This is a genomic window from Domibacillus aminovorans, from assembly GCF_001643235.1.
Taxonomy (GTDB): domain Bacteria; phylum Bacillota; class Bacilli; order Bacillales; family Domibacillaceae; genus Domibacillus; species Domibacillus aminovorans.
Map to the genome: position 1 here is coordinate 1 of NZ_LQWY01000001.1, position 57,345 is coordinate 57,345.

Below are 57,345 nucleotides of genomic sequence, written 5' to 3' on the forward strand. Positions count from 1 at the left end.
ATTCCTTGTTTCACGATTCGAAGAATACAACCAACGCTTCGCTACACGATGTCATATCGGTTTCGATCAAGCACGTGCGGAGCTCGCAGCCAGGTTCAAAACAACAGACTAAATGACGTTCTATAAGAAAAGGGATTCAGTCATTTACACAAAATTCTTGACGCTCCCGAATATTAACTTTCCTTCCTATGTACACAAATTCGGGGGAATTAAGAAAATATGTCAAGAAATCGGCATTCCATACCTTTTTTATAATCAGATAAGTAGAGAAGATATATTAAAGGATTTACAAAGAGTTTACTGCGAACAGGGTGAAATATCAAAGACAACTTATGAAAATCATGGAATTTATGCTTGTATAGTCGTTAGAAGAGAATTTGGCGGCTTCAATAAGGCTTTCGAATTGATAGGTGCTCCAATTAATATGCACAAGAAAATTTCTAAAAACGATTTATTAGATGATATAAAGCTTTTTTGCGAAAATAACCACACCACTTCATCTACTGCTTACCGTAAACGAGGTAAGTATTCTCAACCAACAATTGATAGGTATGGCGGATGGTGTACACTTCTTAAAGAAGTTGGTTTAAAACCATCAAATGAGAAAATTGGTCTAGAATTAATGAAGATAGAGATATTGGCACTTTTCAATGAACATGGGTTTATTAGTCGCCAATTGATAAATGACAACTGCTCATTCAAGTATCAAGCGTTAAGGTATCATCTTGGTGGACGTAAAGAGATAAGCAAATTTCTTGGAGTAGATAACGCTTTTTTAAAGAGGATTAGCACAAATGCACAGTTAATTGAAAATATCATTAAAAAGCACTTTGGAGATAAGGATTTAAAATCAGAAAAAACTTGGAAATGGCTTATTAATCCTAAGACGGGAAATCATCTGTATGCAGACATCTACATAAAATCCCTTAACCTTGTAATAGAGTACGATGGAGAACAACATTTTAAATATATACCCTATTTTCACAAAACCTTTGAAAGATATCTAGAACAAGTCAAAAGGGACGAAATAAAGACCAATCTTCTATGTGAAAAAAAGGTTCCTTTAATTCGTTTTAGATTTGATGACGAAATTACAGAAAAAAGCATACTGGCCAAATTGTTTCCATACTTAAATTAGAGTTTTACTTTTGGTAGATAATAAACCATTAGTTTATGAACTGTCACCTCAAATAGTGATAGATTTAGTCTCTCAAAACAGAGAGAACAATCAAAGTAGAAACATTATTAGAAGAATTAAAGATGTAAGGGGCGGAGGCAATTCGTTTCGTTCTTTTCGACCCTCTTAGGTCGTGTGGATGAACCGACTATTGGTTTATTCCGCTCAAAACCATACTAAAAACGTGGAAAATACGCCCCTATCTCCTCAACATAAAGAAAAGAGACCCCTTTAGGGAGTCCCTTATAATTGCTTTGCTTTCAGTTCATTCTTTCTGTTAATCAATGTTCGCTTCTTTATTCCCGTCATTGCTTCAACTTCTTTATATGTATGTGTCTTCAGCAATGCTAATGCGTGTAATACTTGTTGCTTGGAGTGTTTTCTAGGTCTACCTTCTCTGAAATCATCACGCTGCTTAGCCAATGCTTTACCTTCTTGAGTACGTTCCACGATCATATCACGTTCAAACTCAGCAAATGAACTTAGTATATTAAAAATCAATCTACCTGTTGCTGTGTTTTCCACCAGTCCTATATTAAGGATATGAACTTTCACCCCTCTTGCAAATAGAGTCTTCACTGTTTGGATACCTTCCGCTGCTGACCTAGCAAATCTATCTAGTTTTGTTACGACTAATGTGTCGCCTTCTTGTAATGCCTCAAGTACCTTATTAAACTCTGGTCTATCTGTTTTAGTACCTGTGAACTTCTCCTTATATATAACCTCGCATCCTTCCGCTTGTAACGCTTGGATTTGAACCTCTAAATCCTGTGCTATTGTAGAGACCCTTGCATATCCATATTTCATTATTATATCCTCACTTTTCATCAACCACTTATTACACTATGTTTTTGCACCTATTGAAACCTATTATAGCAAGGTCACTAAAAAGGTGCAATAACTTTCAAGTATTTGCACCATCTAGTCAAAAAAAATATAGTTAAAAGGACTAAGTCTATACTTAGTCCTTAACTTCACATATTACTTTAAAGTAGCCGCTCTTTTTTTATTACTTTTATCAATATCATAGTATGCTAGAAAATTTAAACCTTCTTTTGTAGTATGAATTCTTTCATACTTTGCTCCTGCAACCTTAACCTTTTCAAGCAATCCAAAACTCATTAGAGTCGGGGCAATATTATAATAAAGATATATCTTTAATGGACTTGCAGACGTACTGTTTTCAACACCCGTAGAAAAGGTGTCTCTAAAGGTAATCAAGAGTGAAAGGTAATCGACAGTTTTATCCTCATCATTACCTATTTTTCCAGCAGGAAGTGTTATTTCCTTATTTTTTAAAGCTTCTTTTATTTCCTCGTATTCGAATCTACCCACTTTTCTTGTTGAGGCTTGTTTATCTAGTAATTCCTTTAATTTCTTGTTTTCCTTCAATAATGCTCTATTTTCTTTAATCAGTTCTGCATTATCTTCCACTTCACTACCTTTAACCCACCCTGAGAACTCATACAAATCTTTAAACTCACTTAGCGTTGTGTGAATAGAGAGTTTAATATCCTTCAAGTCCTCAACCCTTCTAATCACCTTGGAATGGACAAAATCCTTAAATTGCTTATATTTGTCCTGCTCTTGTTGTTCGAATACATCATTCCCCGCTCCTATTTGTGCCGCCTTACTATAAAGCCAAGAATCAGATAATACAGTTGCAAATACAGGCATCCCTTTTTCTATAGCATACTCATATTCCAAGTGTGTATAACTTTTCCCGCTACTTGTTTCTATACTGCCATATCTTCCACCAAGAATTAGCAAATAAACATCAGATTCATCAATCCAACGCTTTATTGTTTTTAACTGGTCTTCATTCCCCGCTTTAAAGAGTTCCATTCCTGCAGGAATATGTCCAGCATCCAGTATAGCTTCTACTGCAGCTTGTCTCTCATCCTTTAAATCAATGTAGGTTGATGATATGAAAATCTGAAGCTTCTTTTTCACTTAAACTCCCCCATAATATTCACTATTCCAATATTCTACCATACCTGAATAAATATGGTTCACCTCATATGTTTTACTTTCATATCGATAAGATTTTGATAAATGCTACGGAATTGATAAATAATGGACTTATTTATGAATAATGTAAATGACTTCGGACTATACGAGAAAAACACTAATATATCTCTAATCTTAATAGTCCTATTCATACCAATTATTTGAGTCGTGTCGGAAACTTACTGAATGCTAATTTGTGAATGTGTGTGGCTTCTGTATCAATCGAATACGCCAAATAAGAACTTCACATGATGCTTATATACTACTCACAGGTTCAATCTTAATCATGCTCTTTAACTAAAACGGAGGGTGGAAAGGTAGAACAAGACCTCTGAGAACCTACCTCTTAAAAGGCTACCAAACGATTCTGAGCGTCTATGTGTGCTATCCTGGATTCATTCGGAATCACTGTTCTTTGGCTAACCTGTTCATTAGCACAATACAAAAAAGCGTTCATACTTATAGTAGAAACGCACCCTTTAATTTAAGTGCGATTATTCACAGTCTTCGTTTACTTTCCCAAAAATACAGTACCACTTACTTGATCTTCTCTTGTTTAATTATGGTTATAACCAAACGGAATTGTTTGTAACTTTCGTTTGAATACGTTTTCAACCTCGACCGCTTCTAATGCTGTAACATCTTTTGGTAGCACTTTTAAAATCGTATATTGTAAATGTAAATGAGCTTTAGAGTTTTTTACAAGTAGTTGTGTAAATACTTCATTGCCTCCATGAATGGTTGTTGCATACTCCGACCAACGACCAAGCAAACCATTTTTATTGTATGAAGAGCCGATATAAATTTTACCGTTAGAACAATCTATTATTGCATAAATCGCATTGATCGAACTTAAAGCGATGTGCCAATCCGCATATGTTTGACGGTTATCGATGATTTGTTTTAGCTCATTATACGTTAATAAGACATTTTCGTATCCTGGAAAGACAAATTGACTTGTATTCACTAGCTGTGTAATGGTTTTTTCATTTGTTCCTTTTTGATACCATTTCACTGCTGCCTTGCCCCATTCAATAAATAATTTATTTTCATATGTAACTAATGGATCATTATCAATTTCAAATAAAGGATGCATGATTTCATCTTTATAAGACTCTAACAAAAATGGAGAACAATCTGGCGAAATAGACGGTGTCTCACCATGTCTTACTTCATACGTCTTTAAATACTTCGCTGTAGTGCCTTCATCTGCGGAAAAAACAATCACTTTTTCATACCCATCAAAAAAATAAGGTGATTGTTTTTGCGTGTATTCACGTATAAAGCCATCACGATATGCATTGATAAATCGTTCATGTTTCAACGAATGACGGATAAGTAATATACTACTCAAATTGTATTTGCATCGTGTTAATAAATCAGATAAATAGAAATGAACCATGTATTAATTAACTCCTTTTAAACATTTCAGGATGTTTAAAAACCTAATAAAACATCTTTTTAATATATTAATAAAATATACAACTACTACTAATCATTATTTAACAAAAAGGCCGTTAATCCTTCTTAGATCAACATCCCCACGTTAATTCAAGTATATTTATTTCCTCGATGTTTATGCTTAAATATTCAATAGCCTTGTTAATTATGATTCAAAAAATAATCCTATTCCATTTTAGACAATTGGTCCTTATTGTTGAATATTTCACGGAACATTTTTACTTATCTCTCCATCCTTATCTATAAAGTAAGATTTAATTATTTTTACACCGTCGAAAAAACCGCCACCATCTTCATATGTAAAGCCCAATAGTTCAGGTATATCGTCCCTACAAATGAAAACTGGACCTCCACTTAGGCCACCAAGTCTTTTTAAGTCACTAATTTCTTTGAGACCTAGTGTCTTTTTCCAATTCTCACGATTAAAACCCGAAACTAATCGCCTATCAGTTACATCCATAATTTCCTCATGAATGGCTGTATAATAAACTGAAGAGAACAATTCCTCATCTTCTCTAAAAATTCCAGGGAAACCAACTATAAATACGTGGTCTCCAATCTCACATTCTGAAGAAGGCCATGACTTAGGCTCGAAAAACATCTTACCAGTATCTTCCAAGTCTTTATTTAGACCATCTGATAAATCTATTACCGCAAGATCTAATTCATCATCAATACTTATTATTTTTTCTTCAATCTTCCCTACTTCAACACTCCCTATTAGTAATCGTTCTGCTGCAATAGCCCCTTTAATAACATGAGCATTAGTTATCAAAAAGTCTCTATTCAGCCTAAGTAAACAACCAGAGCCATTATTTCTTTTCTCATCACCAAATACTATCGAAACCGTGAAATTCTTAAAATAGGTTACAAAGATTTCCCCGTATCCATCCCCTCTATAACGTCCTTTTTGTATTTGTTTTGAATAATCCTTAATTCCCTCAATTATTTCCTTTATATCATCTTGCTTTTTTTCTACATTTCCTTCATCATGCACTTTTTCCAATGCATTTATTAAAATACTTTCAAATGAAACCGCCATGCCAAACCCCCCCATATTTACTCAATAGTACTTAAATTAAACTGACCTGTTGGGTATATTATTCGACAATAAATACCATAGGCCTCCTATTTTGACTTAAAGAAAAACCTTCCCTTCTCCAACTAATCTGCTCCGTTAGTTTAAGTGCACTCTTTCACATTCGATATAGCTTTGTAGCAAACAATAAAAGACGGGTTTTATTAGCATGTGTATCAATCGATCAATTACGATCCTATGTGCGATCATCCCCTTCAACATAAAAAAGAGAGTCTCAATTAAGAGACTCCTCTTTCGTCTGATACTCCAACTGCTCCACCTTTAAATTTTCCTTGATCTGTCCTGTAATGATATTCTGCAAGCCTAATCGCCCATTTAGAAGTATGTTCTTTGTGAATCCACCTTGTGCAGTAGTTCTTTGTAATTGAATTGTTGATATGAAAGTGTATAAAGTATAGGATTTCCTCTTCAACCAATGCTTTAAGGTATTCCACAACTGACTTTCTGTTTATCCCCGTATTTTTTACAATCGTATCAATTCGAATGAATGATATTGGAACATTTTTATCTGTGCCTGTGCTATCGTAAAACATATTACCGATTACATTAATATAAGTTGCAAAAACCTTAGATTTATAATCGCTCTTCATAGCAATTATCTTTTGGATATCTTTGTAAAACACTTTAGCAAACCCCCATTCTTCATCCTTTCCAGTTGGTTTCATAAAGTAGTTATTAGCAGGTTTTAAATCGTTCACCATGTTTTCCATTGCTATATCTTCACAAATCTCAATATGTCCCATCTCCTGCAATCTGATTAGGGATTCCTTTGTTCTTGCCTTAGTCAAACTTTGTTCCGTACTCATGCCAATGAATCTCATCATATGAGTAACTCCAGTATAAGCTACCCCTTGAAAGTTGTTTGACAATGATTTAATGATTGCTAAATGATAAACGTCTAATTCACCATTCTTGTCTAGGCTCTTGGTCTCCATCAATGATTTGGAAATCTTGATAAACGATTCTAACCTTTCTCGTTTTGTGGTTGATTTTGTTTCAGCGTTCAATTTTCATTTTCCTTTCGATTGTTTGTTTAATCTTCCCCATCCATAGCAGGATTTCAGAGAAGCTTGTTTGAGGGGTGCAAAAGGAGGCTTTGCCGACTTGCCCCCTACATTTGTATCTATTATAATATCTTCTATCTAATTATCTTCTATCTATTCCCTTTCCGAAATTGCCCGAAAACCTTGAAAAATACTAGTGTAGTTAGAAATATCGGTTACCTTATTTTTGGGTGTGGTTTTTAAATTGGACACCCTTTTTTTAGGTGTTTTCTTGTGTATTTATATAAAACCCCACCTATTTTTTGTGGATATTTTGTATATTCAAGCTTATGCTGAGTTCTTTTTCGGTTTTAGTATCCCTTGTGAAGGTACTGTCCCGCAGTACCTTGAAAGGTTGCTATTCTTATTAGCCAAGGCTTCCTCAATTCTCTTGGTTGCAATTTGTCCGCTATAGTAATAAAAGAGGTGCTTTCTCATCCTTTCGTATGACCATTCACTTTGGCTGTCCTCAACAATTTGACCAATATGTCTTTGAATTCCTCTTATTGATACTCTTGGGTTGTGTTCTTGGTTTAACCAAGGGCAAGCTTTATGGATAATCCTTTTCTCTTCAGATTCTATTAGTTCCTTTGGAATTAGAACGAATATCACTGATAGGTCTAGACCTAGTTCAATTCTTTGTAAAATTCCATCACTAACATGTTGTTTTGCATCTCTGCCTTTAAGATATCCATTTATAAATCTATTCCTAAAACATTCAGCTTTCCCAATGTACCAAAGATGTCTTTTAGTGTGGAAAATGTAGAGTCCACTAACTCCCTTCAAACTTTCAATCATGTTTGGTACGTCTTCAAACTTTACCTGTCTTGTCTTATACATCATGTTCTCCTTCGTTTTAAGCCCACACGGCTATTAATTTTTCTATGGCCACTCCCCAGAAAACGCAAAAAAGGAGCGAATCTACATACAATCCCACCGTCAGAAAGCACACTTATCCCTGTCCCTTATAGGCATAAAAATCAGCCTATCCCTATGAGTACGTCATAGTCATACAAGATATAAGTGTGCCTCCTTATGAGGCGGTTGCATGTAAATTCACTCCTTAACAATTATATTTTTTACGCTTTATTTAATTATTGACTTTCAACTCATGTATTTTAACACTATTTATATTTTAATGCAAGCAAATTCTCTATTCGCAAAATAGAAGTTATAGACAATAATGACACATATACGTTTCGAAACTCACTTTAGAAACCCTTGTTATTAAGAGTTTTTCACCGGCTGAAAAGCGTCAAATATTCACCTCGTATCGAAAGTTTTTAAAGCTTCGTATTGTGTGTGTTAACGTACTCCCCCTTATTCTAAAATAAAGCCACCTTAATTATGTGGAAAATAGCCCCCACGACTGCTTTACAATTAACTTACGGAGATAAGCATGTAAGACGCAGAAACAAATGGTTGACCACAAACCATCTCAGGACCTGTGTTGGCACGGTTTCTAGCCCTTTCAACTATTGTCTAATATTCCTTTATAGTAACATATGTTAAAATGGTTTTAGGAAACCTTTCTCAGGCTTAAGAGCAATACAGGAGGCTCTTGAAGATGAAAGGAAGCATCAAAAAGAATAAACAAACAAGCAAGTGGGATTTTGTAATTGATATTGGAAAAGATCCAATGACAGGTAAGCGCAAGCAGAAAAAGAAACGAGGGTTTGAAACAAAAAAAGAAGCAGAGAAGGCTTTGGCAGCTCTTTTAAACGAGTTAAATGAGGGGCTTTATATCGAAACATCTAAGCAGGCATACAGCGATTACATACACTTTTGGCTCAGTATTAAGACACATGAGATGAGTAACCAAACTTTAAAAGCATATCAATCTTACTTAAAGAACCATATCAATTCTTCTTTAGGATCGTTATCGCTCTCTTCATTGACACCCATGCATATTCAGGGCTTTATAGGAGATTTAAGAAATAAAGAATTGTCAGAATCGACTATTAAGCGGATCTTTAATGTGGTGAATGCTTCTCTCAATGCGGCTGTCAAAATGGAGCTTATAAAGAAAAACCCTGCATCGACTATTGAAAAACCAAGGGTAGCTGCAAAAGAAACTGCTATCTGGAACTTGGATGAGGTAGCTTTATTTCTTAATCGCTCCATATCCAGCCCTTATTACATTGCTTATCTTCTTGCAGTAACAACAGGTATGAGGCAGGGAGAAATTTTGGGATTGCGTTGGAAAGATGTAGATTTCGAAAATGAATGTCTCTATATTAGACAGACCCTCACACACGATGGAAAAGGATTCAAGGAAGGTGCAAAAAGTAAAGCAGGTAATCGCTCAATTGGTTTGGATACGGTCACCCTCTCTACTCTTAAACAGCATAGGAAGCAGATTGCTACCAATAAACTAAGGTATAGCACTGCCTATGCAGACTATGATCTTGTTGTTTGCACCAACAAAGGTAAACCAATCAATCCTAGAAATTTGCTAAGAACATTCGATAACTTGATTACTAAAGCAAATCTCCCGAAAATCCGCTTCCATGATTTAAGACATACGCATGCAAGTCTTATGTTACAACAAGGAGAAAACATAAAATTAATATCGGAGCGGTTAGGTCATAGCAGTGTCAAAATCACCCTCGACACTTATTCACATGTTCTTCCTAACATGCAGCAAGAAGCATCTAATCGTCTTGCGGATAAGTTGTTCAATGGTTAATCTTTTGTCCTTGTGACCAAATCTGTGACCACGGTTAAAAAACTACAAAAAAAGGCCACCTCCGAAGAAGTGGTCTTTTCGTAGAGAAACCGTGTTCCTGACGCTCTCTCAGGGGTTTTGACACCCAATGATTCCTACTGGGTTCGAACCAGCGACCTCTACCCTGTCAAGGTAGCGCTCTCCCAGCTGAGCTAAGGAATCGTTTTACTGACAAGTTCTATTATATGAAATTGTCAGCTAGGTGTCAACGATTTTTTATTTTATTTTTCGCCACATTAAGTGGATGACAATGAGAAAGATAATGGTCATAATGACAGCGGTCAGCATGCCGAGATGGAATGTGTTTGTGCCGGTGAGCGGTGATTGGTTTCGCATAGATACGAAAATACCGGCCATGACGATGCTGAAGGCGAGCATCATGATGCTCAGAACAAGCGTTGACGCCATCCGCTCGATCCGCTTCATGATGTTTTCATCGGCGGTGATGTGCATTTTTAGCTTCGGCTGACCGCCTTCCCATTCGCTCAATGTTTCATTTAGGACGCCAGGAAGCTTGTCTGCGGCCATTTTCATTAAGCGCACAAATGAACGTGATCCACGCATGAGTTCTTTCGGATGGATGCGGCCTAAGAGCACTTCGTGTGACATATCACGCACCATTCCTGAAAGGCTTGAGCCAGGATCAAGTGCGATGACAGTCTGCTCAACTTTTAAAAAGGCCTGCCCCACTTGTACGAAGTCTTTCGGGATGCTAATGCTATGACTGCCCGCAACGGTGAAGAGCTCCTGCAGCATCGTACCCATTTCCACATCAGCTAATTCAATATCCATATAGCCCGCCATCCATCGGCTAATATCGCGCTGTAACATACGGCGATCGACCGATTTTCGTGATCCCATTTCAAGCACGAGCATGGACAGTGCTGCCGCATCACGATCGGCGAGGGCAAATAAGGAGTCTGACAGCAAATGCCTCATCTCATCAGATAGTCGTCCTGTGTTGCCAAAATCAATAAGACAAAGGCGCCCGTCTTTCAATAATAACAAGTTCCCCGGATGCGGATCGGCGTGAAAAACGCCATCAATAAACACTTGGCGCAACACCGTTTCAGATAAAGATTGAGCAAGTTCTTGACGCTCTTTGATGTCCATTCCAGCAATGACTTCTCCATGCAACGGCTTTCCGTCCATATATTCCATCACAAGTATCTGCTCTGTTGACCATTCCGGATAAATAAGCGGCACGTAAACATGCTTTTCTTTTATTGTTTCCCGCACACCAGCCGATTCCGTTGCTTCCATCCGGTAATCCATTTCTCTGCGGAGCGAGCTCACGAAGTCATCGATAATCGCTTTTAAGCTTACTTGCCGCGCAAGCTCTGAATTGCGCTCTGCAAGATTTGCAAGCTGCCGTAAAATCGACATGTCATTGCGAATAATCGGTTCGATGCCTGGACGGCGAACTTTAATGGCGACTTCTGTTCCATCTTTCAGTGCAGCACGGTGCACCTGACCAATGGATGCAGCGCCGATCGGTACTTCTTCCATATAAATAAGCCAGTCGTCAAGCGGCTGTCCCGCTTCTGATTCGACAATCTTTTTAATTTCTTCAAAAGGCACGACTGGTGCACCGCTTTGCAGTTTGGACAGCGGGCCGGTCCAAGATGGCGGCAATAGATCCGTTCTCGTTGATAAAAACTGGCCTAGCTTTATAAATGTCGGTCCGAGGTCTTCAAGTGCCCGCCGCAGCTGCTCGCCTTTTACATTTTGCTCTTTTCCCCCTCTTCTCGTGAATGGAATTTTCTCCGCTAGTCCGAGGTCTTTTATGTATCCTGCAAAGCCATGCTTCGCGAACACCGCCACAATTTCCGGTGCCCGCCGCAGCGTCCCGATTCTTCCCACATTGCCACCTTCTTCGTTTCGGTTGTTTTTCCCATCATAACACATTCCTATATGTTGTTTAAAACAACAAGACATGTGAATTTCCCTATCAACGAGATTCTCGTCGGACAATCTGTCCGAAAACATAAGGTGTATGGTAAAATGAGCTGACTTGTTTTTAGGAGGGATTTAATTATGAGACGTGGGACGATACAGGATGATGTCATCCATTCAAAAGAACTTGGCGAAGATGTACCGATTTTGATTTACGTGCCAGCTGACTTTTCACCAATGTATACGTATTCGTTTCTTCTATGCCAGGATGGCAAAGATTACTTCCAAATGGGGCGCATTCCGCGTGTCGCGGATGAGCTTTTAGATCAAGATGAAATTGAAAACATGATTATCGTCGGAATTCCATACACTAATATAGACGATCGCCGGGAAAAGTATCATCCGGACGGCATCAAGCAAAAAGCATATATTCGCTTTTTAGCTCACGAAGTCGTTCCCTATCTCGATGAAAAGTTTCCCGGTCACAATGATCGTTTCGGACGGGCGCTTGCTGGTGACTCGCTTGCGGCGACGGTTTCGCTCATGGCTGCACTTACGTACCCGAATCTTTTCGGGAAAGTGATCATGCATTCGCCCTTCGTTGACAGCTCAGTCATGAATGCGGTCGAACGAGCAGATTCTGATTGCAAACTTTCGTTGTATCATGTGATTGGAACAGATGAGACGAACGTGAAAATGACTAATGGGGAAACAGCAGACTTTTTAACGCCGAATCGGGCGCTTCATTCATTGATTTCTAAAAAGAAATTTGATTATTTTTATGAAGAGTTTGACGGCGGACATATGTGGACATACTGGCAACCGGATATGAAGCGGGCGCTATCGAAAATGTTTGAATGAGGAGTAATGGTTAAGATACCGCTTTCCTCGTCATTTTTGTTATACTAATGAAGAAATGCTATTTCTAGGGAGAGTGAACGAAATGAAATACGGTGTTGTTATTTTTCCATCTAAACCTTTGCAAGATAGAGTAAACGGTTATCGGAAACGCTATGACCCGCATTATGCACTCGTTTCACCGCACATTACATTAAAGAGTTCATTTGATGCAGGCGTCGATGATCTTGCTTCCATCTCAGAAAAACTGCATAAGATCGCGGCGATCCATCAGCCTTTTTCGTATCATGTCAGCAAAGTAAAATCGTTTGAACCAGTGAGCAATGTCATTTATTTTAAAGTAGACCGTAACGAAACACTCATGTCTCTTTATGACATGATGCACACAGAGCATTTCCCTGGCGAAGAGCCGTTCCCATTCGTTCCCCACATCACTATCGGACAGAAATTATCAGATGATGAACATTCCGATGTGTACGGATCACTGAAAATGGAATCGATTGACTTAACTGAAACCGCCGATCGATTCCATTTGCTCTATCAGTCTGAAAATGGCGTGTGGACTGTTCATGAAACATTTTTACTCGGAAAGGATGCTTAACAAGTTGAAAGTAGTCATAGCAACCGATTTAAAACAGCGGGAAGACGCTTATTCTGTTCGGATGACCGTATTTGTCAATGAACAGAATGTCCCTGCTTCAATTGAAATTGATGAACTCGAAGATGAAGCCGTTCATTTTGTCTTATATGATGACGAAATGAGTCCGTGTGGTGCCGGTCGTTTTCGCACCGTTGGCTACTACGGGAAAGTAGAACGTATTTGTGTCTTGAAAGAATCCCGCGGGCAAGGAGCAGGCGACCTCATTATGGGCGCGATTGAGCAGCATGCTGCCACTGTTCCACAACTCACTGCCTTAAAGCTTGATGCACAAGTACAGGCAATTCCTTTTTACGAAAAGCGAGGATACGAAGTCGTTTCCGATGAGTTTTTAGATGCCGGCATCGTGCACAAAACAATGACAAAGCCTTTATAAACGCAAAAAAAGCTTATTCTCTTATAATAGATGAATAAGCTTTTTCTATGAATTCGTCATGGTGCGCTCCTTCTTTCATTATGCCAGTTTATCAATTTCAAATCCCTTTCTGCTAATTTGAGCAAGGTGTACACGGAATGCTTCATGTTCATGTTGCCGCTTTTTCCTTCGTTCTTCCACACTCATTTGCGGCTCCGCACGATCGCGTAAAATTTTATCAAACGATACTTTGGCAGCTGGACCGATGTAGGTATCGCCTCTACTCGATTCATTTAAAACCCGTTCCCTATAATGGCTATACTGATACTGTGGGATCGGCAGCACGTAGCCCATCTCTTTTCCTCCTTTCAACATAAAATATACGTACATAGATATATATGTATTGTTTAGCCGTTTTATGTCTCACCAAAACCATTCTTGCTAAAATCACAACCTTCTTCCTGCTTACGTGAAAAAAAGAGCGACTTTTCGGCCACTCTTCACTACACTACACTACATTACATTTATTTAATCATTTTCGTAATGGCATCTATATTCAGCTTTTTGCCATCTTTTATAATCGTTCTGACGAGTTCGTCTTCTACTTGCTTCGGTACTTTTTTACCGGCAAGTGCTGCCGTTTGTGCAATGACTGCGCGAACTGTTCGTTCATCGCGGAAATCAGCATACTGAAGCGAATCAACAAGAGCGAACACGTCGTTCATACGCACGCCTGTTTTTTTCTCAATTTTGCCAAAGAACTTGTTGTCCACTGTGGCTCCCCCTTTTACAAATCAATAAAAGCTTGCGCCAACGATGATCAACAAAATGAACAAAACAACAATTAAAACAAATGTGCTTGAGCCGCCGTATCCACCACCGTTTCCACCGCAGCAGCCGCCACCATAGTAACCCATTGTCATTTCCCCCTTTCTCTATTCTCCTTACTATCATATGGAGAAACAAAAAAAGAGGTTGGGCCGCTCACCCTTTTGGTTTAAAAAATATGGCGCCCATAAAACCAAACACAATCGCTGCGGAAATACCAGAACTTGTTACTTCAAACATACCGGTCAACACACCAACGACTCCATGTTTTTCCGCTTCTTGCATCGCACCAGCCACGAGTGAGTTGCCGAAGCTCGTAATCGGAATCGTTGCCCCGGCTCCCGCAAAATCAATAAGCGGTTCATATAAATCAAATCCGGCAAGCACAGCACCTGCTACGACGAGTATCGATAATGTATGCCCTGGTGTTAACTTGCCAACATCCATCATCAACTGACCGATAACACATATGAGGCCACCGATAATAAATGCCCAAAAAAACATTGCGATCATTCGTCTCTTCCTTTCCTTTAAAAAACGGATTTAATAAGCGCTACAATAAAAGCAGAAAAAACGCCAAATAAAATGACCGAACCAGCGAGTTTAAACATATTGCCTCCGACCCCTAGTACGAATCCTTCTGAACGATGTTCAATCGCCGCTGAAATAACGGCGTTGCCAAATCCCGTTACCGGCACCGCACTACCAGCACCCGCAAACTGGCCAAGTCTATCATATACGCCGAATCCTGTTAACAGCATGGATAAAAAGATCATGAACGCCACTGTTGGGTTCCCTACTGTCTGCTCGGTAAAGTTAAAAAAGAAAATAAAGAAATAGGATACGGCTTGACCGATTATACAAACAAGACCGCCTGTCCAAAACGCGCGAATGCAATTTTTTAACACCGGCTTTTTTGGTTCGTACTTTGAAGCAAGCTTTTTATAATTCTCCGGCTTCATTAGGCCATCTCCTCTTTCAATTTAATGATTTCAGACAGCCGTTTATTCGCTTCTTCTTCCGTCAGATGGCCCGCTTCCATGTCTTCCTTTAATCGGACAGCTTCGAGGAAAATTTTGTAATCACTTGAAACCACCACTTCTTCCGTACTCTCCATTTCCTGAATGCGTTTATCAAGATCTTTTTCAATTTCCTTCATGTTAAATCGGTCAAGATGACGCACTTTATACGCTACGAGCAGCTGGTCTTTTCCTTTTATAACAGCCGTATCGTAAATAGTTTCAATCGAATCTGCTTCTTTTTTGATTTTTTCAGCAAATCCATCGTGTTTTCCGTCAAGCTGCACAGCATCCGGATCAGCCGTTTCCAAGATCACCGTTCCATCATGTTCCGGTGCACATCCCGCCAGCAGCAAGATGGTGAGTGCCCATTTCTTCATGATATGTACCTCCGTTTTTGATCAGTATGTCCTGAAAACAAAAAAAAATTCTGCTCATAGCGGCAATTGTCCACGCCGACGAGAACAGATTTCATACAGTATTAGTGTACCGATATTTTAAGGAGGAGTGCATGATGGGATGCCATAAGCATCGCGACGATTTTGACAATGATGATCTGCGTCAGCGTTCTGAAAGCTGCGTTCGCGAAGTTGTACGCGCAATTCGCGACATTCAAGATGCAAAAGAAGATGATGACTGCAGAGACTGCAAAGACTGCTTCGCCGAGCCGCTTGGAGACTTAGACGGTCCACGCCGACGCAATGCAGATACACGTGTGTTTACACTTACAACGAAGGAAGGAAAACCGTTTTTCGCTTTCTTTGATCCTGCAGAAGCTGATGATAATGATCATTGCAGAACAGGATGTGTATCCATCTTTTTCCGTGTTGAAGATGTGTTTGACAGCGGTTGCGCCCGCCTTCGTGTATTACTGCCGCTTGACCGTGACTTTGATCCTGTTAATCTTGCGGACGATGGCGACATCAGCCTCAAAAAAGTATGCAAAGTCGAAAACTTTAAAAAGACCCGTAGTTGCGTTACCGTTGATTTAAATGATTTTATTGCGGTTCAGTGTATTAAAGACGTGGACTTAAATGTATGCCGTTAATTTTAACCCGCCCCCACGGCGGGCTTTTTTCATGTGCCAGCAATTCGAATATATACAATTTCTGCAATTGGAACACGAACTGTTTCTTTCCCTTCTTCCTCAAGCACCCACACATTATCTCCATCAAATCGTTCAATGATCCCACGTACGGATCCACCTTTCCATTCAAACTGACATGGCACTGGAATTCTGCGCTGCGCCAAGTAAATGACTTTCTCCTCCACATTCATTTCCTTGAACGGAAGTAATCTACCTGATTCTGACGGCATCTCTTTTTTTACAGGTTTAATTGGTATTTCTGGCGTTTCAGTTATTTCTGGTGTTTCAGGCACTTCACCGGCTTTCACAATTTCCTGCATAACTGGCTGCACATGCTTAAGCGTTGGCTGTCCGATGTATAAGAGCGGTCCCTGTTCTTTTTTCACGCCTTTAGCACCTCCGCTTTTTGTCCAGTATATGCAAAAAAACTGCCCGATATGGACAGTTTTCTAAAAAATTAATTTCCAATAATGTGGAAATTAATTTATTTTCAAGCAAGCCTTATTGATCTGATTGTCCTAAACCAGATGACAACTTATATAAATTCTCCATACTCAACAAGTGCTGACTCAAATTTTTCTTCGTTTTGTTTTAATTCAACTATTTTCCCCTCATTCTTCTTTGTCATAGATTGATCAAATTCATAGCCCACTGCATATTTCCGTAAACTTTTTATGATTTCTTAACATTACTTTGCTAGTTGATAAATATTTATTGGACTCAACCCTAGGATATTTAAATAAAATGTTATAATATAATACCAGATAACAAAAGCAGGTATATTAAATATTGATATTAAATTGTACCTATTTCAATGGAGGCTGAAATGGAAGATATACTTAAATTAAAAGGCAAGAATATCGTAGTTATGGGTGTCGCCAATGAACGGAGCTTAGCTTGGGGTGTAGCAGAAGCCCTTTATAAAGCAGGAGCAAATGTAATTTATACATACAGATTGGAACGATCTCTAGGAAAAATAACCAAGCTATTAGAGAAAAATAACTATCCATCAGAATATATTTTCCATTGTGATGTAAATAATGATGATAGTATTCGCAAAGCATTTAAAGATATAGGTGAAAAAGTTGGTGTCATTCACGGATTGGTTCATTCTATTGCCTATGCTCATGCAGAAGACTTAAAGGGTGATTTTGTAGAAACATCTAGAGACGGATATGCATTTGCCCAAGATACTAGTGCCTATTCATTAATTGCTGTAGCAAGAGAAGCTCGTCAATATATGACAGAAGGAGCATCCATTGTTACAATGACTTATCTTGGAGCAGAACGCGCTGTGGAAGGTTATAACCTAATGGGTGTTGCAAAAGCTTCTCTTGAAGCTAGTGTGAAATACTTGGCACTCGATTTAGGTAAAGACAATATTAGAGTCAATGCTGTTTCAGCAGGAGCCGTTCGAACACTGGCAGCCAAGGGAATCCCAGCTTTCAATACCATTCTTCATCATATTGAAGAGAAGTCACCTTTGAAGAGAAATGTGACTCAAGAAGAAGTAGGCGACATGACTCTTGTTATACTTAGCCACCTTTCTAGAGGAGTCACTGGTGAAATTATTTATGTTGACTCTGGTTACAATATATTGGGATAGTATATGAACAAATGAATCAATACGTTTATTTACGAAAAAAGACCGTTTTCGGTCTTTTTTTCTTTTCCAAAGATTCACTTTATATGCATGATTACAGAAAAAATCAACGTAAATCCTGTTTCAGCTCCGTATTTCCATTTCAATATTTTCATGCTCTATTTAAGAAGAATAACCTCTTTTTCAATTAAATCAGCCGTTTTAAATGTCTCTCCAACGGACAGATCCCCTCAAAGCCGAGTGCAAAGCGATATGGTACAATCAAAACAAGCTTCAGTTGCTTCAGCAAAACGGTGTTAAAAAAGCCGCTTATGACGACAATAACTAGTGACAAACTTCCACCTTTCTTTTTGTGCACGATATCGCAGTAAACTTTTCGTCTGCTCTCTTATTTACACTTTAAAAATGTATATTTTCAAGGAGGCGTTTTGATGAACTTAGATATTATTGGTGACATACACGGCTGTTTAGATGAATTTCGTACATTAACGATGAAGCTTGGCTATTCGTGGGACTCGGGCATTCCTGTTCATCCCGCTGGCCGGACGCTCGCTTTTGTCGGCGACCTGACAGATCGCGGTCCTGATTCTGTTCGCGTTCTTGATGTCGTTTGCCGTCTGTTTGACGAACAGTCCGCTCTATACGCGCCCGGCAATCACTGCAATAAATTATACCGTTACCTTGTTGGAAATAAGGTTCAAAAAACACACGGTTTAGAAACGACGGTCGCTGAACTCGACTCGCTTTCAGCACGGGACTATAAAAAGATTCGCAGCCGCTTTTTATCCATGTATGAACAGTCGCCGCTTTATCAAATGGTGGACAGCGGGACGCTCATTATTGCCCATGCCGGCATACGCGCTGACTACATCGGGCGGCATGATTCACGAGTGAAAACATTTGTCCTCTATGGGGATATTACCGGCGAGAAACATGCGGACGGTTCGCCTATTCGGCGCGACTGGGCAAAAAATTATACCGGTGATCCGTTTATCGTGTATGGACATACACCTGTTAAAGAGCCGCGTGCATTAAACGGAAGCATCAACATTGATACTGGCTGCGTCTTTGGCGGCAAGCTGACAGCACTCCGCTGGCCCGAACGCGACACCGTATCGATCCCTTCCAAACAGCCTCTCGTTCCAGAAAAATTCCGGGAGTTTGATTGAACATGATAAACATAAACAAACCGTACTCCATAATGGATGGACGGTTTGTTTAATTAAGCATTTCTTTCATATCATCCGGCATTGACATGACAATGTTCATCTCTTCACCCGTCAACGGATGCATAAATGAAAGATGACCGCAATGCAGTGCTTGCCGCTTTATCCGCTGCAGATGGCCGCCATACAAATTATCGCCAGCAAGCGGGTGGCCGATATGGGCCATATGTACACGAATTTGATGCGTTCGGCCTGTTTCGGGCTTCACTTCAATGTGCGCGAAGTGAGCGTACTGCTTCAACACGCGATAACCGGTCCGCGCTATTTGCCCGTCCGGCCGTACTATTCGCTCAATAATGCTGTCATCACGCCGGCCAATCGGCGCATCAACAACACCGGTTTCATCAGAAAATACACCTTCAGCGAATGCTTCATACCGGCGAAAAACGAGTTTCTTTTTCTGCATTTCAGACAGTAAATGATGAATATAACGGTTTTTTGCGGCCAGCACAATGCCCGATGTATCCCGGTCGAGCCGTGTAATAATATGAGCCGTTGCTGCAATCCCCTGCTCTTCATACAATCCGAGCAATCCAGCGGCAAGCGATCCGTCCGGATGTTCACGCGACGGAATAGTATTCATTCCTGTCGGCTTCCCAATCGCGATCAGCACCTCATCTTCATACAACACATGAAGTGCTATTCGTTCTGCCTGCATACTGTTTGACGGCACTTCCCTCGGAAAAATGATCCGTACAGCGTCACCCGCTTTTAATACGTGACGTACGTTTACTTCTGCTCCGTTTACTAAAATAAAACCACCGGCAAATTTTATGTCCGTAAGCGCTCGCTTTGAAATCGACTTTTTCTGTAAAAATGTTCGCAACAGCATGCCGTCTTCATCCGCCGTCCAGCTTAATTCAAAGGGCGTCATGTTAGTTGCTGACAAACGAATCATGCACCCTTTTCCAAAACGGGAAAGGACGGAAACGCGCAAATCGAATTTTTTCACTGGCAACACGATATTGAATCGACTTGACGTCTTTGTGCAAAATTGTCAAATGGTCAATGGTCACCAAAAAGTCCAGCCGGTTGACCGGTTTTAACATACATGTGTGATGTGCCGGCAAAATGAGCGGTGAACCGACTGTCCGAAACACACGGTTATTGATCGAAGCCATTTCCGCCAGCTGCAATGCACGGATGGACGGATGCAAAATCGCTCCACCAAGCGCTTTATTATATGCCGTACTTCCAGATGGAGTCGATACACATAATCCATCGCCGCGAAACCGTTCAAAATGTTCGCCGCGTATTTCAACATCCATGACAAGCGTCCCATCCACACTTTTCACCGTTGATTCGTTTAATGCCAAATAGCGTGTTTCTTTGCCGTCGTGCTGATAGCGGATAATGGCTTCTAAAAGCGGATATTCGATAATTTGATAGGGCGTCCGTGCAATAGCAATGACAAGCTTCTCAATTTCATCTGGCGTCCAGTCCGCATAAAAGCCGAGATGACCGGTATGAACTCCGACAAACGCCGTTTTATCCAGCCGTCCGCTGTACCTGTGAAACGCGTATAAGAGTGTTCCGTCACCGCCGACTGAAATGACAATATCCGGCTCACTATCATCGTACGCCAGCTTAAAATCAGTTAAATAATTACGAATTTTGTGCATTAGTGCATTGGACTTCGCATCACCTTTTGACGTAATTGCAAACTTCATCTGTCTCACCCCTGTCGATTATTCTTCATTCCTTTTTCTTCGTAAAAAATTTTTGTGCTTCTTGTATTTCTTCACGGATGAGCGACATTTCTTCATCGAGCCGAAATGCTGCCTCTGCCGCACGCTGCAAACGCATTTGAATTTCCGTCGGGAAGTCGCCGTTGTATTTATAATTTAGCGAATGCTCAATCGTCGCCCAAAAATTCATCGCTAGCGTCCGTATTTGAATTTCTGCCAAAATTTTCTTTTCCCCGTGAATCGTCTGAACTGGGTATTCAACGACCATATGATAGGACCGGTAGCCGCTCGGTTTTTTGTGGGATATATAATCTTTTTCTTCTACAATTCTGAAATCATTTCGCTTCCGAAGAATGCTAACGACCTTTTTAATATCGTCGACAAACTGACACATCATACGCAGTCCCGCAATATCCTGCATGTCACGATGAAGGCGATCCATCCGAATTCTTTTCGTGTTCATTTTATCAAGAATACTCGGGACCGGCTTCACTCGGCCTGTCACAAACTCGATTGGTGAACGATCGTCATTCATCGTAAATTGCTTCCTGATTCCGCGCAGTTTCACCTTCAACTCTTCTACTGCCTGCTTATAAGGTGATAAAAATTCATCCCAATTTTCCATTGCAGCCTCCATCAGTGCTGTTCGGCGAAAAAGACTCGTTCTACTTTTCCCACCATTTCCTCGCCGTAATTGCCGTTCCCTTCAATATTAGCAACGAGCTCTTCCATTTCTTCTTGAAATGAGGCAAGTGTAAATGTTCCGTCCGTACCGACCACTTCGAGTGGATGCTTGCCATCAATCGCTTTTTTTATGTCCAGCCATGTGCTTTCGTGCAAATACACATACACATATCCAGGTTCCGCTTCAGCCAAATACACAAAGGCAAAGGCGTCTGAATCGGTAATCACCTGGTTCCTTGCCTGCAAGTGTGTGACTTCAACGTCTTCTTCTGATAATAGACGAAGCACCCCTTCCACCCATTCTGTGTTCGTAAAATGCCATTTTGTTCTCATATCTAATTCTCCTTTATAACGTCCGTTCATTCAAAACATCGTAACCATTTTACCACATTTTGTTCTTTTAAACATTGTCTGAACAGGATACAATGAGAGTAACGACTTTTTTGGAAAAAGAGGAAGATAAATGAACCAGGAAATTGAAATTGAATTTAAATGTTTGCTGTCAAAAGAACAATTTGATCAATTGGTTGAATCCTTTCATCCCGGCCCCTTTACCACACAGCATAACCATTATTTCGACACGGCTGACTTTTCGCTAAAAGAAGCCGGTGCTGCCTTGCGCATTCGTGAAAAAAATGGACGAGCTGAAATGACATTAAAGGAACCAGCTGAAGTCGGATTGCTTGAATCAACCGTTGCTCTCTCAAATGATGACGTAACTGCTTTCCTATCTGGTGGCATTCCAGATAACGATGTGATGGCTGCTGCCCGTAAACACACCGGTAAAAATGCCTTTTTTCATTTCGGTACATTGTCCACAACACGGGCTGAAATAGATTATAAAGGTGGGCTGCTCGTTTTTGATCACAGCACATATGTAAACCAAGAAGATTACGAAATTGAATATGAAGCAAAAGATCTTTCAGGTGAGCAGACTTTTCTTGCGCTTCTAAATTCATTCAATATCGAATATATACCGGCTGAAAATAAAATTCGCCGTTTCTATCACGCACAATTTCAAAACGGAGGCCATTAACGTGGATACAAGCTTCTTTAATACGATGATTCGTTCAACGATGATGAATGCCATGCCAGCAACGAAGACTACTTCTCCTTTTTTGACACCAACAGCTCATTCTATGGTCTTCGGATCCATTTTACAGCAGGCGCTCGTGCAGGGACTTGAAATTGTAAATGCAAATGAATCGAGCACCGTTGCCTCTGGGCCTGCTCTTTATACAAAAGCCGGTGCAGACGTTTTATCGGCCGCGGGGACAGATTATGATGATATTATTACAAGGGCTGCAGAAACATATCATGTGCCGAAAAAACTCATTCAATCTGTGATCAAACAGGAATCCAATTTTAACCCGAATGCGGTCAGCTATGCAGGCGCGTCCGGACTCATGCAGCTCATGCCAGCAACCGCACGTGATCTTGGTGTACAAAATTCGTTTGATCCAGAACAAAATGTGTTTGGGGGTACCAAATATCTGCGTCGAATGCTCGACATGTTTGATGGCAACACAACATTGGCACTTGCAGCCTATAATGCAGGGCCAGGCAACGTAAAAAAGTACGACGGCATTCCGCCGTTCAGCGAAACACAAAATTATGTAAGAAAAGTAACCAGTTACTACAATACGTAGAGCTGGTTTTTTTGTGTGAAGCACTTCATTTGTTTTATAACAGAAGCCTTGTTAAAATGAATATATACTATGAAATAAAAGGAGTACATTTTATGGCCAAGCAATCCAATGTTCCATACGACATCATTGGCGAAGAACAGCTTTCAAAGCTAGTTGACGCATTTTACAGCCGCGTTTCGCAACATCCGGATCTTGTGCCGATATTCCCCTATGACTTAACGGAGACGGCCCGGAAACAGAAGCAATTTTTGACACAGTTTTTGGGTGGTCCTCCCCTTTATATGGAAGAACACGGGCATCCCATGCTCCGAGCACGCCATCTGCCATTTCCAATTACACCGGTACGGGCAGATGCCTGGCTAGCTTGTATGAATGCGGCAATGGATGAGGTGCAGTTACACGGAGATTTGCGGACTTTCTTTTTTGAACGGCTTACACAAACGGCACGCCACATGGTGAACCGGCCGAATGATAAGGATGATGTTCTGTGAATTCAATACAATTACCTGATCGTATTTGCTCTAACCGACAAAAACCGCTCGAGCTATATGTATTTGTTGATCCACTTTGTCCGGAATGCTGGGCACTTGATCCGAAGCTCCGGAAACTGCAGATAGAATATGGGCATTATTTTAAGCTGAAGCAAGTGCTGACCGGAAAACTGACCTCTTTAAATGCACCGAGGCGGCCCCTTGCTGTTGAACAGAGCGGACTTGCGTGCGATGAATCGCTCTGGGTGGAAGACTCTGTTTCCTCTCCTTTTCTTGCATCAATTGCGATAAAAGCAGCGGAACTGCAAGGAAGAAGGGCAGGAAGTAAGTTTTTACGTAAACTGCAGGAACAGTTTTTTTTAGACAGAGAGAATGTATCTGATTTAGCTGTATTGAGCCGGTGTGCAGAAGAATCAGGACTAGATAAAGGCGAATTTTTAAATGATATTCATTCCACTGGGGCGACGAAAGCCTTTCAATGTGATTTGACGATTACATGTGAAATGGATGTAGACGAAGCACCGACGGTCGTGTTTTTCAATGAACGAATAGAAGATGAAGGCATTAAAATTGCTGGACTTTATTCATACGATATTTACGTTCAAATTTTGCAGGAAATATTGGAAGAAATACCCGAGCCGCTCGATCCACCGCCGCTTGAAGAATTCATGCAATATTTCAGAATTGCAGCAACGACTGAAATTAGTGAAGTGTACGATTGTTCAGAAGTTCATGCTTTACGAGAATTGAAAAAGCTGCAGTTACAGCAAAAAGTGCGCAAAATCGATACAAAGCACGGCACTTTCTGGGAGTATATATAATAAAAAAGACGACAGTGCTGCTGGCGTCTTATACCGTTGACAACTCCGCTTTTCAATAGTTCCACTTGAAGCGAGGTTGTTTTTTTATTTTTTAAAAACGCAGACGCAGTCTTCTTTTTGAAGGCTGCGTCTGCGTACTGATTACGATTGAAGAGTCGCTCATTATGACGTGTAAACAATGGCTACTTTTCTGCTAAATCTTATTAACATTCGAGTCTATCCACTCTATCTGCAAGTTTACACACTTTCTTTTCAAGTTTATCTACTTTCTTTTCAAGTTTATCTACTTTCTTTTCAAGTTTATCCACTCTATCTTCAAGTTGATCTACTCTATCTTCAAGTTGATCTACTCTCTTTTCAAGTTTATCCACTTTATCTTCAAGTTTATTCACTTTTTTTCTTAAACGATCAATCTGTTCTTGTTGACCTGCTACCATTTCCTCCAACATAGCTAACCGTCTATCAACGTTGTTACCATGGTCGTGACATCCTGACATACTATAACCCTCCCTTCAATTTTTAAATTTAAATAAAAGCATTTTTCTTCTGTTCTTGTTGATCTGCTACCATTTCCGCCCACATGTCTAACCGTTTCTCAACGTTGTTAGCATTGGCGCTTCCTTGTTGAATTTGCCTTTGATGTGCCCTAGCAGTCAATTCCTCCCTTCTTTAATAAACTATGTTAAAAAGAAAGAAGTGTTTGGACGTACCGATCAGTACAAGCACATTTTTAAAAAAACCAAACGATAAACTAGATTCCCTATTGAGAACGTTCATTCACTGGTATTACACTTTTCTTCCTAAGCGTAAACATCTGTTTCTTCACGCATAGAATAATGCTTTTTTAATTTTTGATTATGAAAAGAATTGATGAGGAGTGATGATTAAAAGGTTTGATTCAGTAGTTGATGATTGTAATCTAACTGATGTGAGTTTTTCTGCGTCAACTAGAAAAAGCCCCGCTGAAGCGAGGCTTTTCCTTACGAACAAAGGGGATGGAAGAAATTTTTCACAGTCAAACAAAGGGGTATATGTTTATAAGTGATCAATTTCACACCCTTATCCTATCATGTTTGGCACATATATTGCAAGGTGCGTCCGATCCGTTCACCTAATTGTCATAACAATGGATTTGACAGTATTAAATCCCATATTAAGACAATAGTTTTTCCATTTCTTCAAGTGACTGTTCAAACACTTTGCATGCGGATTCAATGGCATCAGCTGCCGTCATATCCACACCTGCACTCTTTAATACGTCAATTGGATCAGCTGAGCTGCCAGCCTTCAAAAATTCATTAATGTATCGTTCTGCAGCAGGTTCGCCGTCTTCTAAAATTTGCGAAGACAACGCAATCGCTGCACTTAAGCCCGTCGCATATTGATATACATAATAATTATAATAGAAATGTGGAATGCGTGCCCATTCAAGCGCAATTTCTTCATCAATAACCATGTCATCGCCGAAATATTTTTTATTTAATTCATAATACGCCGCGCTTAATCCGTCCGCTGTCAATGCTTCTCCATTTTGTGCTTTTTCACGAACGAGGTGTTCATATTCAGCAAACATCGTCTGGCGGAAAACCGTGCCGCGGAACGTTTCTAAGAAGTGATTCAACAAGTACATACGCTTTTTCTCATCTTCTGTCGTTTTCAGCAAATAGTTATTCAAAAGCGATTCGTTGCACGTGGATGCCACTTCCGCAACAAAAATCGAATAATCACCATAAATATATGGCTGATTCGCACGTGTGTAGTAACTGTGAATGCTGTGACCGAATTCATGAGCGAGCGTAAACAAGTTATTTACATTATCTTGCCAGTTCATTAAAATGTATGGATTCGTGCCGTACGCACCGGATGAATACGCCCCGCTGCGTTTCCCTTTATTTTCAACAACATCCACCCAGCGGCCTTCAAGCCCTTGTGCGAGAATGCCATTATACTCTTCCCCAAGTGGTTTCAATCCTTTTAATAAAAGGGCCTTTGCTTCATCATAATTCACGTCAAACTTGCCTTCTGCGACGAGTGGCGTGTACAAATCGTACATATGCAGCTCATCGAGGCCAAGCACTTTTTTACGAAGTGCGATATATCGGTGCAAAAGCGGCAAGTTTTTATTGATCGTGCTGACGAGATTGTCATACACCTCTTCTGGAATATGATTACGTGATAACGCAGATTCACGTGCACTTCCGTAATGTCTGACATGAGCGGAAAAATTATCTTTTTTAATTTGCCCTGATAATGTAGATGCAAACGTGTTTTTGAATTTTCCGTATGTTGCGTATACCGCTTTAAATGCTTCTTCGCGTACACGGCGGTCTGACGACTCTAAAAAGCGAACGTAATTACCATGCGTAATTTGTACGTTTTCCCCATTTTCATCTTGAATGACCGGAAACTCAAGATCTGCGTTATTCAGCATCCCAAACGTTGCACTTGATGACCCGAGCACATCTGACGCCTGCGCCAGCAAGTTCTCTTCGACTGCTGACAATACGTGTGGACGCTGCTTATTCAAATCACCAAGCACTTTTTTGTAAAGTAAAAGCGGCTCGTAGGAAGCTACAAAGCCATTAATTTTTTCCTCATCAATGGACAAAATTTCTGGATCAGCAAACGACAATGCGCCGGCAATTTGCGTATACAGCATCTTCGCCCGGTCATTCATTCCTTGATAATGACCATTTTGCGTATCTTCATCGTAACGCATATGTGCATACGTATATAACCTGCCCATGCGCTCTAAAAGCGTATCCTGCCACGTAAAAAACGAATATAGCTGCTCAGCGCTGTTACCGAGTGTGCCATTATAAGAGGCCGCAGCACCAGCAAGCTTCCCGATCGTTTTAAATTCTTCTTCCCATGCTGTATCTGTTTCAAAAATATCTTCCAGACGCCACTTTAATTCTTCCGTAATCTCACTACGTGCCGGAAGCTGTTTTACTTGATTGTCTGCCACGTTAAAAACCTCCCTTTATTTATAAACCATTCTCCTTCTTTATTGTATATTCCTTTTTCTTATTCCTCAAAAAATCAGCCTGTCTATAATTCGCTTTTCATGTGCGAGACAAAATTCCTCTTCCCTCCGTATTTTTCCACCCCTTGACAGACTGTCCATCCCTCTTTTTATACCGATTTCATTAAGAAGCGCTACGTAATCTTCTGCTGCTTGTTCCGGTGTCATCATCGGAGCGAGCGGCATAATCGTTTCTTTTAAATGACCCTTCTGAATACGTCTACGGATAATATTTGCCGCTTCTTGCATCGATCCATTTTTACGGTCATGCACAATATAAAATTGCCACTCGGCCGCATGATTGCGAATGGCCATGCCACTTCGTACCGGCAGGCCGATTTCTTCCGACAATAAATATGGATTTCGACCTGATTCATAAACGGTCCGAAAAAACGGATGATTTCGCGCATTGCTATAATAAAGCGATCGGTCGATCCATTTTCGTTTTTCATCAAAAAAGGGTGCGAGTGGAAACATAAATTCAGTTAAAAATACAGCGGACGGCGGAAACGTCATATCCTCTATTTTCACATCAAGGCGTACTGCCTGACAGAGCGATATGGTTACCGGTATGATTCGTCCGTAAATGGTAAATAATTTAAAATCCGGACAATACGCAACGAAATAAAAGCCAAGCTGTGCATGATAGCGCATAAAAAGCCGTTGAAACGGTGTTAATTTCACATATCGCCCTTTTCGTTCAATCGAAGGACCACCATATATCCAAAAAGGATTTAAACCACGCATCATATATTTCTTCGTCCGTTCTCGGAATAACGAAGCTGAAATGGTTGAACATTGGTATTCAACGGCAATCGTTCCCGATAATATATCAGGTCGCTGCGTTCCATCGGGCAGACGCGCTTCCATTATGGCATCGTGCGTTCTTATTATCCAGTTAAATAAATCGATTTTGGCAGCAAGGTGACGTGGTGATTCATGTTCGGAAAAAGAGTCACAGGAAGAGTATGTTTCGTGAGCAAAGTGTGGAATGTTGACATCTCCCGCTTTAATGACGACCGGGCGGCCGCACTGTGGGCAAAAATGAGGTGTTTTTTTTAAGCTTAATGCCATCTGTTTCGCATCAGGTCCGGCAAGCACAACGGGCTGTCCATTTATATCGACTGCCGCCAGCATACAACCACTTCCTTTCACACTGTATTGTATCATTCGACACATGATTAGGCATTCCTTTTAATAAAGTAAAACGTCATACATGATCAAAATCCCCACTCGAAAGCCCCCCTTTCTGCGTAGCACGACAAAAAAAGCCTCCTGAATCAGAAGGCTCTCCCATTATGAAAAATATTGGCGTACCGTTTCAAATACATTGTCATCGATCACACATTTTCCGTATTCTTGCAGCGTATGAATGGTCATTCGTGATTCGTGCGTATATTCAAGCAAAATGCTAAGTGCATCGTCAATAGCTTTTTCTTCAAACCGCTCTTCTTCAAATTCAACAAATAAATAATAGCGGTTTTCATGTGCGTAAAGAGATGTGATCAAATGATCGAGACCGCCACGATTGCTAAGCGTAATGACATCTTCAAAATCTTGGAACGAAAGAATAAAATCAAGTGGTTGTTCATCTTCTTCCGCTCGGTCAAAATGCTCTTCAAGCAAGTCTTCAATCTGTCCTTCTACATCAAGCTTATCACTTGTGAATGGAAGCTCAAGCTTTTGGCCGTCTTTCGTTAAGTTTGCTTGTGTTACTAAAATTTCAAGCCCTTTATCAAGTGCATGCACTTGAATCCAAAGGGGACCATCCACTGTGAAATCTTCTTCATCATGGACTTCCTCCATCATATCCCAGAACAGTTCTTCGCTGCGCTCCCGGTTGTACCAGATTTCTTCGCGATCAAAGCCCCGTTCTTCTATATCAACATACGATATGAAAAACTTCACCGTATTCTCATTAATGCGTTCGATTTCCATAATTGCGGTCTCTCCCTTCCATTTAGAGGGTTGTCGGGAGTACGGAAAACAAACTCCTCATCCCTTTGTTCTATTGTATGATAAACATGTCATAAATGAAAATAGAAAGACTCCAAAATCGGAGGGCTGTCCGCTTATTCTATCTGAATTTTTTGATTTATTCAAGTGAATTATACAAAAAAAATCCCTGCATGAATTGCAGGAATTCTCTCTCCATTAGTTAACCATACGCCGTGCTTCAAGCAACTGGAATGTACGAACTTTCCGTGGTAAGAAGCGGCGGATTTCATCTTCATTGTAACCGACTTGCAAGCGCTTTGCATCCATAATAATCGGACGGCGAAGCAATCCCGGATTTTGGCGAATCAATTCAAACAAATCTTGAAGAGGAAGCGTTTCAAGATCAACATCCAATTTTTGAAAAATCTTTGAACGTGTTGAAATGATTTCATCTGTTCCATCCTCCGTCATACGCAAAATCTCTTTAATTTCGTTAATGCTTAGCGGTTCAGAGAAGATATTGCGTTCCACGTAAGGTATTTCATGTTCTTCCAGCCATGCTTTCGCTTTACGGCAAGATGTGCAACTTGGTGATGTGTATAGTGTAACCATTCCTCATTCACACTCCTTAATTAAAATGTATAATACCTGTCAATTTACACCTGTAAATTTGAGGAATTGAACGTTCATGGAGATTTCAAATAATTAGTGAAACTCCTCAACAACCGGCTACATATGTATTATACCATGAAATGACATTCATTGAATATGGTTTTCATTATATCGTAAAAATTATTTGTTTTGTTCTACACAATAGATTATACCCGAGAAATGTGTCCACTAAACGTCAAAAACATTTTTTTAAAAATAAGTGTAAATGGTTTTAAACTATTTTTCATTCCGCTCTTCTTTAAACAATTTGATTACAATTAAGCACTCCTTGAATATTCAGTCTGTTTTGTTTATAATCATACTCATAATAAGATGAAGCGAAGTGAGAATTGATTTATGATGAAAACGATTTTTTCCGGTATTCAGCCGAGTGGAATGATCACAATAGGAAATTATATTGGCGCATTAAAACAGTTTGTAGAACTGCAAGATGATTATAATTGTTATTTTTGCATTGTCGATGAGCATGCCATTACCGTGCAGCAAGATCGTCTTGAATTACGAAAAAACATTCGCAGTCTGGCAGCGCTTTATGTCGCCGTTGGACTTGATCCGGCAAAAGCAACATTGTTCATTCAATCCGAAGTGCCCGCACACGCGCAGGCAGGATGGATGCTGCAGTGTGTTGCCTACATTGGTGAGCTTGAGCGAATGACACAGTTTAAAGACAAATCAGCAGGCAAAGAAGCGGTCTCAGCAGGTCTCCTTACTTATCCGCCACTGATGGCTGCCGATATTTTGCTCTATGATACAGATATTGTGCCGGTTGGCGAAGATCAAAAGCAGCATTTAGAATTAACGCGAGATTTAGCGGAACGTTTCAACAAGAAATACAATGATATTTTCACGATTCCTGAAGTGCGTATTCCAAAAGAAGGTGCGCGCATCATGTCTTTACAGGAACCGACGAAAAAAATGAGCAAGTCTGACCCGAATCAAAAAGCATTCATTACACTTCTCGATGATCCAAAACAAATTGAGAAAAAAGTAAAAAGTGCGGTCACAGATTCAGATGGTATCGTGAAATACGATAAAGAAAACAAACCAGGTGTTTCCAACTTGCTGTCCATTTGTGCTGCTTTTGAGGGTGTACCGGTTGCGGACGTCGAAAAGCGGTTTGATGGAAAAGGGTACGGCGATTTCAAACAAGAAGTGGCAGACATCATTATCCGAAATCTCGCTCCCATTCAATCCCGCTACCATGAGCTTATTAACTCGGATGAACTGGACCGTATTCTTGATGAAGGTGCAGAAAAAGCGCGTCGTACAGCAGGCAGAACGCTTAAGAAAATGGAAAATGCAATGGGCCTCGGCCGTAAACGAAAATAAAAAAGAAATCCCGCCAATCAGTTTGGCGGGATTTCTTTCACGTGGCGACACCCATCTCATGCTCATACATTTTCTCAAAAAATGGACGCCCTTTAATAATTTGACCGCATATTTGTTCATGTCGTGGGCTCCATCCAATTTTTACTGCTTCGCTAAATGTGCTCGCTGCCATATCCCAATCCATTTCTCGAATCTCTTCATAACGATCCGGCATCCATTCCGTCAGCCAATACTTTAATTCCGGCTCATTTTCTGATTCAATGAGCTGATCAACAGCAAGTAATAACAACTGCTTTAACTGCCGTTCTTTCCGTGTCAGTCCGATCATCCATTCAGGTGCTGGCTCAATTAAGCTGTATGTTTTCTCATTCATTTCCGGAAAATAAAATGGTTCTGCTGCATGACAGTCCGCCATTTCACGGACAATTAGTTCATGCTGTGGCATAAGTCGGCTTTTTTTCACAGGTACACGGTACCCCATCGTCTCAATCGCCATCATCCGTTCTCCATCTGAAGCAATAAAACAGTATTCCAACATTTCCACCTTACTGCCTTTTCGAATAAATGCTTTGCTTTCAATTTTCTTCAATAAATCATCCGGTAGCTCACCTAGAGAATTCTCCATATAATCCATGGCTGATTTCCTCACAATCAATACAGGGACTTGATCCAACATCACCATGCCGTCATCTTTACGCCACTCATGAAAAAAACATACATTGCATCCGTTTTCTTCTCCTTCAAACCAGTTGACCCATACATCATGAAGGTATAGCATCAAATTCCTCCTTGAACTCCTTATTATGGGTTCATTATCGTCACGTTTCCGTTAATTTATTCCTTCAACCCCAAAATAATGAGTACCCAGCCAAGGAAAAATAAATAACATTCTGGTCTACTGATTGTGAAAGATAAATAATCTGTCCATGTCATGCCCGCTGCAAGCAAATTAAAATACATAATAAAACTAACACCGCCAGCAACAGCAAAGCCGAATCCTGTTAAAAAGATCATGAATCGCATCTGATCACATCCCCGCTGCTTGTCCTGTATGTATATGCAGCATCGAAACAAAAAAAACAGGCCGCGGCCTGTTTTAGGATTAATCGTTATATTCGGTTAACACGATCGTTGCATTGTGACCACCAAATCCGAGTGAATTGCTCAGCGCAGAACGAACTTCTTGCTTTCGTGCTTCATTCGGCACGTAATCAAGATCACATTCTGGATCTGGATTGACTAAATTAATGGTTGGCGGTACAAGATCATTTTTAATAGTCAGCGCGGTGAAAATCGCTTCTACCCCACCTGCTGCACCAAGCATATGACCCGTCATTGATTTCGTAGAGCTAATCGAAAGTTTTCGTGCATGGTCGCCGAAAACCGTTTTAATGGCAGCCGTTTCGAACTTATCATTGTACGGTGTACTTGTACCGTGTGCATTGATATAATCAATGTCTTCTGGTGCAAATCCTGCATCATCAATGGCTATTTGCATAGCACGTGCTCCACCCTCACCTTCCGGCGCAGGCGCTGTAATATGATAAGCATCACCTGTCGAACCATATCCCACGATTTCCGCATAAATAGTCGCACCACGTTTTTTCGCATGCTCCAATTCTTCAAGAACGACAATACCTGCTCCTTCACCGATGACAAACCCATCGCGGTTCGAATCGAAAGGACGGCTTGCTGTTGCTGGATCCGGATTGTTTGAAAGCGCCGTATTTGCACAGAAACCAGCTACGGACATTTGGGTAATCGGAGCTTCTGCACCACCTGAAATCATCGCATCTGCATCGCCGCGTTGAATCACTTTAAACGCATCCCCTATGGAGTTTGTACCCGTTGCACATGCAGTTACGGTACATGAGTTTACTCCTTTTGCACCTAAATAAATGGATACTTGCCCTGCTGCCATATCTGGAATAATCATCGGCACAAAAAATGGACTGACCCGGCGGTAGCCGCGCTCTAAAAATATTCTGTATTGGTTTTCAAATGTTTCCATTCCACCAATACCCGAACCGATCCAGACACCGATACGTGATGCATTTTCATCATTAATATCAAGGTTTGCATCCGCGATCGCCATTTTCGCTGCTGCAACGGCATATTGAGTGAAACGGTCCATTTTACGTGCATCTTTTTTCTCCATAAATTGTTCAGGGTCAAAGTCTCTAATTTCTGCCGCCACTTTTGTGGGATAATCGTCTGCATTCAACCGGGTTAACGGCTTCACACCACTTTTTCCTGTTGTGACACTGGCCCATGCTTCTTCTATCGTACTTCCAACCGGTGAGACAATGCCGAGACCGGTAATGACTACTCTTCGCTTTTCCACGTTTTCCACCTCTTTATTGTAATCTGCTATTAGCGTCCCCACTTCATTGCGATAGCGCCCCATGTTAATCCTCCGCCAAAACCGACCATCACGATGACATCATCTTCTTTAATCTTTCCCTTCTCCAGTTCTTCTACAAACGTGATCGGAATCGATGCAGATGATGTATTGCCAAATTGATTGATCGTTACCGACATTTTTTCTGGCGACAGCCCGAGACGTTCGCGGGATGATTCCATAATGCGAATGTTTGCCTGATGGGGCATTAAAAAATCAACATCATCTTTTGTTAAACCCGCTTTTTCGAGCACGTTAATCGCTGATTCACCCATTTGACGGACGGCAAATTTAAACACTTCACGTCCATTCATCTTGACATATTCATCCTGATATAAATGCTTGGCGCCCCGTCCATCTGCACCGAGCTCAAATGAAAGGATACCCCGTCCATCTGCAACTGGACCAAGAATGGCTGCTCCAGCACCATCTCCGAATAAAACGGCTGTATTACGGTCTTCCCAATCAACGGATTTTGACAGTTTTTCTGCACCAATGACGAGAATGTGTTTATACGTGCCTGTTTCCACAAACTGTTTCCCTGTAATGATAGCGTACATAAACCCGGCACACGCCGCACTTATATCCATCGCTGCTGCATTCACCGCACCGATTTCTTGTTGAATCAAGCATGATACAGAAGGAAAACGATAATCGGGTGTCACCGTTGCTGTAATAATGAGATCAATTTCTTCTGGATGAATTCCTGCGTTCTCAATTGCTTTTTCCGCTACTTTCATCGCCATATAGGATGTATCGATATCATCTCCAGCAATACGGCGTTCTTCAATCCCTGTACGCGTGCGAATCCATTCATCTGACGTATCCATCTTTTTTTCCAAATCCGCATTCGTTAACACATTTTCGGGAATGTATCTGCCCATTCCCCATATTCCAGCGTTCATCAAAACGCACCCTCTTTCACATACATTAGTAATATCAATTATTAAGACTTGGTCCTAATTTTACTGAAAACAATTCATGATTGCAACTAAAAAAATGAAAGCGGACTCCTATTACTAGGAACCCGCTTTCATGTATCAATGTTTCTCAATAGGATCGTTTGGAATTAGAGCTGTCAAAATGAACAACAAAATCGTAACGACAACGGCGACCAGAACGCCTGTTTCAGCATGAAACGGAGCACCGTTCATCGATGACACAACGTATACAACCATTTCAGACAAGAAAAGTGTCCAAACAAATGTCATAATATATTGCACGTGTAAACCTCCTTCACCTTACATTTATGTACTCTGTTTATAATCTTAGCATATTACGGGATCGGCGGCATAAAAAAGTTTTTCTTTTTCTTGACGATTTTTGCAGTAAAATAAAAAGAATAGAAACTAGGCAATAGCCTGGATAAAAAGGGAGATAATATGATGGATAACAAACAGATGGAATTTATGCAAATTGCGATGAACTATTTACCAAATGCACAGGAAAAAATGAAAGAAGCCGGTATCGAGTTTTCTCCTGCAATGGCAGAGCCCTTTTTTGGCTTATTTATGAACGTCATGCAAGAAGCGTATGAACTCGGCAAAAAAGATGCACAAACGGAAAAATAAGAAAAAACAGTGCCGTCCATAATACGGCACTGTTTTTTTGTCTCATTGAATGTTGTTTCTGACCACTCACTTCCTAACGACGAGTTCACCCTCTTTTACATCGACGACTGCCGTTGCACCTGGCAAAATCTCACCGGCAATAATCGAACGAGCTACTTTTGTTTCAATTTGCCGTTGAATGAATCGTTTCAATGGGCGGGCACCGAAGACTGGATCATAGCCTTCTTCTACAATGATATCTTTTGCCTCATCCGTAACAGAAAGGGTAATTCCCCGATCCGCCAGACGCTCATCCAATCCCACCAAAATTTTACTTGCAATGTCTTTTAAATTGTCACGTGTAAGTGGTTTAAATAGCACGATATCATCGACCCGGTTCAAAAACTCCGGCCGGAAATGAGCACGCAGCTGCATCATCACATTATTCTTTGCTTCTTCCGGAATTTCTCCTTCGCTTCCCATTTCAAGCAAATGAGACGACCCAATATTAGACGTCATAATGAACACTGTATTTTTACAGTCAACCATGCGTCCTTGTGAATCGGTAATCCGGCCATCATCCAGTATTTGCAACAAAATATTAAACACATCCGGATGCGCTTTCTCCACTTCATCCAGCAGCACGACAGAATATGGCCGACGGCGAATCGCTTCTGTCAACTGACCGCCTTCTTCATACCCTACATACCCTGGAGGCGCTCCAACAAGCCTTGACACGGAATGTTTCTCCATGTACTCGGACATATCAAGACGAATCATCTGCTCTTCACTGTCAAACAGCACATCGGCAAGCGTCTTCGCCAACTCCGTTTTACCGACACCGGTTGGTCCGAGAAATAAGAAAGAGCCGATTGGGCGATTCGGATCTTTAATACCCGCTCGTGCCCGCAGTACCGCATCACTGACAAGTGATACAGCTTCATCCTGTCCAATCACCCGCTCGTGTAAAATGTCTTCAAGACGCAATAATTTTTCACGCTCGCCTTCCACCAATTTCGTTACTGGAATGCCTGTCCAGCGCGCCACAATCGATGCAATTTCTTCTTCTGTTACTTCTTCACGAAGGAGCCGGTTCTCTTTTTCATCCGCAGCGCCCGCTTCCAAGTCGACTAATTCTTTCTCTACAGCCGGAATTTGTCCATGGCGCAGCTCAGCTGCCCGATTTAAATCATAACGGCTTTCTGCATCTTCCAGTTCACGACGCAGACGATCGAGTTCGCCCCGCTTCTCTTTTACATGCATAATCGCTTCTTTTTCACCCATCCATTGGGCCTTCATGGTATCTGCTTGTTCCTTTAAATTGGATAATTCTTTTTGAATGTGAACAAGACGCGCAGCACTTTCCGCATCTTTTTCTTTTCGCAGCGCTGCTTCTTCAATTTCCAGCTGCATAACACGTCTCATCACGGCATCGAGTTCAGTCGGCATCGAATCAATTTCCGTCCGGATCATCGCACATGCTTCATCCATCAAGTCAATTGCTTTGTCCGGTAAAAAACGATCTGTAATATAGCGATTGGACAATGTGGCAGCTGCAACGAGCGCCCGGTCGTGAATGTTTACGCCATGATGAATTTCAAACCGTTCTTTCAAGCCACGCAATATCGAAATTGTATCTTCAATCGTCGGTTCTGACACGAGTACAGGCTGAAAACGTCGCTCCAGTGCCGGATCTTTTTCAATGTATTGGCGATGTTCATCGAGCGTCGTCGCACCAATACAATGAAGTTCACCCCTTGCGAGCATTGGCTTAAGCATATTGCCCGCATCCATCGATCCTTCTGTTTTCCCTGCACCGACAATTGTATGAATTTCATCAATAAATAATAAAATATTGCCTTCGCTTTTCTTTACTTCATTCAACACGGCTTGTAACCGTTCTTCAAACTCCCCACGAAATTTGGCACCAGCAATGAGCGAACTCATGTCAAGCGAAAAAATCGTTTTATCTTTCAAGCCGTCTGGTACATCTTTGCGAACAATTCGCCAAGCTAGCCCTTCTACAATAGCGGTCTTTCCTGTTCCCGGTTCTCCAATTAATACTGGATTGTTTTTCGTTTTCCGCGATAAAATCCGAATCACATGCCGGATTTCATCATCACGGCCAATGACTGGATCAATTTTCCCCGCACGTACTTCTTCGACTAAATCACGTCCGTATTTCGCTAGTGCTTCATAGCCTGCTTCTGGATTTTGTGTCGTCACTTTTTCATTCCCCCTAATCTCATGAATGGCGTTTAAGATGGCCTTTTCCGTCACGTGTTCTTTTTTTAAAACGTCTGCAATCACTTTGCCTGCTGAAAAAATCGTCGCTGTCATATGTTCAACGGATAAATACGCATCATCGAACTCTTTTTGAATGCTTGTCGCTTTTTGAAACCATGTGTTCAATCCACTTGATAAATAAGCACCGTACTGCGCGTCTCCAGAAACGACCGGCTTTGTTTGAATCGCTTGCTGCAAAACGCGGAGCAACACAGCTCTTTTCATTCCTGCCCGCTCGAGAATTCGGCTGAACAGTCCATCTTCTTTTGAAGTGAGTGCTATCATCATGTGCACGGTATCCACATCAGAATGGTTTCGTTCAACAGCGCTTTGCTGAGCTGCGGCAAGTGCTTCCTGCATCGTATATGTCATGTTGTCCATCTTCATCCCAAAACCTCCTTGACCTTTTTTGACCTTTCATTCATTTTAATTTATTCCCTTTTTTTTCGCAAAGATAACGGCGTGATTAACTTTATTTTATCGGCTTTCAGGGACGCATTTTGTCTGCCACCGTTAGACGGAATCCATCCGACAACTATTTTGTTTACTTGCTTGTGGAACAGGAAGTCAAAGAACTTTCTAAAACAAACTCCGCTGTTTGGGGTTGATATGGGCTTGAAAAACTTCGCTATTTTGTCGGATGGATCGCTGAGTGCTGTATGAAAACCCAACGTTTTTTCGAAGATTGGAGAAGAAACTCGCCAATGTAAGAACCGATTACCTGCAAAAAATCTCAACCACCATCATCAAAAACGACGATGTGATCGAAATAGAAGACTTGCAGGTATCCAACATGCTTAAAAACCACCAGCTCTCGAAAGCCATCAGTGAAGTGTTGTGATCAGAGTTCTGTGCAATGCAGGAATACAAAGCAAAGAGGTACGGGAAACAAGGTCATCGTTGTCGGGAAAACATTCCCTCCCAGCCAGCTCTGTTCCTCCCGCGGATATCAACACAAAACGGTGAAAGACCTGAAGCTACGCGAATGGACATACAGATGCGGCAGGCATCACGACCGAGACATCAATGCCGCAAACAACTTAAAAGCAGAAGCACTCAGACTTTTACAGGTTTGAACACGTCGGAGGCCAATGCCGTTTGTATGATGAGCCGCAGAGGCTGTGGAGATTGCCTGATCAAAAATGGGCGGTGACGTTGGTGTTCTCAAAAATCCCCCACTTCAACGAAAATGCGTTTCTTTCGTAAATGGCGGGTAGTTCATACTCGAAAATAACTAGTTGTTATGCACACTTAACACCTTTACAATAAGAGATAAGGAGGTGGAAATCGAGTGGTATTTGACCCGTCGCTTTCACGTACACTGGAAGCTTTATTTACAGAAGAGCAACATGTGTGTTCGTTTAAAAAAGGCACTTACTTGTTTCAAGAAGGGGAAGCGGCATCTAACATTTTCTGGCTGCAGTCCGGCAAAATACAGATTGGCAAAGTTATACCCGATGGTCGTGAATTAACCATTCGGATTTCAAAAGCAATGGATATGCTAATTGAAATGGCACTGTTTGAAGAAGATGCGAATTATACAATGAATGCCAGAGCCATCGAATCTGGTGAAGCACTTGTCATCCCCCGATGGAAACTAGAATCGGCGTTGTCATCAAAAACGGAATTAATGGTGCAGTGGCTTCGCTATACGCATAACCACCATTTACGGACACAGTCAAAGCTCCGAGATCTCGTCTTGAACGGGAAAAAAGGCGGTGTTTATTCAACACTGATTCGGATGGGCAACACGTTTGGAGAAAAAACAGAAGATGGTCTACGACTAAATGTGTCGCTGACGAACCAAGAAATGGCGAACTTATGCGGCACGTCGCGTGAAGTCGTCAATCGGCTGCTTTCGGAACTGAGAAAAGAAGGCATCATTAAAATGAAGCGTAACCGTATCATATTATGCGACATTGATTATTTAAAACAGGAAGTGAACTGTGAAAACTGTCCGATTGATATGTGCCAAATTGATTAAAAAAGATGGAGGGTCCCCAAGTATCGGAGTCCTCCATCTCTTTTTATTGAATGCCTAATGCAATTTTTGCATAGCGTGACATCATGTCGCGTGACCATGTCGGCGTCCATACAATGTTCGTTTCCACTTCTTTCACTTCTGGAATATCGGCAAGCGCTGCTTTCACTTGATCGACGATAACGCCGGCAAGTGGACAGCCCATTGACGTCAATGTCATCGTAATTGTTGTTTTTCCTTCCGCGTCCATATCGACGTCATAGACAAGCCCAAGGTTGACGATGTCAATACCGAGTTCCGGATCGACAACCTGCTCAAGCGCACCCATAATATTTTCTTTTAAATCTTGATCCATGTTAAAAAACACTCCTTCCTTTTCTCATCTCTTCTTATCATAACAGACAAACATATAAATAAACAAAAAGCCTGCCTCTTTACAAATAAGGGCCCTACCCTCTACACTTAAAAGGAGAAACAGGAAAAGGAGAGAGAGATGCAGAATGGAAAAACATTTAATTGTACTTGATCTCGATGGAACATTATTGACTGATGAAAAAACGATCTCTTTCCGAACGAAGCAAGCGATCCATGCGGCAATGGAGCAAGGCCACGAAGTAATGATTGCAACGGGCCGCCCGTTTCGCTCCAGTGTACCATACTACAGTGAGCTCGGATTAAAAACACCGATCGTCAACTTTAATGGTGCATTCGTTCACCATCCTGGCAATGCCAAATGGGGGATGTTTCATGAGCCGATGGAGTTAAAAACAGCAATCGATATCGTTGAAGCATGTCAATCGTTCACTTTTCAAAATATCATCGCTGAAGTACTCGATGATGTCTATTTTCACTATCACGATGAAAAACTCATCGATGTATTTGAAATGGGCAGCGCCGGCATTACATGCGGTGATTTGCGCAACATGCTGACTGATCATCCAACAAGTATGCTCATTCATGCGACAGAAGAACAGGTGCCAGAAATACGACGGCATTTAAGCGATGTTCATGCCGAAGTGATCGATCACCGGCGTTGGGCAGCGCCGTGGCATGTTATCGAAATCGTCAAAAGCGGCATGAGCAAAGCAGTCGGCTTAAAGCGTATTTCCGACTGGATCGGCATTCCGCCCGAACGCATTATTGCTTTCGGTGATGAAGACAATGACTTAGAAATGATCGATTTTGCCGGCATCGGGGTCGCAATGGGCAACGGGATTAAGGAATTAAAATCGATTGCGAATGAAACGACCGCTTCAAATGAAGACGACGGCATCGCCCTTTTTCTAGAAGAACGGTTATCACTAAACATACACGTTTAAACTGAATAAACAAGGATGGTTATGATGGAACGCATTCAATTAACAGATGACCTGTCATTTTCCCGATTCATTCACGGATCATGGCGACTTGCCGACTGGCAATATTCTACTAAAAAAACACTTGATTTAATTGAACACGCAATGGAGCGTGGGATTACAACATTCGATCATGCTGATATTTATGGAGGCTATACATGTGAAACGCTATTTGGCGACGCACTAAATGAAAAACCATCATTGCGTTATCAAATGGAACTCGTCACGAAATGCGGCATCGTTTTGCCGTCTGAACAGCGCCCTAAGCATTACAATACCACGAAACCTCATATTATCGCGTCGGTTGAGCAATCATTGCGTAACTTGCGAACCGACTACATTGATTTGCTGCTTATTCATCGACCGGATCCGTTTATGGACCCTCATGAAACAGCGGAGGCATTCGTTCAGTTAAAAGAAACAGGAAAAGTACGCCATTTTGGTGTGTCCAACTTTAAAGATCATCAATGGCGGATGCTTGAATCACACATGACGTTTCCGCTCGTAACGAATCAGTTAGAATTATCTGCCTATCATCTTGAAAACTTCGAAGACGGCACACTTAATTTGTGCCAGGAAAAACGAATTGCGCCAATGGCTTGGTCTCCGCTTGCAGGCGGTTCTATTTTTAACGGTACCGATGAAAAAGCCATCAGACTTCGTCAAACACTTCAAGAAGTTGGCCATGAAATCGGTGCAGACAGAATAGACGAAGTCCTTTACGCATGGCTCATTCGTCATCCAGCACAGATTATGCCGATTATTGGTTCCAGCAAAAAAGAACGGATTGACGCTGCTGTAAAATCACTTGATCTATCACTCAATCATGACCAGTGGTTTGCTATTTTGCAAAGTTCCATGGGCCATAGCGTTCCATAAGCAACACTAATCTATCTTTTTCAAACAAAAAATAGAGCTGTCCTAGGTCAGTTATTCACTGACTTTTGGGACAGCTCTTTTGTTTATTCCTTACCTGCTGCACGTTTTCCACGTTTCCAGACGATATAAAGGAAAATCATAAAGGTTACATAAACGATGATCATTGCACCAATAAATGCATAGTTGATCCCTGTTTTTTCCGTAAGCGCATAAACTTCCGCTTCTTCACGGTCTAAAATAATGGTGAACTCCCCGTCCGCAGCACGTGACATATCACCCGCTAACAGTCCGCGCAATTCTTTTTCAGGATCAAGTTCATCTACAGGTATCGTTACTTTTTGTGTTTCTCCTGTATTATTAATCGCAACAATCAACGTTTCATTTTCATATTCCCGTTTAAAAACGGATAGGCCCTCTTTTTCATAAAGGGGCTTGTACGACCCTTGCCGCAGCGCCGGCAAATCGGCACGCAGTTTAGCAATTTGCTTTATGTAGTCAACAAGTTCCTGATCCGTCCGAAAATTCATTAATCCGTGTGCATCAACACCAGACTCTCCATTTTGTGCAATTTCTGATCCATAAAAAACAGCCGGCGTCCCCGGTGTCGTATACATATACGTCAGCGCCATTTTCCAGCGAGCGCCAGGGAACATGTTCTCATTCGCCATATCAAGCGTAAATCGGTCTGTTAACGCAGAATCTGCCATATGAATGATCTCCAAAGGATCTTTGAACACATCCTGCTCTTTAAGCAGCAGCTCTTTCACTTCTTCTGAAGAACGGTCAACCGTCGCAAACTGCTTGCGAAGCGGCTCCTGCATCCATGCAGCTGTCACCGAATCAAGACCTGCTTCTTCATAAGCAGCCGCTTCTTCGGGCGTCACATCATTCATTTCACCAATTAAGTGAAGGGCCGGCAATTTCTCGTCAAATGCTGTCCAGAAAGAAGGAGCAGCACCAGATGCATTGCTGAAAAAGTACCCGTCAATGCCTGTATCATCGGCAAGCTCGACCGCTACATTAATCAGCGCATTTTGCACGTCTACATTCGCTGTATTAATCTCAGCCATGTTTCCAAGCCAATTTGGCTCCTGTGCACTTGAGAGCGATGTAAACCAATCCTCTTTAGCTGGATCACCTGCCCACACATGCTTCGTGCTCACACGTGTTGCTGGGAAATCAACAAGAACCCGAATATCCAGTTCATGCGCCTTTTTTACAAGACGCTGCAGTTCTTTTTTCGATCCGAACTGCTCATTCATCTTGCTATAATCCGTCACACTGTAGCCATGATAGGCCCCTGCCTCATTTTCAAAAACAGGCGACATGACAATCGATGTGATCCCTAGTTCCTGTAAATAATCAAGCTGGTCTTCTACACCTTTGAAATCTCCACCTTGATAAGCGGATGGATCTTCATTGTTTACTTGCGCATTATTCGTAGGATCACCATTCATAAAACGGTCTGTCATTAAAAAATACATCGTTTCATCATGCCATTCCTCACTTTTTTCTTCCGCTAATACGGCGCTTCCAGAAAAAAGGAGAAGCGGGATCATGACGAGCGAAAATAATTGTCTTTTCACTGCCTTTTCCCCCTGCGTCAAAGTGGTTATGCTAACCTTTAGAGTACGCTTTTTACTACTTTGCGTCAAACAATGTTGAGATTGTTCAAGAAACGGACAAAAAACGCCTCTTCCTTTTCGGAAAAGACGGCTATTTGTCAGTCTGTTCTTTTTCAGTTGGAAAAGGTTCTGAAGAGATCAACGTTTCAGACCTTGTCATATGAATCGACACAGCCCGCACCGTGTATATAAACAAAATGAATACAAGCAGCCATAATAAAACAGGTAACACTTGATCAGCTCCTTTTCTTTTATTATAACAAAAAAGCTGCGCTATTAAATAACCGCGCAGCTTTTTTCGTCGAAATAAGGAATCTACTTTTAAGCGATTCCTGGAAGTGCAAACCCTAGAATAATTGTGATAAGAAGCAAAAGAACGGCCCCAACTAACACGCCGCCTGTCCCTTTGCCTTTCTTTTTGCGGACAAGCGTCATTTCCATTAAACCGATCGTTAAAATTCCACCGAGCATTTTAAATCCATAAAGCATCGGATTTAAGCTGTCAAATGTCACAAACAACATGAACCCTGTGATCAAGATGAGCACATAAAACAGGCGCAGCGCCATATGCAAACCTTTAGATGGTTTGCCTAGTGCGATAAAAAACAAAACAACGGCTACGACCCATGTTGTAATGTGCACATGTGTTGATGATGTTAAAAAGTCCATAATTTTCCCCCTCCTTTTTGCACTATTATCTTACCACATAATCACTGTACTTTATTTGTCAAAGTACCGACACCTTCAATTGTAATGTCAACAGAATCGCCTGCTTTCAGCATTCTTTTGGGATTCATTGCATAACCAACGCCAGCTGGAGTACCTGTGGCGATGATGTCACCCGGTTCAAGCGTCATACCTTTTGATAAGACATGAATAATTTCGTCGATCGGAAAAATAAACTGGGATGTATTCGACTTCTGCCGTATTTCTCCGTTTACTCTCGTTTCAATCGACAGGTTATGTGGATCTTCAATATCCTCTTTTGTTACAATCCATGGCCCCATCGGGCACGTTGCATCTAAGCTTTTTCCAAGGAAAAACTGGTGATGGCGATTTTGAATGTTGCGTGCTGTCACATCATTTAAAACGGTATAGCCAAAAATGTAGTCAAACGCATCTTCACGGTCAATCTCTTTTCCTTTTTTACCGATAATGACCGCCAATTCCCCTTCATAATCAAGCGAATCCGTCAATGATTCATATGCTGGAATCAGCGCATTTTGTGCTGATACCGTTGTCGGTGCTTTTGTGAAAATGATCGGGTGTTCCGGAATACTTGCTTCTCCGCTCATTTCAACCGCATGATCTCGATAATTTTTCCCAACACAGAAAATATTTTTCGCTGGTCTTGGAATCGGTGCCAGCCATTCAATTTCTAATGCTTTTATTCCTTTTGATGTAGTAGAAAAATCCACAGCCGCTTTCATAAATTCGGGCTGGCCAATTGCTTCTCTCAGCGTTTTCGGCGCGTCATTCATTTCTGTTAAGTTTACGACCGTTTTGTCCCAGTCATTATAGATTCCATAATGTTCAACCCCTTTATAAACAAAGCTGATCCATTTCATCATTATTTCCCCCCTTTTCCATATGTAACAGTACGCCAAAGCGACTCCATCGGTCCCCTCTTAAATCGATCTAGCCATAAATTAGATACGACCACTTGTACAGCAAAAATGGTCAAACAAATCCACATACTAGTTAAAATGGTTATTTGACCGTAATAACCGAGGCCGTAATGATAAAAAATGAGTGTCCCGATGACAGATTGCATTAAATAATTGGTTAATGACATTTTCCCGGCAGCGGCGAACGGTTGCAGCATTTTTTGCGGCCATTGAAATGTGCACAATAAAACAATGAGTACTGCGTATGATATAGCTAATATCGGACCGCCAATCGAATCCTGCACGTACATGTACGCAATATTATTGCGGTCAAGAACATGCGGTACCCCTTTTAACAAAAGGCCGGCAATAAAAAACACAAGAAAAGTGAACGTCGTTTTTTTCGGATGAGTTGTCCATTTGTCAATGACATTCAATTTATAAGCACCCGCACCGATGATTAAAAGTGGAAAGATTGAAATGATTTGGATTAAAAATCCTCCGTCCACAAGGTTTACGTTCATCCAGTCATGTATTCGCTGCATCGTAATTTCCATATACGATCCACTTCCATACGCGGCAATGGATTGTGAAACAGACGCAATATCTGTCCAATACAAAGCGTTATATGGATCTGAATAAGCAGCCAGCATGAGCATCATGCTTAACAAAACGGCTGGCAAAAACAAAAGAACGAGACCGACAATAAGTAGCATACGTCCAGAAAAACGTAAAAAAAGCAATAGAAGAAAGCCGCATACTGCGTAATTGAATAAAATATCGCCTGGCCAGATGAAGAAAGCATGAATGAGACCGAGCAGCAGTAAAAAAGTAAAACGGCGAATACCGGTCCAAGTAAAAGACCTTCCCTGCTCTCTCGCTTTTGCATACTGCATCGCCACGCCAAAACCAAACATCATCGCAAACAGCGGGTAAAAACTAGCCTGTACGAAAACATCAACCCAGGAAAAAATAGTTAAATCCTGTGATGTTTTCCACCATTCATATGGATTGTAATAAAAATAAGGCGAATGAAACGAAAACATATTGACGAGAAAGATACCGAAAAGCGATAGCCCTCTCAATACATCGATCGCTAAGATTCGCGGTTTTTCCCCTGTTGATAAAGACTGCAAGCAAAACGCTCCTTCCAGGTTATAATATAACTTTCATAATCATAACAGAAAAAGGCGATTTTCACGTATACTCGATTACGTGTGCACCGTCCATAAAGAAGACAAACTTTTTATGCAAAGGCCGTTTCCAAATGCGTTCTATTGCTTTTGCGTACAAAGTAATTTGCATGTCGTATCGTTTACGCAAAACAGGCTCTGCTTCTGTAAACCCGCCCGCAAAACGATCTGTGATGCGATCGGTTTTATAATCAAGCAAATATAGATTCCCTTTATACTCGAACAAACAGTCAATGACCCCTTGAATTAACACTTTTTCATCTAAATCCGCAGTTCCTGCTTCACGTGCTGACACCCCCATATTAAACGGCAATTCGCGGTGGACACGGTCGGCTGCCAGCAGCATTTCCCCCGGTTCTGATTTGAAAAAGGCAGCAACCATTTCGGTATGGATGACTTCCGTCTGTTCGACTGTTAATAATTCTTTTTCAATCAGCTTCTCCAAAAGACGTTCCACTTCAACTTCTTCCGGTGCTTTTTCAAGGCTTATGTGCTGCATAACTGTATGGACAGCTGTTCCAATTTCGGCTGGTGACAACTGTTTCATTTGCATAAAACGCGGTCGTCTAAATACAGGACGACGATAATCGCTCGCTGTCTCATTCGCAGCCCCTTCACTGTAAATATCATTCATTCGTTTTAAATCGGAGACCGACTGTTTCGAACGAAGACTCACCGCTTCGGGAAACGCGTACTCCCACCTCATTCGTTCTTCAATATCTCCTTTTTCCGGTGACTGTTCCGGATACGGCTGACGTTTTTTTATGTAATCCAGCCACATATCCTGCTCGATCTCTTGTTTTTTTTCATCGGTTAAAAAGAGTTCCGCTGATTCAATGACAGAAAAAGTGAAACGAGATGGATGATCTGCCAATAACAGATGAGTGCCATCAAGATCCGTATGGCGCATTAAGACAGGGCCTATCCAGTCCATGTAAGACGTAGCGGATGCTCTTACTGCATCGCTTAACAACATCGATTCTCTTTCACCTGACAATACCCAGTTGGCTAGTTTCTTCTCGGCCCTTTTCACAGAACCAGTAATAAAAAGTTTTTCTTTTGCGCGTGTCATCGCGACATAAAGTACACGCATTTCTTCCGCAAGCAACTCCAGTTTCTTTTTCCGCTGGAAAGCAAGCTGAACAAGAGAGGGCCAAGCAATTCGCTTATCAGGATTCATGTATTTAACCGCCACGCCGTAATCTTTATCAAACAGCACGCGGCCATTTAAATCCATCATATTAAAGCGTCGTCCGGCAGCAGCCATAAACACGATCGGAAATTCAAGCCCTTTACTTGCGTGAATCGTCATAATACGGACAACATCTTCCTGCTCTGACAACGCACGGGCTGTCCCAAGATCATCGCCCCGTTCACGCATTCGCTCAATAAAACGAAGAAAACGGAACAAACCTCGGAAGGACGTTTCCTCATATTGACGAGCCCGGTCATATAAAGCACGTAAATTCGCCTGACGCTGCTTTCCACCTGGCATTCCGCCTGCAAATGCATAAAACTGCGTATCACGATATAATTCCCATATTAAATCGGACAAAGCACCGCTTCGGCCAATGGAACGCCATTTCTCCAGATATTCTAAAAACGGACTCACTTTTTCTTTTAAAGATTCATCACCATTTCGGTCATCCATAAAAGCTAGCAGTGATTCAAAATAACTGCCTTTTTTCGATGCAAGTCGAATTAATGCGAGTTCATTTTCACTGCAGCGTACAATCGGTGACCGCAAAACAGCAGCCAGTGGAATGTCTTGATATGGGTTGTCAATGACTTGCAGTAAAGAGAGCATGACAGATATTTCTGTCGCTTGAAAATAACCGCCAGATGTGCTCGCATAAACCGGAATACCGGCATGTTTAAATTCTTCCATCATTTCCGGCACCCATGTGAGAGAACGCATTAATATGACAATATCTCGGTACTGTACAGGCCGCTCTGTTTTCGTTTTCGGATCGTAAACAGGTTGTCCCGATTCAATTAACTCTTTTATTTTGGACGTAATATACCGCGATTCAACCTGTGACTGTTCCGCATCTTCACGATCGATGTCTTCTTCTGCTATTTCATCTGGTCCATCGCTGCTAATTAACGCGATTTCAACAGGATAAGAGCCATCTGGGTAATCTGCACCCGGTACGAGCGCTTCTTCTGGGCCATATTCAATTTCGCCGACATCTGTCCCCATAATTTGCTGGAACAAATAATTTGTCCCATCGAGCACTTCACTGCGGCTTCTATAATTGCGCGACAACCCTATTTTAAGTCCAGAAGCAAGGCCATCTGTGCTGAAACGCTTATATTTTCCGAGAAACAGCCCCGGTTCCGCAAGTCGAAATCGATAGATGGATTGTTTCACATCACCCACCATAAACAAGTTGCCTTTTTGTTCATCATTCGCCGACACAAGGCTGACGATTTTTTCCTGTACCATATTAACATCCTGATATTCATCAACGAGCACTTCCTTGAAGCGGCGTTTATACGAATCGGCCGCTTTTGAAGGCTCTCCATCTGTCATTAAAATCGACAACGCGTAATGCTCCAGATCACTAAAATCGGTAATGGCACGTTCTCTTTTTACGGCTTCATACCGCTTTGAAAAAGCAAGAACGAGCTCAGCAAGCCGTTCTACAACGGGCTTCATTTCAGCTATATCACGCAGCCAATTTTCAGGCTTACGGGCAAAAAAAGTATCCTTTAACTCATTGATCAACTTTTTCGCATTGTCCCGAACTGTCTTCGACCGCTCCTTTAGCCCCTCATCATAGTCGTCCCCTTTACACATTTTTAGTGTCGGAAATCGAACCGTTTGAAACGCATTGTACATCTGTTCCCACGTTTCACATTCCAAAATGGCTTTTACCGCCCGGGTATCTACTAAAAAATTTTCTGCTCTCGGCACAGGTCCCCCTGGTAATTCCGTCATCATTAAGCCTTCATCTAAAAGCGCCAGCGCACTTTCAAGCTGGAAGCGGATATCTTTTTTTAACGGATCAATAAAAGACAGATCATCAATGGATTCTGCTGTTTCATATACTGATGAGAGTTGATGAAGCCATTCGTCCGGATCCGGGTGTGACCTGGAAAAATCAAAAAGACGAATAACCGCTTTTTGCAGTTCGACATCGCTTCGATCACCAGAAAATGTATCGACCAATCGATAAAATGATTCATTGTTCTCTTTTCCATATTCTTCTTCAAGCAAATCTTCTAACACTTCATCACGGATTAACACCGCTTCTGTATCGTCCGCAATTCGAAAAGACGGATCAATATCGACCATATAATAATATTTCCGAATGACTTCCAAACAAAATGAATGCAATGTTGAAATGGATGCTTTATTTAAAAGACGGAGCTGACGGCGCAGCCGGATGGATGCCGGCTCACGCTCAATTTCCCTTTCGAGCGCTTCACCAATCCGATGTCTCATTTCTGCGGCGGCGGCGTTTGTAAAGGTCACAACGAGAAGCTCATCCACTTCAACAGGCGATTCTTCACGGATGATCTTTTGAATAATTCGTTCAACCAGCACGGCAGTTTTTCCAGAACCCGCTGCTGCCGCAACTAAAATATCGCTTCCATGTGCGTAAATCGCTTTCCATTGATCATCGGTCCAGAGCACATCTGTCGGCTTCTCGGGGATATTATACAATTCCGTCATCACCATTCTCCTTCATCTTCTGAATGATTTCTTCATTTTTATGTGGTCGAATCAGTCTATAGCTGTTTTCATCCAATGTATCGTCGAACTGGCACACTTGCCGGTATGAACAAAATGTACACGGTGTTTTTTTGTTGTAACGATACGGTGTAATATCAACGGCTCCGGATACAATATCATTACCTGCATCTTCGTATAATTTCCGAACATGACGCCGCATCGTTCCAAATGAATCATCGTCCACTGTTTTCGAACGGGCGGTCAGCGTGCCATCCTTTTTAAAACCTGCCGGAATAATAAGCGAGTCTCCCGTTTCAAGCTGCTCATCCATTAAATGAATGGCTTCATCTTCACCGAGAACAAGCCCTTTCATACGGAAACTTTTCATAATTTCTTTTTCAATTTCTTCAATTGTCATAAATTTTTTCGTATTTAAATAAGGGTTATGCACATGGAAATAAAGGACACCACCCGGACGTGCTTCTTTGCCTGTTAAAATGGATGAATTCGTCAACACAATATCAAGATATGTTAACATTTGCATCGCAAATCCATAATAGATTTCCGTCATATCGACATCTCTGCTGCCCGACTTATAATCGATAACACGCAAATATGTATCGTTATTCCCTTCCGCTTTATCTACACGGTCAATTCGGCCGGCAAGCGACATACGTGCACCGTTTTTCAAATGAAAGACGAGCGGAGGCAATTCAGACCGTGGACCAAATGCAAGCTCAATACCAAGCGGCGAAAAACCGCTCACTTTTGCTTGGTCACTCAGTACCGTTGAGGCCCGGGCAATAATTTGCTCGAGTTTATGCTGAATGTATGAATACCGATTGGAACTCATTAAAATTCGATTTTGAAGCTTTGGTGCAAGCTCTTCCACTGCACTTTTTGCAAATGTGCGGCACTGTTCCAATGTAAGTTCCGGCCACTTCATTCCACGCTTTTCAACTTCTTCAGCTATCCATTTCAATGCACCATGAAACAGGTCGCCAATATCTGGTGCCTCAAGACGATACACAAGGCGGTCACGCAGCTTTAACCCATGCCTTGCAAAATGGCTGAACGGGCACGAATGGAACGTTTCCATTCGTGACACACTCGCAATCATATCCGTTCCGTATAAATCAATACCGGTCTGCGGCTTTAGCACGTTCGTTTTATTTTCGTAATATAAGCTATCCAGAACGAGCCCTGCTTTTCGTTTAAGCGGACTTTCCATATAAACATTGTACGTATCCCACCAGAACGAATGAAGCGGATATCCACGCTTCTTCAATTGAAGCTGCGAGGTTAAATAAGACAGTGTCGGCTCGGGATAGCCAATGTACTCGAGTTGCTCTTTTGGCTTCAAATCAGCTGGATCATTAGCTAAAAGCTGTTCATTTAAACCGCCAAAAAGTTCTCTTAGCCTTTTAATATACGGTGACGGCTGCAACGATTTCCCTTCTGAATCGGCAATCGGCCATGAAATATATAAGCGGCTCGCAGGTATGGTCACCGTACGGTATGCAACGAATTCTTCATCAAGCAGTCTCGTTTTGCTTCCCGGTGCAACATTCATCCCTGCCGCAATGAGCGCTGTCCGTTCCTCATCGTCCAAAATACCATCTTCCATTTGACGCGACGGAAAAACACCGTCATTCATGCCAACGACAAATGCAGCTTCAATGCCGGCCAAACGTGATCGTTCAGGGTTCGCTACAATGACTTGATCCGCAGCCGGCGGAACAATTGAAAACTCAAGCGCTTCAAGACCAGCATTCAAAACAGAAGCGAATTTTTTTGCATTCATCTGCTCATCTCCTGCCACTTCCGCAAACTCATCAAGCATACCGATGACCGCATCCCACGCCTGATTATGCTGAGCCGCGGCCGCTAACTCGCCCCGTTCTTCCGCTTCGATTGATAGTTGTTCGATCTTTTGTGGAATATTCAAGTCTTCAATAAATTGATATAAAGATCGACAACATTCAAGTGCATTTTTTGCGTGTTTTAACCGCCTTTCTAAACGATACAGCGGTGTCGAAACAGCCTCTTTCATCTCATTTAGCTGAATCTCAAACGCACGCTCTTCATCCGTCTGAGCGACACTTGTAAATTCAAGACCCATATAACGGCGGTACGTCCATCTTTCGCCGTTCGTCCAGCGATCGCCGTATATGCCATGAGCCAGCACATAATTTTCAAGTAAATCCATGCGGCGGCGCACGTTTTCACGTGGTTCATCAAATGGAAAAAGCAAATCGGTTTTAACAGCACGGAAAATAGCTTCATACCGCCACTTTCCACTGATCACTTCAAGAGATGAGCGAATCAATTCAATAAGCGGATGATTGAGCATGGGCCGCTTCTGATCAATAAAGAAGGGGATATTATAGTCATCAAATACCGTTTCAATAATGGACCGATATTCTTCTCCATTGCGGATAAGGAGCGCGATTTGTTTATAGCGATAGTTTTCTACACGCGCCAGACGACGAATTTCACGTGCCGCGCCTTCTATTTCTGCCCTTCTTCCTGCCGCCTGCATAATCGTTAAACCGGAACTGCTTTCATGTGTGTTTGCTGGTCGTTTGTCAAACTGTGTTTCGAGATGAATTAATGATTCATTTTTTTGCCGCTTATGTCCTTGAATGACGATATCGTCTTTAATATCGATACCTGCTTCAATCGCATTTTCATATAAATCATGATACGTCCGGCCTGTTAAACGGAATAATTCAGTATCATCCGGATCATCATGCCGGAACGATCGATCGGTCGTCAATGAAATCGTCACATGCTGTGCTGTGTCCATCAAAACGCGAATTACATCATGTTCCTGTGGTGTAAAGCTGTGAAATCCGTCTATATAAATAGTTGATTCTCGTATGTAATCTGATTTGACGATCATTTCTGCAAGAAGACGCATATAATCTTCGGAATCCGTATATTTGTCCACAAGTGCCTGATCAAACTCTGTATAAATTTTTTGCAAATCATTTAATTTATCCGCAAGTGCGGCCGGAACGCTTCTAAGATGTTCCACCATATCATCTGGGGTAATTAAATATTGTCGGAATTCAGTAAGCATTCCTTCCACCGTGCTGACAAAACCGGTTTTATCTGCAGCTTTTGAAAAAACCGATAACTCTTCCCTATTTTCTTCGATAATTTTTCGAATCAAAATGTTTCGTCCCGCCGGGGTAATGTGCTGCCTGCTCATCCCGCCTTCTTCCTGCAAAACACGCCAAGCAAGACGAGTAAAGCTGTATACTTGCGCACGAATGGTACCACCAAGATCGTCATCTGCAGCCAGCTCGTATTCAGATAAAAAAGACATTTGCTCCGGCACGAGATAAATAATCGGTTGTCCTTCCGGATCATCGAGTATACGTTTTTTTATTTCTGAAATCATCCAATCCGTTTTTCCAGAACCAGATCGGCCAATAACAAATTGCAGCCCCATTACAACCCCTCCATTTCATTACTATCTACTATAACAAAGATCATACGTTCGTTCAAAAGAAAAACGAAAAACCACATCTATGATATGGCTTTCATTTTTCAAGTCGCTTTTCCAATTGTTTGCCGCCAAACCAGAGGGCGATCATAATACTAGCGATAACAGCGGTTCTGCCAGGCTGATGAATGAGTGCGGCCACATCATATCCAACATAACTAATCGTGAAGATCATGACTGTTTTCCCAGCCATCACAGCAAGCAAATATTGAACGATGCTAATTCTCGACAAACCGGCCACGATGTTCACAATAGCAGATGGTGTAAAGGGAAAACAAAGCAACAAAAACACCGGTGCAAACCCGTGGCGGTCTACCCAATTCATCATTTTACTTATCTGCTTATTTTTTTGCAAAAAGGATAAAAACTTTTCGCGGCCATACCGGCGGATTAATAGAAAAACAATAAATGAACCGGTTACAGCACCGCCCCATGAAATGAAAAAGCCGAACCACAGCCCGAACGCGTTCACATTGGCAAGAACGAATGCGAACAGCGGTAAGAACGGTAAAAATGCTTCTAAAAGCGGCAGGAGAAAGCCTGGCAACGGTCCAAACGATTCATATTGATTAATCCAATCCATGATTCTTTCTGTTGATAACCATTCACTCAAGTTCATTCTTTAAATCCCTTTCAATTCAATCAACGTCTCAAATCTTTTCCCTGTTCTCTTTCTATCCAATCCGAAAACGAAATAATCATTCTTTTTTTGCCCTTTACCCATTTTTTGCGTTCCACTTTCTCTATCTTACCGTTGAACGTAATTATTTTCGTTCTTTTTTGAAGTTCGTTTGCCAATGCCAATTGACTGAATGCGACATGCATCGAAACATTCACGATTACTTTTTGTCCATCTTTAAACAGAACTTCTGTCTTTTTCTTGTCGATAATTTTTAATTCCTTTACGTGAAATAAAGATATCCATACACAATCAGGTTTTAAATGTGAAACAATCGGGAAGAGATAAATACCTTCGATGTGATCAATCACAATAGGAACTTTCGATTTAGTGCCAAGCAGCAGCTTTGATGCTTCCCTTCTTCCATCGTAAGTAGACAAGTGATGAAGACAGCTTTTCTGAATAATGGTTAATGCTTTCTCGTTCATTAAAACCGGCTTCTTGTTGCTTTCATACATCCATGTACACGTACTCTCACCAAATTGAACTGGTTTTAACATCAGTGTTTCCGACTGTACAAGAAGTAGTTTTCCAGCCTGTTTTAATGGATTTCTTGTCATCTTGCTCATCCTTTTCACCTGAATTGTTCTCACATTTTCATGTTACCATGCCGGTGTTATTTTTGTCCCTTTTGCCACAAGATTTAATTTTCTAAAAATTATAAACTTTCTGTTGATTAGTTGCTTAAAATTTCATATAATATAAAAAAGGTATCCGAGGTGATTAAAATGGAGAACAATAATTATTTTGCCGAAATGATGAAGTCCCCGATGCCCCGTGAAAAAGAAAAGACAGTGATGAGTGAATTTATCGATAACTTTCTTAAGGATATTTTATACAAAAAAGAAAAAGCACTTTTAATGGATAAAATCGATCATTCTCTTGATAACGACGATCGTTCAACATTTATGACACTTTCAGGTGAATTAAAGCAGTTAGAAAAGGGCTATCATACATCATAATTTCCTTCAAACGAAATGAATGCCTCAATAATTCAACAAAAAAAGCCCCGTATCTATTTTGATACGGGTGCTTTTAAACGCGTACATCCTCTTTTTTATAACATTGATAAAATCGTTAAAATCCCAATAGAACCAAGTACTGTAAAAATAATGTTAATACCCGGAAAAATAAGCGTACCGAGTGTTGCATGCGGGACATTTCTTAATATGCCCTGCCAGAACAAATGAAAGCTCTGCACTTTTCTCCAGCAGACCATATGTGAGCGCTGCCGGTATGTAGCCGATAGCAATGCCAATCCCTGCGTACAACCCTTCTTTAAATTCGGCCGTATTTCGCAACTAGCGCTGCCATTTTTCTTCCTCCCAGCTTTCATTCCCAACAAATTATATTGCTTTGCTCCTACTTCGACAACAAAAAAAGCCGCAACCGGCGACTTATAGTCCAATCTCCAAATATTCATGTGCCAGTACGATCGTACCCTCAAACAGTTGAGCTGCTTCCTCTTTTAACTGTTTGATATCACCGAAATGCGGCAAGTGTGTTAAGACCAGTGTGCGAACTCCGGCCTTTTGGGCGATGATACCCGCTTCTTCTGACGTCATATGACCAGCGGAAGTACCGTCCATTCCTTTATATAAATTACTTTCTGCAAGCAATATGTCTGCTCCCTTTGCAAATTCGATCATTTCTTCTTTGTAAGCTGTATCTGCTGTGTACACAATCGTATGACCGTTTGCTTCAAATCGCATGGCGAAGCAGGGAACCGAATGATTTGTTTTCAATAATGTGACTACAAAAGGACCGATTTGAATCGTCTCATCAGGATGATAGGCTACGCCTGTGGTCATCTTTTTGTATGTAAGTGTGCTAAAGCCTTCACTCTCTTGATGACCATAAATAGGCAATGGTTCTTCACGTGTTTTCATTGTAAATGAATCAATAAGCAGTGCGTGCTGAAGTACACCAATGTCCGCAATGTGATCAGTATGGTAATGTGACAAAATGACCGCGTCCAGTGCTGCAGGTTTTGTGTAGTTTTGCAGTTTGGATAAGACACCACTTCCGCAGTCAAGCAATAATTGAAAGCCGTCTTCGTTAATTAAATAGCCGCTGCTCGCTTCGTTTACTTTTGGAAAACCGCCCCAGCAGCCAATAACCGTTATTTTCATGTTCATTTCTCCCCGCTTTTTATCCCGCATTAACAGGTAGTAATTACCTCTACTTCAAGAATTCAAAAAGAATTGTATGTAGTTTCACTTTAACTTTATACTATTCCCTTTTACATAAAAATTAAAATAGATTTTCAAAAAATAGTTGACGAAACCTCATCTGTTATAATACAATTAAGCCATCAAATAAAACAGTTATATAACAAGGGAGAGAGACACATGATTAAAAGCATCGTTGAATTTTTCAAAAACTTACCCGCCAAAGAATGCGCAAACTGCGGCTTATACATTGAAGAGCAGCATGACTGCTATAGCAACATATGTCCTACTTGCTCAAATATTAAAGACATTTAATAGACTTGCCAACATATTTCATATAAAACACCGGCCAAGGCGCAGCCGGTGTTTTTTGCTGTTTAATGATTCATATGGCTTGCCCGATCACGATCCATTTCCCCATAAATAATATGTGTGAAATAATTATGGGAATTATTTAGAAAGAAAAAAAGACGGCTATTTGCCATCTTTAAGCTGTTTCAAATCGACCATACTGCCGCTTAAATTGACCGCGGAAATAAATCGCCGTCAACGTCATATTAAACAACGAAAACCCGATTAAGACCGCTGCGTTTTGCCACATAAAGGCGTAATCACCACTTGATATAACCGCCCGGAATGCATCAATCGAATACGCCATCGGCAGTAGTCTATTTATATGCTGTAGAGCATTCGGAATAAGTTCAAGCGGGAATGTACCGCCGCTCGCTGTCAATTGGCTGATTAAAATTAAGACCGCAATAAACCGGCCCGGATTGCCAAGAATCGTTGCGAGCATTTGAATCAGCGTCATAAACGATACACTTACAATGACCGCCATAAGGAAAAAGCATGGCACACTTTGCACATGAAGATCGAGTCCAATTAGCAAAAAGATTGTGGCCGCCATCGCCTGTACAAACCCTACAAGAACAAATACGCCTAGTTTTCCTGCAAACCAGGATCGTGCACTTTTCGGCTGCATCAGTGGTTCTTTCAATGAAAAAATAATCGTCAGCATAATCGCTCCAACAAATAAACCAAGTGATAGCATGTAAGGCGCCATGCCCGTTCCATAGT

Annotated in this window: 63 protein-coding genes, 1 tRNA gene and 1 pseudogene (1 of these 65 only partly in view); 21 read left to right on the forward strand and 44 right to left on the reverse strand. The window is 41.3% G+C overall.

What is annotated here, in order from left to right:
- The first annotated feature begins 112 nt into the window (after positions 1 to 112).
- Positions 113 to 1,138 carry a hypothetical protein gene (locus AWH49_RS00005; protein ID WP_063964253.1) on the forward strand — a complete coding sequence of 342 codons (1,026 nt, stop codon included), beginning with the start codon at positions 113 to 115 and terminating at the stop codon, positions 1,136 to 1,138.
- A 282-nt stretch (positions 1,139 to 1,420) separates the two neighbouring features.
- On the opposite strand, the gene AWH49_RS00010 is transcribed toward AWH49_RS00005, so the two are convergent.
- The 6 genes from AWH49_RS00010 to AWH49_RS00035 all read right to left on the reverse strand — a co-directional run bounded on the left by AWH49_RS00010 (position 1,421) and on the right by AWH49_RS00035 (position 7,630).
- Complete coding sequence (locus tag AWH49_RS00010) at positions 1,421 to 1,984, reverse strand: recombinase family protein (RefSeq protein WP_063964314.1); 564 nt, start codon at positions 1,982 to 1,984, stop codon at positions 1,421 to 1,423.
- Between the two features lie 174 nt (positions 1,985 to 2,158).
- Entirely contained in the window at positions 2,159 to 3,130 is a 972-nt protein-coding gene (locus AWH49_RS00015; RefSeq protein ID WP_063964254.1) for a DUF4062 domain-containing protein, read from the reverse strand.
- 613 nt (positions 3,131 to 3,743) lie between these two features.
- The gene (locus AWH49_RS00020; protein ID WP_063964255.1) at positions 3,744 to 4,589 is read right to left on the reverse strand and encodes a GIY-YIG nuclease family protein; all 846 of its coding nucleotides are present in this window, start codon (positions 4,587 to 4,589) and stop codon (positions 3,744 to 3,746) included.
- Between the two features lie 264 nt (positions 4,590 to 4,853).
- Positions 4,854 to 5,690, reverse strand: coding sequence for a S1 family peptidase (locus AWH49_RS00025; RefSeq protein ID WP_063964256.1), 837 nt, complete (start codon positions 5,688 to 5,690; stop codon positions 4,854 to 4,856).
- 275 nt (positions 5,691 to 5,965) lie between these two features.
- Complete coding sequence (locus tag AWH49_RS00030; protein ID WP_211268367.1) at positions 5,966 to 6,571, reverse strand: hypothetical protein; 606 nt, start codon at positions 6,569 to 6,571, stop codon at positions 5,966 to 5,968.
- Positions 6,572 to 7,078: 507 nt separating this feature from the next.
- The gene (locus tag AWH49_RS00035) at positions 7,079 to 7,630 is read right to left on the reverse strand and encodes a hypothetical protein (RefSeq protein WP_063964258.1); all 552 of its coding nucleotides are present in this window, start codon (positions 7,628 to 7,630) and stop codon (positions 7,079 to 7,081) included.
- Between the two features lie 727 nt (positions 7,631 to 8,357).
- On the opposite strand from AWH49_RS00035, the gene AWH49_RS00040 reads away from it, so the two are divergent.
- Positions 8,358 to 9,479 carry a tyrosine-type recombinase/integrase gene (locus AWH49_RS00040; protein ID WP_063964259.1) on the forward strand — a complete coding sequence of 374 codons (1,122 nt, stop codon included), beginning with the start codon at positions 8,358 to 8,360 and terminating at the stop codon, positions 9,477 to 9,479.
- A 128-nt stretch (positions 9,480 to 9,607) separates the two neighbouring features.
- On the opposite strand, the gene AWH49_RS00045 is transcribed toward AWH49_RS00040, so the two are convergent.
- Together AWH49_RS00045 and AWH49_RS00050 are read right to left on the reverse strand one after the other, a co-directional pair.
- Positions 9,608 to 9,680: transfer RNA gene (locus AWH49_RS00045), tRNA-Val, on the reverse strand.
- Positions 9,681 to 9,734: 54 nt separating this feature from the next.
- Complete coding sequence (locus AWH49_RS00050; RefSeq protein WP_063964260.1) at positions 9,735 to 11,381, reverse strand: ABC1 kinase family protein; 1,647 nt, start codon at positions 11,379 to 11,381, stop codon at positions 9,735 to 9,737.
- Between the two features lie 174 nt (positions 11,382 to 11,555).
- Between AWH49_RS00050 and AWH49_RS00055 the strand changes: the two genes are divergently transcribed.
- The 3 genes from AWH49_RS00055 to AWH49_RS00065 all read left to right on the forward strand — a co-directional run bounded on the left by AWH49_RS00055 (position 11,556) and on the right by AWH49_RS00065 (position 13,306).
- Entirely contained in the window at positions 11,556 to 12,275 is a 720-nt protein-coding gene (locus tag AWH49_RS00055) for an alpha/beta hydrolase (protein WP_063964261.1), read from the forward strand.
- Between the two features lie 82 nt (positions 12,276 to 12,357).
- A complete protein-coding gene (locus tag AWH49_RS00060) occupies positions 12,358 to 12,873 on the forward strand; it encodes a YjcG family protein (RefSeq protein WP_063964262.1) in 516 nt (171 codons plus the stop codon).
- 4 nt (positions 12,874 to 12,877) lie between these two features.
- Positions 12,878 to 13,306 carry a GNAT family N-acetyltransferase gene (locus tag AWH49_RS00065; RefSeq protein ID WP_018391805.1) on the forward strand — a complete coding sequence of 143 codons (429 nt, stop codon included), beginning with the start codon at positions 12,878 to 12,880 and terminating at the stop codon, positions 13,304 to 13,306.
- Between the two features lie 78 nt (positions 13,307 to 13,384).
- On the opposite strand, the gene AWH49_RS00070 is transcribed toward AWH49_RS00065, so the two are convergent.
- From AWH49_RS00070 to AWH49_RS00095, 6 genes are all read right to left on the reverse strand, one after another.
- Positions 13,385 to 13,639 carry a hypothetical protein gene (locus AWH49_RS00070; protein ID WP_063964263.1) on the reverse strand — a complete coding sequence of 85 codons (255 nt, stop codon included), beginning with the start codon at positions 13,637 to 13,639 and terminating at the stop codon, positions 13,385 to 13,387.
- A gap of 170 nt (positions 13,640 to 13,809) precedes the next feature.
- A complete protein-coding gene (locus AWH49_RS00075; protein ID WP_034289252.1) occupies positions 13,810 to 14,058 on the reverse strand; it encodes a stage VI sporulation protein F in 249 nt (82 codons plus the stop codon).
- A gap of 21 nt (positions 14,059 to 14,079) precedes the next feature.
- A complete protein-coding gene (locus tag AWH49_RS00080; RefSeq protein ID WP_026221532.1) occupies positions 14,080 to 14,208 on the reverse strand; it encodes a YjcZ family sporulation protein in 129 nt (42 codons plus the stop codon).
- Between the two features lie 61 nt (positions 14,209 to 14,269).
- Positions 14,270 to 14,626, reverse strand: coding sequence for a stage V sporulation protein AE (gene spoVAE, locus AWH49_RS00085; RefSeq protein ID WP_063964264.1), 357 nt, complete (start codon positions 14,624 to 14,626; stop codon positions 14,270 to 14,272).
- A 17-nt stretch (positions 14,627 to 14,643) separates the two neighbouring features.
- Positions 14,644 to 15,075 carry a stage V sporulation protein AC gene (spoVAC, locus tag AWH49_RS00090; RefSeq protein WP_034289249.1) on the reverse strand — a complete coding sequence of 144 codons (432 nt, stop codon included), beginning with the start codon at positions 15,073 to 15,075 and terminating at the stop codon, positions 14,644 to 14,646.
- Entirely contained in the window at positions 15,075 to 15,512 is a 438-nt protein-coding gene (locus AWH49_RS00095; RefSeq protein WP_063964265.1) for a YhcN/YlaJ family sporulation lipoprotein, read from the reverse strand. Before AWH49_RS00095 ends, spoVAC begins: the two co-directional genes overlap by 1 nt.
- A gap of 134 nt (positions 15,513 to 15,646) precedes the next feature.
- Between AWH49_RS00095 and AWH49_RS00100 the strand changes: the two genes are divergently transcribed.
- On the forward strand, positions 15,647 to 16,180 hold the full coding sequence (locus AWH49_RS00100) for a CotY/CotZ family spore coat protein (RefSeq protein ID WP_063964266.1): 534 nt from the start codon (positions 15,647 to 15,649) through the stop codon (positions 16,178 to 16,180).
- Positions 16,181 to 16,209: 29 nt separating this feature from the next.
- Here the strand turns inward: AWH49_RS00100 and AWH49_RS00105 are convergent, their stop codons facing one another.
- Complete coding sequence (locus AWH49_RS00105) at positions 16,210 to 16,605, reverse strand: hypothetical protein (RefSeq protein ID WP_063964267.1); 396 nt, start codon at positions 16,603 to 16,605, stop codon at positions 16,210 to 16,212.
- A 440-nt stretch (positions 16,606 to 17,045) separates the two neighbouring features.
- Between AWH49_RS00105 and fabI the strand changes: the two genes are divergently transcribed.
- Both fabI and prpE read left to right on the forward strand, forming a co-directional pair.
- The gene (gene fabI / locus AWH49_RS00110; protein WP_018391795.1) at positions 17,046 to 17,825 is read left to right on the forward strand and encodes an enoyl-ACP reductase FabI; all 780 of its coding nucleotides are present in this window, start codon (positions 17,046 to 17,048) and stop codon (positions 17,823 to 17,825) included.
- Between the two features lie 428 nt (positions 17,826 to 18,253).
- Positions 18,254 to 18,991: a bis(5'-nucleosyl)-tetraphosphatase PrpE gene (gene prpE, locus AWH49_RS00115; protein ID WP_063964268.1), complete on the forward strand. Its 738-nt coding sequence runs from the start codon at positions 18,254 to 18,256 to the stop codon at positions 18,989 to 18,991.
- Between the two features lie 49 nt (positions 18,992 to 19,040).
- On the opposite strand, the gene AWH49_RS00120 is transcribed toward prpE, so the two are convergent.
- From AWH49_RS00120 to AWH49_RS00135, 4 genes are read right to left on the reverse strand one after another with little or no spacing between them, the layout of a single operon-like run.
- Entirely contained in the window at positions 19,041 to 19,946 is a 906-nt protein-coding gene (locus tag AWH49_RS00120; protein ID WP_244886753.1) for an RluA family pseudouridine synthase, read from the reverse strand.
- On the reverse strand, positions 19,924 to 20,718 hold the full coding sequence (locus tag AWH49_RS00125) for an NAD kinase (protein WP_034289239.1): 795 nt from the start codon (positions 20,716 to 20,718) through the stop codon (positions 19,924 to 19,926). Before AWH49_RS00125 ends, AWH49_RS00120 begins: the two co-directional genes overlap by 23 nt.
- Positions 20,719 to 20,743: 25 nt before the next feature.
- Positions 20,744 to 21,361, reverse strand: a complete 618-nt coding sequence (yjbM, locus tag AWH49_RS00130) for a GTP diphosphokinase (protein WP_063964269.1) — start codon at positions 21,359 to 21,361, stop codon at positions 20,744 to 20,746.
- 11 nt (positions 21,362 to 21,372) lie between these two features.
- Complete coding sequence (locus AWH49_RS00135) at positions 21,373 to 21,753, reverse strand: UPF0738 family protein (RefSeq protein ID WP_063964270.1); 381 nt, start codon at positions 21,751 to 21,753, stop codon at positions 21,373 to 21,375.
- Between the two features lie 130 nt (positions 21,754 to 21,883).
- Here AWH49_RS00135 and AWH49_RS00140 point away from each other — a divergent pair, with 130 nt between their 5' ends.
- From AWH49_RS00140 to AWH49_RS00155, 4 genes are all read left to right on the forward strand, one after another.
- Complete coding sequence (locus tag AWH49_RS00140; protein ID WP_063964271.1) at positions 21,884 to 22,456, forward strand: CYTH domain-containing protein; 573 nt, start codon at positions 21,884 to 21,886, stop codon at positions 22,454 to 22,456.
- Between the two features lies 1 nt (position 22,457).
- Positions 22,458 to 23,069, forward strand: coding sequence for a lytic transglycosylase domain-containing protein (locus AWH49_RS00145; RefSeq protein ID WP_063964272.1), 612 nt, complete (start codon positions 22,458 to 22,460; stop codon positions 23,067 to 23,069).
- A gap of 92 nt (positions 23,070 to 23,161) precedes the next feature.
- Positions 23,162 to 23,560, forward strand: coding sequence for a globin domain-containing protein (locus tag AWH49_RS00150; protein ID WP_063964273.1), 399 nt, complete (start codon positions 23,162 to 23,164; stop codon positions 23,558 to 23,560).
- Positions 23,557 to 24,381 carry a ClpXP adapter SpxH family protein gene (locus AWH49_RS00155; RefSeq protein ID WP_063964274.1) on the forward strand — a complete coding sequence of 275 codons (825 nt, stop codon included), beginning with the start codon at positions 23,557 to 23,559 and terminating at the stop codon, positions 24,379 to 24,381. The genes AWH49_RS00150 and AWH49_RS00155 overlap by 4 nt, the downstream gene beginning before the upstream one ends.
- Before the next feature lie 203 nt (positions 24,382 to 24,584).
- Here AWH49_RS00155 and AWH49_RS00160 read toward each other — a convergent pair whose 3' ends face one another.
- The 6 genes from AWH49_RS00160 to spxA form a co-directional block, all read right to left on the reverse strand.
- Positions 24,585 to 24,878, reverse strand: coding sequence for a coiled-coil domain-containing protein (locus tag AWH49_RS00160; protein WP_063964275.1), 294 nt, complete (start codon positions 24,876 to 24,878; stop codon positions 24,585 to 24,587).
- A gap of 28 nt (positions 24,879 to 24,906) precedes the next feature.
- Positions 24,907 to 25,038 carry a hypothetical protein gene (locus tag AWH49_RS20905; protein ID WP_280512804.1) on the reverse strand — a complete coding sequence of 44 codons (132 nt, stop codon included), beginning with the start codon at positions 25,036 to 25,038 and terminating at the stop codon, positions 24,907 to 24,909.
- A gap of 496 nt (positions 25,039 to 25,534) precedes the next feature.
- Entirely contained in the window at positions 25,535 to 27,349 is a 1,815-nt protein-coding gene (gene pepF / locus AWH49_RS00165) for an oligoendopeptidase F (RefSeq protein ID WP_063964276.1), read from the reverse strand.
- Between the two features lie 66 nt (positions 27,350 to 27,415).
- Positions 27,416 to 28,585 carry a competence protein CoiA gene (locus AWH49_RS00170; protein WP_082862609.1) on the reverse strand — a complete coding sequence of 390 codons (1,170 nt, stop codon included), beginning with the start codon at positions 28,583 to 28,585 and terminating at the stop codon, positions 27,416 to 27,418.
- Positions 28,586 to 28,702: 117 nt separating this feature from the next.
- Positions 28,703 to 29,344, reverse strand: coding sequence for an adaptor protein MecA (gene mecA / locus AWH49_RS00175; RefSeq protein ID WP_034289217.1), 642 nt, complete (start codon positions 29,342 to 29,344; stop codon positions 28,703 to 28,705).
- Positions 29,345 to 29,560: 216 nt separating this feature from the next.
- Positions 29,561 to 29,956 carry a transcriptional regulator SpxA gene (spxA, locus tag AWH49_RS00180; protein WP_018391780.1) on the reverse strand — a complete coding sequence of 132 codons (396 nt, stop codon included), beginning with the start codon at positions 29,954 to 29,956 and terminating at the stop codon, positions 29,561 to 29,563.
- Positions 29,957 to 30,352: 396 nt separating this feature from the next.
- Here spxA and trpS point away from each other — a divergent pair, with 396 nt between their 5' ends.
- On the forward strand, positions 30,353 to 31,345 hold the full coding sequence (gene trpS, locus AWH49_RS00185) for a tryptophan--tRNA ligase (RefSeq protein WP_152333463.1): 993 nt from the start codon (positions 30,353 to 30,355) through the stop codon (positions 31,343 to 31,345).
- A gap of 37 nt (positions 31,346 to 31,382) precedes the next feature.
- On the opposite strand, the gene AWH49_RS00190 is transcribed toward trpS, so the two are convergent.
- The 5 genes from AWH49_RS00190 to AWH49_RS00210 form a co-directional block, all read right to left on the reverse strand.
- Complete coding sequence (locus AWH49_RS00190; RefSeq protein WP_034289214.1) at positions 31,383 to 32,123, reverse strand: DUF3603 family protein; 741 nt, start codon at positions 32,121 to 32,123, stop codon at positions 31,383 to 31,385.
- A 56-nt stretch (positions 32,124 to 32,179) separates the two neighbouring features.
- Entirely contained in the window at positions 32,180 to 32,368 is a 189-nt protein-coding gene (locus AWH49_RS00195) for a YuzI family membrane protein (RefSeq protein WP_034289211.1), read from the reverse strand.
- 79 nt (positions 32,369 to 32,447) lie between these two features.
- The gene (gene fabF / locus AWH49_RS00200) at positions 32,448 to 33,689 is read right to left on the reverse strand and encodes a beta-ketoacyl-ACP synthase II (protein ID WP_026221528.1); all 1,242 of its coding nucleotides are present in this window, start codon (positions 33,687 to 33,689) and stop codon (positions 32,448 to 32,450) included.
- Between the two features lie 29 nt (positions 33,690 to 33,718).
- Positions 33,719 to 34,651, reverse strand: a complete 933-nt coding sequence (locus AWH49_RS00205; RefSeq protein ID WP_063964278.1) for a beta-ketoacyl-ACP synthase III — start codon at positions 34,649 to 34,651, stop codon at positions 33,719 to 33,721.
- A 135-nt stretch (positions 34,652 to 34,786) separates the two neighbouring features.
- Positions 34,787 to 34,969, reverse strand: a complete 183-nt coding sequence (locus tag AWH49_RS00210; protein WP_018391774.1) for a YjzD family protein — start codon at positions 34,967 to 34,969, stop codon at positions 34,787 to 34,789.
- 162 nt (positions 34,970 to 35,131) lie between these two features.
- On the opposite strand from AWH49_RS00210, the gene AWH49_RS00215 reads away from it, so the two are divergent.
- Positions 35,132 to 35,317, forward strand: coding sequence for a ComZ family protein (locus tag AWH49_RS00215; RefSeq protein WP_018391773.1), 186 nt, complete (start codon positions 35,132 to 35,134; stop codon positions 35,315 to 35,317).
- 66 nt (positions 35,318 to 35,383) lie between these two features.
- On the opposite strand, the gene clpB is transcribed toward AWH49_RS00215, so the two are convergent.
- Positions 35,384 to 37,969 carry an ATP-dependent chaperone ClpB gene (gene clpB, locus AWH49_RS00220; protein WP_063964279.1) on the reverse strand — a complete coding sequence of 862 codons (2,586 nt, stop codon included), beginning with the start codon at positions 37,967 to 37,969 and terminating at the stop codon, positions 35,384 to 35,386.
- 265 nt (positions 37,970 to 38,234) lie between these two features.
- Between clpB and AWH49_RS21135 the strand changes: the two genes are divergently transcribed.
- The 3 genes from AWH49_RS21135 to AWH49_RS00230 all read left to right on the forward strand — a co-directional run bounded on the left by AWH49_RS21135 (position 38,235) and on the right by AWH49_RS00230 (position 39,566).
- Positions 38,235 to 38,423, forward strand: coding sequence for a transposase (locus tag AWH49_RS21135; RefSeq protein WP_063964280.1), 189 nt, complete (start codon positions 38,235 to 38,237; stop codon positions 38,421 to 38,423).
- 10 nt (positions 38,424 to 38,433) lie between these two features.
- Positions 38,434 to 38,658, forward strand: a complete 225-nt coding sequence (locus AWH49_RS21140) for a zinc ribbon domain-containing protein (RefSeq protein WP_425305688.1) — start codon at positions 38,434 to 38,436, stop codon at positions 38,656 to 38,658.
- A 215-nt stretch (positions 38,659 to 38,873) separates the two neighbouring features.
- A complete protein-coding gene (locus AWH49_RS00230; RefSeq protein WP_063964281.1) occupies positions 38,874 to 39,566 on the forward strand; it encodes a Crp/Fnr family transcriptional regulator in 693 nt (230 codons plus the stop codon).
- 43 nt (positions 39,567 to 39,609) lie between these two features.
- Here the strand turns inward: AWH49_RS00230 and AWH49_RS00235 are convergent, their stop codons facing one another.
- Entirely contained in the window at positions 39,610 to 39,918 is a 309-nt protein-coding gene (locus AWH49_RS00235) for a metal-sulfur cluster assembly factor (RefSeq protein ID WP_034289200.1), read from the reverse strand.
- A gap of 145 nt (positions 39,919 to 40,063) precedes the next feature.
- On the opposite strand from AWH49_RS00235, the gene AWH49_RS00240 reads away from it, so the two are divergent.
- Together AWH49_RS00240 and AWH49_RS00245 are read left to right on the forward strand one after the other, a co-directional pair.
- Positions 40,064 to 40,882, forward strand: a complete 819-nt coding sequence (locus tag AWH49_RS00240; protein WP_063964282.1) for a Cof-type HAD-IIB family hydrolase — start codon at positions 40,064 to 40,066, stop codon at positions 40,880 to 40,882.
- A 24-nt stretch (positions 40,883 to 40,906) separates the two neighbouring features.
- On the forward strand, positions 40,907 to 41,797 hold the full coding sequence (locus AWH49_RS00245) for an aldo/keto reductase (RefSeq protein WP_063964283.1): 891 nt from the start codon (positions 40,907 to 40,909) through the stop codon (positions 41,795 to 41,797).
- Positions 41,798 to 41,880: 83 nt separating this feature from the next.
- Here AWH49_RS00245 and AWH49_RS00250 read toward each other — a convergent pair whose 3' ends face one another.
- The 9 genes from AWH49_RS00250 to AWH49_RS00285 form a co-directional block, all read right to left on the reverse strand.
- Positions 41,881 to 43,383, reverse strand: coding sequence for an alpha-amylase family glycosyl hydrolase (locus AWH49_RS00250; RefSeq protein WP_082862610.1), 1,503 nt, complete (start codon positions 43,381 to 43,383; stop codon positions 41,881 to 41,883).
- 130 nt (positions 43,384 to 43,513) lie between these two features.
- Positions 43,514 to 43,654, reverse strand: a complete 141-nt coding sequence (locus AWH49_RS19790; RefSeq protein ID WP_157723645.1) for a hypothetical protein — start codon at positions 43,652 to 43,654, stop codon at positions 43,514 to 43,516.
- An 89-nt stretch (positions 43,655 to 43,743) separates the two neighbouring features.
- Positions 43,744 to 44,091 carry a DUF1516 family protein gene (locus tag AWH49_RS00255; protein WP_063964284.1) on the reverse strand — a complete coding sequence of 116 codons (348 nt, stop codon included), beginning with the start codon at positions 44,089 to 44,091 and terminating at the stop codon, positions 43,744 to 43,746.
- Between the two features lie 41 nt (positions 44,092 to 44,132).
- Positions 44,133 to 44,990 (reverse strand): fumarylacetoacetate hydrolase family protein, encoded by an 858-nt coding sequence (locus AWH49_RS00260; RefSeq protein ID WP_063964317.1) that lies wholly within the window; start codon positions 44,988 to 44,990, stop codon positions 44,133 to 44,135.
- Positions 44,991 to 44,992: 2 nt separating this feature from the next.
- Positions 44,993 to 46,165, reverse strand: coding sequence for a DUF418 domain-containing protein (locus AWH49_RS00265; RefSeq protein WP_063964285.1), 1,173 nt, complete (start codon positions 46,163 to 46,165; stop codon positions 44,993 to 44,995).
- A gap of 61 nt (positions 46,166 to 46,226) precedes the next feature.
- On the reverse strand, positions 46,227 to 49,904 hold the full coding sequence (gene addA / locus AWH49_RS00270; protein WP_063964286.1) for a helicase-exonuclease AddAB subunit AddA: 3,678 nt from the start codon (positions 49,902 to 49,904) through the stop codon (positions 46,227 to 46,229).
- Complete coding sequence (gene addB, locus AWH49_RS00275; RefSeq protein ID WP_063964287.1) at positions 49,888 to 53,364, reverse strand: helicase-exonuclease AddAB subunit AddB; 3,477 nt, start codon at positions 53,362 to 53,364, stop codon at positions 49,888 to 49,890. The genes addA and addB overlap by 17 nt, the downstream gene beginning before the upstream one ends.
- Before the next feature lie 91 nt (positions 53,365 to 53,455).
- A complete protein-coding gene (locus tag AWH49_RS00280) occupies positions 53,456 to 54,037 on the reverse strand; it encodes a TVP38/TMEM64 family protein (protein ID WP_034289179.1) in 582 nt (193 codons plus the stop codon).
- 23 nt (positions 54,038 to 54,060) lie between these two features.
- Entirely contained in the window at positions 54,061 to 54,657 is a 597-nt protein-coding gene (locus AWH49_RS00285) for a competence protein ComK (RefSeq protein ID WP_063964288.1), read from the reverse strand.
- 168 nt (positions 54,658 to 54,825) lie between these two features.
- Here AWH49_RS00285 and AWH49_RS00290 point away from each other — a divergent pair, with 168 nt between their 5' ends.
- Complete coding sequence (locus AWH49_RS00290) at positions 54,826 to 55,059, forward strand: IDEAL domain-containing protein (protein ID WP_034289174.1); 234 nt, start codon at positions 54,826 to 54,828, stop codon at positions 55,057 to 55,059.
- A 95-nt stretch (positions 55,060 to 55,154) separates the two neighbouring features.
- On the opposite strand, the pseudogene AWH49_RS21145 reads toward AWH49_RS00290, so the two are convergent.
- Together AWH49_RS21145 and AWH49_RS00300 are read right to left on the reverse strand one after the other, a co-directional pair.
- Positions 55,155 to 55,335, reverse strand: a pseudogene (locus tag AWH49_RS21145) (hypothetical protein).
- A 159-nt stretch (positions 55,336 to 55,494) separates the two neighbouring features.
- Positions 55,495 to 56,229: an MBL fold metallo-hydrolase gene (locus tag AWH49_RS00300; protein ID WP_063964290.1), complete on the reverse strand. Its 735-nt coding sequence runs from the start codon at positions 56,227 to 56,229 to the stop codon at positions 55,495 to 55,497.
- A gap of 219 nt (positions 56,230 to 56,448) precedes the next feature.
- Between AWH49_RS00300 and yhfH the strand changes: the two genes are divergently transcribed.
- Positions 56,449 to 56,583, forward strand: coding sequence for a protein YhfH (gene yhfH, locus AWH49_RS18825; protein WP_073712355.1), 135 nt, complete (start codon positions 56,449 to 56,451; stop codon positions 56,581 to 56,583).
- A gap of 172 nt (positions 56,584 to 56,755) precedes the next feature.
- Here the strand turns inward: yhfH and AWH49_RS00305 are convergent, their stop codons facing one another.
- Positions 56,756 to 57,345, reverse strand: partial view of a YhgE/Pip domain-containing protein gene (locus AWH49_RS00305; protein WP_063964291.1) — the 3' portion only. Its footprint extends 1,693 nt past the window's final position; only the last 590 of its 2,283 coding nucleotides appear in the window; its start codon lies beyond the right edge, outside the window; the stop codon is at positions 56,756 to 56,758.

Excerpts from the sequence above, each read along its gene's own strand:
- AWH49_RS00285 (WP_063964288.1), bottom strand. The coding sequence starts at position 54,657 with ATGACAAGAAATCCATTAAAACAGGCTGGAAAACTACTTCTTGTACAG.
- trpS (WP_152333463.1), top strand. The coding sequence starts at position 30,353 with ATGATGAAAACGATTTTTTCCGGTATTCAGCCGAGTGGAATGATCACA.
- AWH49_RS00140 (WP_063964271.1), top strand. The coding sequence starts at position 21,884 with ATGAACCAGGAAATTGAAATTGAATTTAAATGTTTGCTGTCAAAAGAA.
- AWH49_RS00040 (WP_063964259.1), top strand. The coding sequence starts at position 8,358 with ATGAAAGGAAGCATCAAAAAGAATAAACAAACAAGCAAGTGGGATTTT.
- clpB (WP_063964279.1), bottom strand. The coding sequence starts at position 37,969 with ATGAAGATGGACAACATGACATATACGATGCAGGAAGCACTTGCCGCA.
- AWH49_RS00260 (WP_063964317.1), bottom strand. The coding sequence starts at position 44,990 with ATGAAATGGATCAGCTTTGTTTATAAAGGGGTTGAACATTATGGAATC.
- AWH49_RS00215 (WP_018391773.1), top strand. The coding sequence starts at position 35,132 with ATGGATAACAAACAGATGGAATTTATGCAAATTGCGATGAACTATTTA.
- AWH49_RS00100 (WP_063964266.1), top strand. The coding sequence starts at position 15,647 with ATGGGATGCCATAAGCATCGCGACGATTTTGACAATGATGATCTGCGT.
- AWH49_RS00240 (WP_063964282.1), top strand. The coding sequence starts at position 40,064 with ATGGAAAAACATTTAATTGTACTTGATCTCGATGGAACATTATTGACT.
- AWH49_RS00300 (WP_063964290.1), bottom strand. The coding sequence starts at position 56,229 with ATGAAAATAACGGTTATTGGCTGCTGGGGCGGTTTTCCAAAAGTAAAC.
- spoVAC (WP_034289249.1), bottom strand. The coding sequence starts at position 15,075 with ATGAAGCCGGAGAATTATAAAAAGCTTGCTTCAAAGTACGAACCAAAA.
- AWH49_RS00020 (WP_063964255.1), bottom strand. The coding sequence starts at position 4,589 with ATGGTTCATTTCTATTTATCTGATTTATTAACACGATGCAAATACAAT.
- AWH49_RS00135 (WP_063964270.1), bottom strand. The coding sequence starts at position 21,753 with ATGAGAACAAAATGGCATTTTACGAACACAGAATGGGTGGAAGGGGTG.
- AWH49_RS00055 (WP_063964261.1), top strand. The coding sequence starts at position 11,556 with ATGAGACGTGGGACGATACAGGATGATGTCATCCATTCAAAAGAACTT.
- addB (WP_063964287.1), bottom strand. The coding sequence starts at position 53,364 with ATGGGGCTGCAATTTGTTATTGGCCGATCTGGTTCTGGAAAAACGGAT.
- AWH49_RS00025 (WP_063964256.1), bottom strand. The coding sequence starts at position 5,690 with ATGGCGGTTTCATTTGAAAGTATTTTAATAAATGCATTGGAAAAAGTG.
- AWH49_RS00290 (WP_034289174.1), top strand. The coding sequence starts at position 54,826 with ATGGAGAACAATAATTATTTTGCCGAAATGATGAAGTCCCCGATGCCC.
- AWH49_RS00195 (WP_034289211.1), bottom strand. The coding sequence starts at position 32,368 with ATGCGATTCATGATCTTTTTAACAGGATTCGGCTTTGCTGTTGCTGGC.
- AWH49_RS00255 (WP_063964284.1), bottom strand. The coding sequence starts at position 44,091 with ATGGACTTTTTAACATCATCAACACATGTGCACATTACAACATGGGTC.
- AWH49_RS00120 (WP_244886753.1), bottom strand. The coding sequence starts at position 19,946 with ATGATTCGTTTGTCAGCAACTAACATGACGCCCTTTGAATTAAGCTGG.
- AWH49_RS00205 (WP_063964278.1), bottom strand. The coding sequence starts at position 34,651 with ATGAACGCTGGAATATGGGGAATGGGCAGATACATTCCCGAAAATGTG.
- AWH49_RS00010 (WP_063964314.1), bottom strand. The coding sequence starts at position 1,984 with ATGAAATATGGATATGCAAGGGTCTCTACAATAGCACAGGATTTAGAG.
- fabI (WP_018391795.1), top strand. The coding sequence starts at position 17,046 with ATGGAAGATATACTTAAATTAAAAGGCAAGAATATCGTAGTTATGGGT.
- AWH49_RS00060 (WP_063964262.1), top strand. The coding sequence starts at position 12,358 with ATGAAATACGGTGTTGTTATTTTTCCATCTAAACCTTTGCAAGATAGA.
- AWH49_RS00170 (WP_082862609.1), bottom strand. The coding sequence starts at position 28,585 with ATGTGTCGAATGATACAATACAGTGTGAAAGGAAGTGGTTGTATGCTG.
- mecA (WP_034289217.1), bottom strand. The coding sequence starts at position 29,344 with ATGGAAATCGAACGCATTAATGAGAATACGGTGAAGTTTTTCATATCG.
- AWH49_RS00125 (WP_034289239.1), bottom strand. The coding sequence starts at position 20,718 with ATGAAGTTTGCAATTACGTCAAAAGGTGATGCGAAGTCCAATGCACTA.
- spoVAE (WP_063964264.1), bottom strand. The coding sequence starts at position 14,626 with ATGATCGCAATGTTTTTTTGGGCATTTATTATCGGTGGCCTCATATGT.
- AWH49_RS00190 (WP_034289214.1), bottom strand. The coding sequence starts at position 32,123 with ATGCTATACCTTCATGATGTATGGGTCAACTGGTTTGAAGGAGAAGAA.
- AWH49_RS00280 (WP_034289179.1), bottom strand. The coding sequence starts at position 54,037 with ATGAACTTGAGTGAATGGTTATCAACAGAAAGAATCATGGATTGGATT.
- yjbM (WP_063964269.1), bottom strand. The coding sequence starts at position 21,361 with ATGGAAAATTGGGATGAATTTTTATCACCTTATAAGCAGGCAGTAGAA.
- AWH49_RS00235 (WP_034289200.1), bottom strand. The coding sequence starts at position 39,918 with ATGGATCAAGATTTAAAAGAAAATATTATGGGTGCGCTTGAGCAGGTT.
- AWH49_RS00080 (WP_026221532.1), bottom strand. The coding sequence starts at position 14,208 with ATGACAATGGGTTACTATGGTGGCGGCTGCTGCGGTGGAAACGGTGGT.
- AWH49_RS00160 (WP_063964275.1), bottom strand. The coding sequence starts at position 24,878 with ATGTCAGGATGTCACGACCATGGTAACAACGTTGATAGACGGTTAGCT.
- AWH49_RS00005 (WP_063964253.1), top strand. The coding sequence starts at position 113 with ATGACGTTCTATAAGAAAAGGGATTCAGTCATTTACACAAAATTCTTG.
- addA (WP_063964286.1), bottom strand. The coding sequence starts at position 49,904 with ATGACGGAATTGTATAATATCCCCGAGAAGCCGACAGATGTGCTCTGG.
- spxA (WP_018391780.1), bottom strand. The coding sequence starts at position 29,956 with ATGGTTACACTATACACATCACCAAGTTGCACATCTTGCCGTAAAGCG.
- AWH49_RS00070 (WP_063964263.1), bottom strand. The coding sequence starts at position 13,639 with ATGGGCTACGTGCTGCCGATCCCACAGTATCAGTATAGCCATTATAGG.
- prpE (WP_063964268.1), top strand. The coding sequence starts at position 18,254 with ATGAACTTAGATATTATTGGTGACATACACGGCTGTTTAGATGAATTT.
- AWH49_RS00245 (WP_063964283.1), top strand. The coding sequence starts at position 40,907 with ATGGAACGCATTCAATTAACAGATGACCTGTCATTTTCCCGATTCATT.
- AWH49_RS00095 (WP_063964265.1), bottom strand. The coding sequence starts at position 15,512 with ATGAAGAAATGGGCACTCACCATCTTGCTGCTGGCGGGATGTGCACCG.
- yhfH (WP_073712355.1), top strand. The coding sequence starts at position 56,449 with ATGATTAAAAGCATCGTTGAATTTTTCAAAAACTTACCCGCCAAAGAA.
- AWH49_RS00150 (WP_063964273.1), top strand. The coding sequence starts at position 23,162 with ATGGCCAAGCAATCCAATGTTCCATACGACATCATTGGCGAAGAACAG.
- AWH49_RS00030 (WP_211268367.1), bottom strand. The coding sequence starts at position 6,571 with ATGATGAGATTCATTGGCATGAGTACGGAACAAAGTTTGACTAAGGCA.
- AWH49_RS00035 (WP_063964258.1), bottom strand. The coding sequence starts at position 7,630 with ATGTATAAGACAAGACAGGTAAAGTTTGAAGACGTACCAAACATGATT.